Below are 41,113 nucleotides of genomic sequence, written 5' to 3' on the forward strand. Positions count from 1 at the left end.
GCACGCTTGCGCGTGCGTTTGGCTGCAAGCTCGAATCCAGTGGTGGCAAGGCTTGTCTGTTGCATCGCTCCACTGTCTCAGATCAGGCCGTCATGGGGCTGACTTTTGCAGACCTTCCCTAGTGCAGTGTTCGACGCTATCTGGCACATAAAAACGCGTCTTTGCCGTCATGGCGGCGTTGCCAATCCTCGCGATAGCTACGGCTATCGCTGCGGTTTGCGCCTTGCCATGACGACAAATCCATCATTTTTATAAGTGCCATCAAGCATCGACCACTGCACTGGGACTTTCCCTGTAGGTAGTCCTATATGCCCCATTTGGGTAAGCCGGTTTCTAGAATTTTTCCAAGCCTTGCAAACAGGCTGATGAATATGGAGACCGTCCCATGAGAGTCATTTCCGTTTTACAAAACCAGACACAAGAACACGCGCCAGCTTGCGCCCTGGCCACCCAAACGCCTGAAGTGACCCGGCGCAGCCTTTTGAAAGGCGGCGGCGTGCTGATGGGCACGCTGGCCGCAGGCAGCCCGTTGGCGTTGCTGGCCCCGTCCACGACCTGGGCGCTGGCGCTGCAAACCTTGACCCAGGCTGAAGGCGACACGCTGCTTCAAATGGGCCGCGCTCTTTTTCCGCACCCGCAACTGCCAGATGCTGTGTATGCCTTGCTGGTCAAAGACCTGGACGGCAGTGCCGCGGCCAGTGCCGATGCAGCTCGGGATTTGCGTGCAGGCATTGCTTCGCTGGATCACCTGGCTGGCGGCAGCTTCTTGAAGGCCAGTGCTGGCCGACGTCTTGAAGCTGTCAAGGCCATGGAAGGGCAAGCCTTTTTCAATACGGTTCGCGGCAAGTGCGTCACTGCCCTGTACGACAACGAGATGGCCTTTGCCGTGTTTGGCTATGAAGGCGCAGCCTGGGAGAAAGGGGGCTATCTGACCCGTGGTTTTCAGGATCTGACCTGGCTGCCGGATCCCTCTGCTGAGGCCAGCCCGCCATCTTCGTAGCTTTGTGATGCGCTGGCGGCGCGCCTTTGGCGATGCAGCCGAACAACCCACGGCGTGGTGCAGGTCAATGACCGCGAAAAGACAAGGAGACAGCATGAGCAAGTTCGATCAAAGCGACGATTCGGTGGTCGTCATCATTGGTTCTGGCGCGGGCGGCGGCACGCTGGCCAATGAGCTGTGCCAAAAGGGCATCAAGGTCGTGGTGCTGGAAGCCGGCGGGCAGCAGTCGAGCGCCAGCTTTATCAACGACGAATGGAAGTCTTTCAGCCAACTGGCGTGGCTGGACAAGCGCACTACCTCGGGCAGTTGGCGGGTGGCCAAAGACTTTGCGGGCCTGCCCACCTGGATTTGCAAGACGGTGGGCGGAACCACCACCCACTGGGCGGGCGCTTCGCTGCGTTTTCAAGAGCACGAATTTCGTACCAAAACGGTCTACGGCGACATCAAAGGAGCCAATTTGCTGGACTGGCCCATCACCTACAAAGACCTGGAGCCGTATTACGCCAGGGCCGAAAACAAAATGGGGGTCACCCGCACCCATGGCATTCCTGGTCTGCCGGGCAATAACAACTTCAAGGTGATGTACGACGGTGCCACCAAGCTGGGGTACAAAGAGGTGCACACCGGCAATATGGCCATCAACAGTCGACCCCGTGATGGCCGGGCCAGTTGCATTCAACTGGGGTTTTGTTTTCAGGGCTGCAAAAGCGGTGCCAAGTGGTCCACGCTGTACACCGAATTGCCTGCGGCCGAGGCCACGGGCAACCTGGATTTGCGTACACAAGCGCACGCGATCCGTATTGAGCACAACGCGGCAGGCCGTGCCAGCGGCGTGGTCTACGTCGACAAGAACGGCAAACAACAGCGCCAGAAGGCGCGCATCGTCTGTGTGGCTGGAAATGCCATTGAAACACCGCGCTTGCTGCTGCTGTCGGCATCCAGCATGTTCAAAGATGGCTTGGCCAACTCTTCTGGGCAGGTCGGCAGAAACTACATGCGCCACATGACGGGTTCGGTCTATGCCGTCTTTAAAGAGCCAGTTCGCATGTACCGCGGCACCACCATGGCGGGCATCATCAGAGATGAAGCGCGCCACGACACCCGTCGCGGCTTTGTGGGGGGCTATGAGCTGGAAACCCTGTCGCTGGGCCTTCCGTTCATGGCCGCTTTTCTCAACCCCGGCGGGTGGGGTGCTGACTTTGCCTGGTGGATGGAGCGCTACAAGTACATGGCCGGTCTGTGGCTGGTGGGCGAAGACATGCCGCGCCAAACCAATCGTGTCACGCTCAACGCGGACGTCAAAGACCAGTTTGGAAATGCCGTGCCCAACGTGCACTTTGACGACCACGACAACGACATCGCCATGCGCAACCATGCTTTTACCCAAGCCGAGCGGATTTACAGCGCGGCGGGTGCCATCAAGGCTTTTCGCACGCCGCCGTATCCCTCCACGCACAATCTCGGAACGGCGCGCATGAGCGCTCGCCCCCAGGATGGGGTGTGCAACCAGTGGGGCCAAACGCACGACGTGCCCAACCTGTTCATCAGCGATGGCAGCCAGTTCACCTCCGGCGGCGCGGAAAACCCCACGTTGACCATCGTGTCTCTGGCTATTCGCCAGGCCGAATACGTGGCGTCTCAAATGGCACAGCGTGCTATTTGAGAGTACTGTTGGCTTGAGATGCACAAAGAGAGGACGCGTCATGTGTGAGTTTTTCGTCGCAGCCGATCCCATCCTCTACGAATCGCGCACCCGCACGGTGCGCATCAGAGGGGTGTCCACCAGCGTGCGGCTGGAGAACTTTGTCTGGGATACCCTGGCGCGCCTGGCCGCAGAAGAGGGCGTGACCACCAATGCGCTGATCGTGCAGTTTCACGACGAAATCCTGCGCCATCGCGGTGACGTGCTCAATTTCACCTCGTTTCTTCGCGTGACCTGCCTGCGCTACTTGAGCCGCAAATGCGATCAGATGGATGCCCTGCAGGAAAGTGAAAACGCCTTGAAAACCTTGCACCCGCCTGCACAGTTTCACAAAAACGTCACCCATTAACCCTTTGCCTGAACACACGCCATGGCCAAGCTGATTCACACCATGATCCGGGTGCGCGATTTGGATGCGTCGCTCAAGTTTTACGGTGAAGTGTTCGCCTTGATGCCTTCGCACCGCCTGGACTTTGACGATTTTTCACTGGTTTATCTGCGCAACGGTGAAACCGAAGCCGAGCTTGAACTGACCTGGAACAAAGGCCGCGCAGAGCCTTATACCCATGGCGATGGCTACGGTCACGTCGCTGTGGTGGTGGATGACGTGACTGCGCTGCATGCTGATTTGACGCAAGCCGGTTATGCGCCCATGCCGGTGAAAGAGTTCAAACACGAACAGGCGCTGTTAGCCCGCTTTTTCTTCATCACCGATCCTGATGGTTACAAGATCGAGGTGCTGGAAAAGCACGGTCATTACCGCTGATCTGCTGCCGCTGACAAACAAACATCAAAAAACAAACATCAAAAGATCAATCGATGTGCAGTGCGCTTTTGGCGGGCAGCACCGTGCCCACGCACTCGCCAAAGCCGATGCGCGCAGCGCCTGCTTTTTCGCACCAGCCGCGCAGCACCACGGTGTCGCCATCTTGCAGCCAGGTGCGCTGCTCGCCGCCGGGCAGTTGCACTGGGCGCTTGCCGCCTTCGGTCAGCTCGATCAACGCGCAGGCTGAATCCAGAGTGGGGCCGGACAAGGTGCCAGTGCCCAGCAAATCGCCCGCTTGCAGATTGCAGCCGCCCACGGTGTGATGGGCCACCATTTGCGCGGCTGTCCAGTAGGCGTGGCGGTAATTGGTTTGGCACAACCGTGCGGGGGCGGTGCCCGCCTGACGCATGGCGGGAGTCTGGATCAGGGCTTGCAGTTCGATGTTGAGCGCGCCTTCGGCGGCGTTGTCCGGGTGGTTCAAGTAGGGCAGGGGCTGCGGGTCGCCGGCCGGGTGCGCAAAGGCGGTGCGAAACGGGGCCAGTGCTTCCCAGGTGACGATCCACGGGGAAATGGTGGACGCAAAGTTCTTGGACAGAAACGGCCCCAGCGGCTGGTATTCCCAACCCTGGATGTCGCGCGCCGACCAGTCGTTGAACAGCACCAGGCCAAAGATATGGTCGGGTGCCTGTGTCATACCCACAGGTTCACCCAGCGCATTGGGTGCGCCGATGAAAACGCCCATTTCCAGCTCAATGTCCAGCCGCGCGCAGGGTTGCAATGTGGGTGCAGCAGCGCTGGGTGCCATCACCTGGCCGTGCGGGCGATGAAAAGCCTGGCCCGAGACACCAATGCTGGACGAGCGACCGTGGTAGCCGATGGGCACCCATTGGTAGTTGGGCAGCAGCGGGCTGTCAGGACGAAACTGTTTGCCGATGTTGGTGGCGTGGTGGATCGAGGTGTAGAAATCGGTGTAGTCGCCAATGTGCGCGGGCACTGCGTATTCGGCCTCGGCCTGCGGCACCAGACAGGCTTGCAAGGCGGCTTGTTGCGCTGCGCCAGTGCGCAAAACGCGTGACAGCGCCAACCGCAGCGCGGCAGATGCGGGTTGGCCCAGGCGCATCAGGTGGTTCAGTGTGGATTCGGTGGCTGCGTGGGCGGGTGCAAGCGCTGCGCCTTCAAACACACCGGCGGCCACGGCAGCGGCCATGTCCACGATGTGCGCACCAATCGCCACGCCACCGCGCCACGCTTGGTTGCTGCCTTGGCGGCGGAACACCGCGAAGGGCAGGTTTTGAATCGGAAAATCGGTGCTGCCGCCATTGGCCGATTCGACCCAACTGCGCAACTTCGGATCGTGCGTTTCGTTGGTGATGGGCATGAAGTGTCTCCTCAATGCAAGTGTGTGACCAAAGAATAACGCAGCGGCGATGAGCCTTGGATGCTACGGTTGGCTGCGATGGCCGGTGATTGCCTGAAGTCAGAAAAAACGCGATAATCACCGGCTAACTTGAGGCGAGTCTGAATTTTTTCAGAGCGCCTTGGGTTAAGTGAAGCAGACCACATCATCCTTCTCGCATGTTGCCCGCTGCGCTTTAAGTCAGCGTGGCAACCATGTCTTTCAATCTGCGCGGCCCGTCAGGGGCCAGCGATTGCCAATTCGGAATCCCGGCGTGGCGTGTGCCATCTCCCGGAGATTCGCGTTGTCGGACGATGGGTGTCTTTGTTTGAACCCTGGGCGTGATGTGTTGAACGCCCGTCCGACAGCCGCTGTGTGCCAAGCGCCTTGAATCCGTGCGCGACCACTCATCGGCGAGAAAGTAAAAAAGATGATCACCTCTGATGAGGAAAACAGCGCTTTAGCGCTTGATGTTTCTGTGCCTGAAGCTATTGAAAACGTAGCTATCGACAACCCAGTTAGCGACAATCCATTTGAAGCCCTTGGTCTGGCCCCTGAGCTGCTGCAAGCTGTCGCTACGCTGGGCTACACCGAACCCACCGCCGTGCAGCAGCGCGCCATTCCACTGGCGCTTCAGCCGCACCCTGAAGGCTTTAACGACCTGATGGTCAGCAGCCAGACCGGCAGTGGCAAAACCGCAGCCTTCTTGCTGCCGGTGCTGCACACCTTGCTGGGCCTGGAGCGCGAAGCCGCTGCACGCGACAAGGCCGCCTGGGACGCCAAGGTGGCCGAAGCTTTGGCCAAAGGCGAGCCAGCGCCGAAAAAACCACGCCGCCAGAACCCACTCAAGCCGCGCCGCTTCAAGCCCGCCGTGCCCGGTGCGCTGGTGCTGTGCCCCACGCGCGAGCTGGCGCAGCAGGTGGCGCGTGACGCGATTGATCTGGTGCGCCATTGCCGCAGCCTGCGCATCGCCTGCGTGGTGGGTGGCATGCCTTACCAGCAACAGATCGCGCAGTTGCAAAACGTATCGCTGGTGGTGGCCACACCGGGCCGTCTGCTGGACTTGGCCAGCGGCGGACAGATCGTGCTGGATCAGGTGCGCTTTTTGGTGGTGGACGAGGCAGACCGCATGCTGGATTTGGGCTTTGCCGACGCGCTGGCCGAAATCAACCAGCTTACCGCCAAGCGCCAGCAAACCATGATGTTCAGCGCCACCTTTGCGCCGCCTATTCAGCAACTGGCCATGCGCGTCATGCATGACGGTGGTGCGCGCGTGCAAAAAGTGCAGGTCGCTACGCCGCAGCAAAGCCACGCCAACATCCGGCAAGAGCTGTACTGGGCCGACAGCCCCGAGCACCGCCGCCGCTTGCTGGATTACTGGCTGCGCGACCCCAGCATCGACCAGGCCATCGTGTTTGCTTGCACGCAAATTGAATGCGAGCAACTGGCCGAAGACTTGCAACAGGACAATTTTGCCGCCGTGTCGCTGCACGGCGCTTTGAGCCAGGCGCTGCGCAACCGCCGTTTGAAGGCAATGCGCGATGGCAAAGTGCAGATTCTGGTGGCCACCGACGTGGCCGCGCGCGGCATCGACGTGCCCACCATCACCCACGTTATCAACTTTGGCCTGCCCATGAAGGCCGAGGACTACACCCATCGCATTGGCCGCACGGGCCGTGCGGGGCGCGATGGCCTGGCGGTGACGCTGGCCGAGTTCCGCGACCGCCGCCGTCTGGCCGATATCGAAGCCTACACGCGCCAGAAGTTCGAGCCGCTCACGGTGACCGGGCTGGAGCCGACCAAGTTCTTCCCACCCATCACCGAAGACCGCCCGCAGCGCAAGCCGGGGCGTGGTGGCGGCAAGCCTGGTGCGCGCCACGGTGGTGCGCGCCGAGGCACTGACCGCGGCGGTGTCGAGCCACGCGGCCCGAAGATGATTGGCGGCGGCTTCAAAGGCACGCAGGCACCGGATCGCCGCCGTTCGCGTGGCGAAGGCGTGCGCGCTGGCGCTGGCGAAGTCTGGACACCGCAGCGCAGCGAGACGCACCGTCATGAGCGCCGTGATGAACGCCCGTCTGGCCGTGGTGAATTTCGTGCGGCGGCCCGTGCCTCTGCGCCTGGGCGTGCGCGTGCAGCCGCTCCTCGCGCCAAGCCTTATGCGCCGGGCCGGGCTGGGCGCTGATCTGACAGATCTGCGGTTGAAGCAAAATGCGCCCGATGACTTGGGAATTTCGTCCCTACGAGGGTTATGGCCCGCTGAGTTTCGGCAGGACCCAGGCCCAGGCCATTGCGCTGTTGGGCACGCCAAAGGCCGTGATCAACAGCTATGAGAGCCTGCGTCCGATTATGGACGTGGTAGGCGATGGTTATTTAAGCGAGCACTTCATCGAAGTGATGCAGCGGCAGAGCACGATGCAGTTTGCTGATTCGGCCAGCAACAACCAGCGACCAGAGTTGGTATTTTCTGGCGATGAACTGGTGGGGTTTTGCCTGCAACACAGGGATGACAGGCTGCTCGTGCATGGCGTCAACATCTGGGGCAAGCAACGCGCGGCGATCATCAAGGCACTGGCTGGGCATGAGCGGGTAATGCTGTTCGACGGCGCAGACTATTACTTCGAATCCGTCGGCCTGAGGATCACCGCACCCAGGTTCTGGCAAGAAAAAGGCAGTATTGGCCTGTATTCGCGCCAGGGTTTCGATGAAGCCATGGATTTGGCCGGGCCTTATGAATACACCCCTGATGAAATTACAGGCAAAGAGCGCTGATCACGCTAAAGGGGTGCGCACCAGATGCCAAGCGCCTTTGACCAACCGCAACCGCTGACCGCTGCTGATGTTGCTGCCCTGATGCGCGTACAGGCCGGCTGCTATGGGCCGCATTTGCTGGAATCGGCCGATCTGTATGCGCAGCGGCTGGCCAGCCCCGTGCAGTGCAGTTGGGGCGTGCGCGATGGCGCGGGCGTGCTGGTGGCTTATTTGGCCGCCTACTGGTCGGTGCGGGGGGCCATCACGCCTTTGCACGGAGCGTTCAAAAGCCACCCGCAGCCTGACACGCTGTATCTTCACGATCTGGCTGTGCGGCCTGCGCAGGCGGGCCAGGGCTTGGCGCAAATGCTGTTGCAAGTCGCATGGCGCAGCGCCGCTGCGCAGGGTATTGAGCAGGCCGCACTGGTTTCAGTGCAAAGCACCCAGCGCTTTTGGCTGCGCCAGGGGTTTGCGGCCGCTGATGCACCACCGGACTTGGCCAGCTACGGCGGCGGGGCGGTTTACATGACGCGGCTGCTGAACGAGAAGTTTTAAGCGGCAGCGGCTGGGCGCTGCGCCAGCACCCGCCCGGGGTTCATCAGCCCCTGCGGGTCCAGCGCCTGTTTGATCGTGCGCATCAGCCCAAGCGCCACGGGCGACTTGTAGTGCGGCAGCTTGGCCGCCTTCAGGCTGCCGATGCCGTGCTCGGCGCTGATCGAGCCACCGTGGCGTGCCACGTGGTCGAACACCAGGGTGTTGATGCGGTCTTCTTCGCGCTGTAGGAACTGCGCCGCATCGCCGCCCTCAGGGGCCTGCACGTTGTAGTGCAGGTTGCCGTCGCCCAGGTGGCCAAAGTTGACCAGGCGCACGCCAGCAATCGCTTGCGCCAACGCGGCGTCGGTCTCGGCCACGAATGTGGGGATGCGGGACACCGGCAGGCTGATGTCGTGCTTGATGTTCAGGCCCTCTTCGGCCTGCGCCAGCGGGATGCTCTCGCGGATGTGCCACAGCCCTTTGGCCTGGGCGAGGCTTTCGGCCACCACGGCGTCGGTGACGCAGCCGACTTCCAGTGCGGCTTCCAGCAAGGCTTCAAACTGCGTGCGGGCGTGGGCTTCGCTCTCGTGGTCAGAGTTTTCCAGCAACACACACCAGGGCGTGTCGCGCCACAGCGGCACGCGCAACTGCGGGTAGTGCTTGTCGACCAGGCTCAAGGCAAACTGGTTCATCACCTCGAAGCCGGTCAACCCCGCTGCCAGCCGCTGCTGCGCCAGGCCCAGCAAGTCCACCGCCGCCGCCATCGACGGCACGGCGGCCCAGGCCGTGAGCCGGGCGGCGGGCTGCGGATACAGCTTTAACGTGGCAGCGGTGATGATGCCCAGCGTGCCTTCGCTGCCGATGAACAAGTCGCGCAGGTCGTAGCCGGTGTTGTCCTTGCGCAGGCCGCTCAGGCCCTCCCATACCTGGCCCTGGGGCGTGACCACTTCCAGCCCCAGGCACAGCTCGCGCGCGTTGCCGTAGCGCAGCACCTGCGTGCCACCTGCGTTGGTGGCCAGGTTGCCGCCAATGGTGCAACTGCCTTCGGCCGCCAAACTCAAGGGGAACAGAAAGCCCGCATCCTGCGCAGCGGCTTGCAGGTTTTGCAAAATGCACCCGGCTTCGACGGTGAACGTCAGATTGGCCGTGTCGATAGCGCGCACGTGGTCCAGCCGCTTCAAACTCAGCAGCACCTGCGTGCCGCTGCCGTCGGGCACGCTGCCCACGGCCAGGCCGGTATTACCGCCTTGCGGCACGATGGACGCGCCCGCAGCGGTGCAGGCGCGCACCACGGCAGCTACTTCATCCGTGCTGCCAGGGCGCACCACGGCCAGCGCGCGGCCATGCTCGCGGCGGCGCCAGTCTTGCTCATAAACGCTTAAATCGCCATCGGTCAGCACATGGGCCGTGCCCACGGTGTGACGCAGGGTGGTCAGCAAGTCAGCAGGATTTAAAGACATGGTGTTTGCTACCTTTATAATAGCTATTAGCGCTTATGGGGCCTGCTATGAAGGCGCGAAATCATGCTTATTCCGCAGTGCCTGGGGCAGGATCGGTCGTGGGCGGCTGCATGCGCTGAGCCTGCTTTTGGCGCAAGCGCACATGAACCGCGCAGGCTGCAAACAGCACCAGCACCAGCGCCACTTGCACGCCCGCCAGGCGCGATGACAGACCGGGGTCGTCTGCAGCGCGCACCACGCCTTCCACAAAATACAGCCAGATGAACAGCGCCACCCGGCGGTAGGTGAGCATGCGGTAGCGCAGCAAACCGGGCAGCGGCAGCAGCAAGGGCAGGGCTTTGAGTGCCAGCCAGGATCCGCCAGGGCGCAGCGGTGCCAACCACAGCTCCCACGCCAGGCACAGCGCTGCCAGCACCAGCAGGCTCAGCGCCGCCACGGCGCGCGTGGCCTGCACGGCAGGTGATGGCGTGGCGCTGGCAGCAGCAGTGGCAAGGGCAGGCAAGTGGTGCTGGGGCATGGGCGGTGGCATCATACCCAGCATGTGGCTGAACTGGCTGGGGCAGCGCCTCAAAACCCTGTTGAACGACGTGACGGATTTTCCCGTGCTGCTGACGGCTGCCACGCTGTGGGAGCGCCTGCGGCAAGACCGTCTGGGCGTGACGGCCTCGGCACTCACCTTCACCACGGTGCTGGCGCTGGTGCCGTTTTTTGCGGTGATGCTGTCGGTGTTCACCGCGCTGCCGGTGTTTGGACGCTTTCAGCAAGCGCTGGAGCAGTGGCTGGCGAGCAGCCTGATTCCCGCCAGTATTGCCACCACGGTGATGGACTACCTGACCCAGTTCGCCACCAAGGCCAGCGGGCTGGGCACGGTGGGGCTGGTGGCCTTGCTGGTCAGCAGCTTGTCGCTGATTTTGACCATCGACCACACGTTGAATGAAATCTGGCGCGTGAGTGCGCGGCGCCCGCTGGGCCAGCGGGTGTTGGTGTACTGGGCCGTGCTGACGCTGGGGCCGTTGGTGCTGGGCGGCAGTCTGGCCATTACCTCGTATGTGCTCACGGCTTCACGCGGCTGGCTGCCATCGGCTGGCAGCGGCACTGATATGGGCATCCAATGGCTGCTGGGCGCGATGCAGTTTGCGTTGATGAGCCTGGGCTACACGCTGCTGTACCGCTATGTGCCCAACACGCCCGTCAAATGGAAGCACGCGCTGGCCGGGGGCGTGTTTGCCGTGGCTTGCCTGGGGCTGGCGCGCTGGGGGCTGGCGCTGTATTTGTCGCGCGTGCCCAGCTATTCATTGATTTACGGCGCGTTTGCCACGGTGCCGATTTTGCTGCTGTGGGTGTACGTGTCGTGGTTGATCGTGCTGTTTGGCGCGGTGATTGCGGCGTATTTGCCCAGCTTGCTCACGGGTGTGGCGCGGCGTGGCGGCGTGCCGGGCTGGGACTTTCAACTGGCCGCTGAAGTGCTGCAAGCGCTGGCGGGTGCGCAAAGCCGTGCACAAGATGACGGCACGCGCGGCCTGACCTTGCCGCAACTGGCGGCCAGGCTGCGGGTGGACACGCTGCAACTGTCGCCCGTGATGGAGGCGCTGGGCGACATGCACTGGGTGGGCGAGCTGACCACGCGCACCGAAAACCAAGAGCCGCACTTTGTGCTGCTGATCCAGCCCGCGCAGCAGCCCCTAAGACCGTTGATGGAAAAGCTGCTGCTCCAGCCCGACCCGGCCCTCAGCGGCTGGTGGAGCCATGAGCAGCAACACCCGCTGACGGTGGCTGATTTGTTGACCGCAGAAGATGATGGATTGCAAACCAAGAAGCCTTCTGATGCATATACACAAATCGCGAACAGCTATTGATTAAATAGCATGAAGCAGTCAATAAGACATTCAAGTTTCAAGCGCTCAAAAAATCTCGCAGCGCAAACAGCACCTCGTCGGGTGCTTCGGTCATCAGCGCATGCCCGGCATTCACTTCCACCACCTTGGCCAGCCGTGCGTGCTCGGCCAGCGCCTTGGCAGATTTAGGCGGCGTCATCTGATCGTGCCGCCCCACCAGAAACAGGGTAGGGCAATGCACGGCAGCCATGGCCTGCGCACCATTGGCGTAGCTGTCGCACGCTTTGAAGCCGGTGTGAAACACATTCACCTTGGGGTTGCTGGCCAGCATGCGGCGCATCAGTGCGCGCGAAGCGCCGTACAGCCAGGTGCCCGGCCCCAGCGCCGAGGGTGGTGGGCACAGCGTGCTGTGCGAGAAGGTGTTGACCATGGCAATCGCCTTTTCAGGCGCGTTGACCGAGGCGTCCAGCAACGCGGGCGACACCTTCATGGGGCAGGCCGTGCCCAGCAGCGCCAGATGGCTGATATGGGCCGGTGCGCGTGCTGCCGCCTCCAGCGCAATCAATGAGCCAAAACTGTGGCCCACCAGCGCAGCTTGCTCAATACCCTGCGCTTTCAGCAGCGCCAGCACGGTGCCTGCGGCCTGCTCCACTGTCTCAGGTGGCTGGCCATCGCTTTTTCCTTGTCCTGGAAGATCAATGGCCAGCACGTTCCAGCCGTGGTGCGCCAGATAGCGGCTTTGCAAAATCCACACACTGTGGTCGTTCAATACGCCGTGAATGAACACCACCGTCGGCTGAGCGGGGTCGAAGGGTTTGCCGCCGGTGTAGGCGTAGACATGGTGGCCGTTGACGTTGATCTGCATGGTTAAACCTCCGCCTTTTCAGCGGCCTTGAGGGCGCGCTTGAGGTCGTCGATCAAATCGTCTGCGTCTTCCAGACCGATCGACAGGCGGATGGTGCCGGGGCCGATGCCGGCACCTGCCAGGGCCTCGTCGCTCATGCGGAAATGCGTGGTGCTGGCCGGGTGAATGACCAGGCTGCGGCAGTCGCCGACGTTGGCCAGGTGGCTGAATAATTTGAGCGTCTCGATGAAGCGCTTGCCTTGTTCGCGCGAGCCTTTGAGGTCAAAGCTGAACACGCTGCCTGCGCCCTTGGCACCGTGTTTGAGCAGCTTGTTGGCGAGCGCATGGCTGGGGTGCGATTCGAGCAAGGGATGCCCCACCTTGGCGACAAACGGGTGTTCGGCCAGAAAGCGCACCACGCGCTCGGTGTTGGCGATGTGCCGTTCCATGCGCAGCGGCAGGGTTTCGATGCCTTGCAGAATCAGCCAGGCGCTGTGCGGGCTTAAAGACGCGCCAAAGTCGCGCAGACCTTCGCGGCGCGCGCGCAGCAAAAAGGCCCCGACGGTGCTTTCTTCGCTGAACACCATGTCGTGAAAGCCGTCGTAGGCTTGGGTGAATTCGGCAAATTTGCCCGCGCTGCCATCCGCGGCGCTCTGCGATGCCTTGTCCCAATCAAATGAGCCGCCATCGACCAGCACGCCGCCGATCACGGTGCCGTGGCCGGACAGGAACTTGGTGGCCGAGTGGTAGAGCAGATCGGCACCATGCTCGAAGGGCTTGAGCAGGTAGGGCGTGGTGAAGGTCGAATCGACCAGCAGGGGCAGGCCCGCAGTGTGGGCGATGTCGGCCACGGCCGGGATGTCCAGCACTTCCAGCCCTGGGTTGCCCACGGTCTCGCCAAACAGCAAGCGCGTGGTGGGGCGGATGGCGGCGCGCCAGCCGTCCAGATCGCCCGGTTTGACAAAAGTGGTTTCAATGCCGAAGCGCCGCAGCGTGTAGTGCAGCAGGTTCTGGCTGCCGCCATACAGTGCCGTGCTGGCGACGATATGGCCGCCCGCGCCCATCAGCGTGGTGATGGCCAAATGCAGCGCGGCCTGGCCGCTGGCAGTGGTGATGGCACCGATGCCACCTTCGAGTGCGGCGATGCGCTGCTCCAGCACCGCGTTGGTGGGGTTACTGATGCGGCTGTAGACGTGGCCCGAGCGTTCCAGATTGAACAGCGCGGCGGCATGGTCGCTGGACTCGAACACGAATGAAGTGCTCAAGTGAATGGGCACGGCACGCGCGCCGGTGGCCGGATCGGGCGCGGCACCTGCGTGCAGGGCCAGGGTGTCAAAGCCGGGGTCGGCGTAGCCGGGCATGGTGTCTCCTTGATGTGGCAGCAGTGGGGCTGCAAGTGGCTAGGATATTGTGGGCTATATTTATTGGCTGGCTTGACCTCTTCGTTCCCTCTTTGTCTTTTGGGTCGGCCCGGAGTGTTTACATGAAAGTTCGCGACATCCTGCGCCTGAAGGGCAACGCCCTGTACACCATTACCCCTGAAGACGATTTGGCGCAAGCGGCGCAAATCATGTCGGACAAAGACATCGGCTCGCTGGTGGTGATGTCGCACGAGCGTGTGGTGGGCATTCTGACGTTTCGTGAAGTGATTAAGGCGGCGGCGGCGAATGGAGGCCGCTTTGAGGGCCTGTCGGTGTACCGCGCGATGGACGATGGGCCATTGATTTGCACGCTGGAGACCGACATGGACGAGGTGCGCCGCATGATGCTGAACCACCATGCACGCTACCTGCCAGTGATCGACCGCCAGCAGTTGCAAGGTGTGATCAGCTTTTACGATGTGGCCAAGGCGGTGGTGGACAGCCAGAATTTTGAAAACCGCCTGCTCAAAGCCTACATCCGTGACTGGCCGGATGAAGACACCAAGAATACCGAGCCGAATTTTCCGTAAATCAACCAGCGGCTGGCGGGTGAGCCAAGCTGGCGATAATTCAAGCTATGAGCGGAAATACTTTCGGCAAGCTGTTTGCTGTGACCAACTTTGGCGAATCGCACGGCCCTGCCATTGGCTGCGTGATTGATGGCTGCCCACCCGGCATGGCGCTGACTGAGGCCGATATTCAGCCGGATCTGGATCGCCGCCGCCCTGGCACCAGCAAGTTCGTGACCCAGCGCAATGAGGCCGATCAGGTCGAAATTTTGTCTGGCGTGTACCAAGGACAGACTACCGGCACACCCATTTGCCTGCTGATTCGCAACACCGACCAGCGCAGCAAGGATTACAGCGACATTGCGCAAACCTTCCGGCCAGGCCATGCCGATTACACCTATTGGCAGAAATACGGTGTGCGTGATCCGCGCGGTGGCGGCCGCTCTTCCGCCCGCTTGACGGCACCCACGGTAGCTGCCGGGGCGGTGGCCCGGAAATGGTTGCGGCAAGAACTGGGCACCACATTTCGCGGCTGTATGACCCACATCGGCGAATTGACCATCGGTTTTGAAAGTTGGGCGCATGTGGATCAGAACCCGTTTTTTGCGCCGGTGGCCGATGTGACGGCGCTGGAAGACTATATGAACGCGCTGCGCAAAAACGGCGATTCATGTGGTGCCCGCTTGCGTGTGACGGCCGCAGGTGTGCCCGTGGGACTGGGCGAGCCGCTGTATGACCGGCTGGATGCCGACATCGCCAAGGCCATGATGGGTCTGAATGCCGTCAAGGGCGTTGAAATTGGTGACGGCTTTGCCAGCGTGGCGCACAAAGGCAGCCTGCACGGCGATTCGCTGTTGCCGGGTGAAGCGGGCAGAGCGCGCTTTGCCACCAACCATGATGGCGGTGTGCTGGGCGGCATCAGCAGCGGACAGGATCTGGAAGTGGCGGTTGCCATCAAGCCGACCAGCTCGATTTTGGTGCCGCGCACGTCCGTCAATGTAGCAGGTGAGCCGGTGGAGGTGGTGACCAAGGGTCGACACGACCCCTGCGTAGGCATCCGCGCCACGCCGATCATTGAAGCGCTGCTGGCCCTGGTGGTGATGGACCATGCACTGAGGCATCGGGCGCAATGTGGTGAACACCTTCAGCCAAACTGAGTGGCGCTGGGTCTTGATGAAAACGGACAGTGCGGGCGGCGAAGAACGGCCGATCAGTATGGGAGATACCGCATTAGCCCAGCCCGTGCCGCCAGAATTTTGGCCTGACGACAGCGTTGGCACGCCTGACCGGTCGCCGGAAAGCGAATGGATTGAGGCCACGCAGATCGGCATTGTGATGAAGGGCATGCGGTCGTCGTGGCCTGCGGCCCTGACGACCGTGGTGGTGATCAATGCGCTGGCCGCGCTTTATGTGCCGGTGCTCGCCCTGATGGCCTGGACATTGACCTGGCTGGCACTGGCCGCGCACCGATATATGTACATGCGACGATACCAGCGGGTGGTTAGCCGCCAGCCGTCGTCAGAGCGGTTGGCGTATTTCCGGCGCTATGCCTGGATATGGGTGATGTATGCCGCAAGCTGGGGTGTCTTGCCGTTGGTGCTGGCTGACCGGTTGCCGGATTTGCAGCTCATCATTGTCTGGATCACCCTGGGAGGGGCAGGGGCTGTCAGCATGTCATGGATGTCGGCGTACCTGCCTACGGTGCGGCGCTATCTGTCCACGCTGGTCGTGACGATGCTGGCTTGCGTGGCATTCAACATGCTGACAGGTGCTGTGCCGCGTTTTGAGCTGGTGCTTGGCACCTTGATGCCAATGATGGTGGCGCTGTTTCTGGTCATCATGACGCTGATGGTCAACAACTTGCACCGGATGTCCACGCAAAGTATCGATTTGCGCTATCAGAATGAGCGCTTAATCCAGTCGCTGCGTCAGCAGACGCAGACAGCGCAACAGGCGCTGGTGTTTCGAGACCGTTATCTGGCCGGTGCTGCCCATGATTTGAAGCAGCCCATCAACGCGCTGGCCATTTACGCCGAATGGCTGTGCAGCGAGCCAGAGCTGGTGGATGAACTCAGCCCCAAGATTTTGCAGTCCACGCAGGCCGTCAACACCTTGTTCGATTCGCTGTTTGACCTGGTCAAGCTGGACGCTGGGCATTTGAGTGTGGATGTCAAACCCATCAAGGTCAAGGCATTGCTGTCTGATCTGATGGTGCAATTTCGGCCCTTGGCGATTCAAAAGGGATTGAAGCTGCGAAGCAGGCCGCTTGATCTGGTGCTCCATTCAGACCCGATCATGCTGCGCCGGATAGTTTCTAACCTGGTGTCCAACGCCATCCGCTATACGCCGCATGGCGGCATTTTGCTGGCTGTGCGCCAACGTCATAGCGAGGTGGTGTTTGAGGTGTGGGACACCGGTATCGGCATCGCCGAAGGCGAGCAAGCGATGGTGTTCGAGGAGTTCTACAAGGTTAAGGTCAGCGGCACTGAAGGCGGATTTGGCCTGGGGCTTTCCATCGTGCGCCGTCTGTCGGCCACACTGGGCTGCACACTCACCATGCAGTCGGTGCCGGGACGCGGCTCAGTGTTTCGATTGCGCGTGCCACTGTCTTCGGGTGTTGCGGTTACGAATTCAGCAGGCCATTCATCCGGGCGTAATGCAGCGTCTGCGTTCGGCTCTTGACACCCAGGCGGCGAAACAGGCGCCACAAATGCACCTTCACGGTGTGCTCACTGATGCCCAGGCGTTCTGCAATGTCGCGGTTCGATAAACCTTCGTCCAGCATCACGATGAGTTGCTTTTGACGCTTGGACAGCTTGGTTTCGGTTTTAAGGTCGCTGTCGTCCAGATCGCCCGCTTGCGAGTCAGTGAGCAGCATGGTGCGCAATGCGCTGGCGATTTCGGCTGCGCCCGCAGACTTTTCAATATAAACGTCGGCACCGGCTTCGCGGCACCACTCTTCCACATCAGACGCTGGAGTGGCCGAAATAACGGCCAAAGGCACGTCCGGATACTGGCCTTTGAGCAGCTTGACGCCGGAAATGCCGACGGTGTCGGGCAATTTCAAATCCAGACAAAACAGTTCGGGCGCACCCTTGACGGCCACCACGCGATCCAGATCCGACAACTGCGACAGCTCGACCACCTCAGAGCCAGGTCGAATGCGCCGCAGCAGCATGACCACGGCATCGCGCATCAGTGGATGATCATCAATCACATAAATAACCAAAATCTACTCTCCCGCGTACGTGCGCCAACGACAGCTTGAACCAGTCTGCTGCCCTCCCCGTCAAGGAATCTTTTAGGGATTCATGAGCGTAAGTAGCTACTTCGCCAACCGGCTAGTTTACTCTGCTAATGATTTTGACAGTTGTTCAAGCGCTGCATGAATCAAATGTACTGGCTGGCTGGCCGCAAGGTCGATTTGTGCAGTAATTTGATTGAACGCTGCTACACCGTCAGACTGGAGTAATTTGATGGTTTGCCCTGCATCGCGAGGTGAATCGAAAGCCAAGCTTTGAATCAGGGTTGCACCTGATACATCGACCAGCTTGAAGTAAAAGAGTTTGTCCTCTGCCCGGTATTGTTTGAACGTTGGCAGCGCTGATTTGACCACCGCTTTGGGGGCGACTGACTGGCTGGAGGCCGCCACCATTGGGCGCAAACCCACTGCATGGCGCAATTTGTCCATGAACGGCGTGGCGATGGCGCGGGCCTTGGCGGCACCGGCTTTCAGCAGGCGTTCAACCTCAGCAGGGTGCTGCACCAAATGGTTGTAGCGCTCACGCATGGGGCTGATTTCGTGGTCGATGCGCTCAAACAGCTGCTGCTTGGCGTTACCCCAGGCGATGCCATCGGCAAAGGCTTGGGCCAGGGCGCTGGTTTCTGCGGGTTCGGCAAATGCGCGGTAAAGCTGGAACACCGCCGAGCTTTCGGTGGCCTTGGCCTCGCCGGGCACGCTGGAGTCGGTCAAGATCGACATGATTTGCTTGCGCAGCAGATCGCGCGGGCCGAACAGGGCGATGGTGTTGTCGTAGCTCTTGCTCATCTTGCGCCCGTCCAGGCCGGGCAGCAGGGCCACGTGGTCGTCGATCACCGCCGCAGGCGGCACCAGCAGCTCGCCATACAGGTGGTTGAAGCTGGCGGCCATGTCGCGCGCCATTTCAATGTGTTGTACCTGATCGCGCCCCACGGGCACCTGATGCGCCTTGAACATCAGGATGTCGGCTGCCATCAGCACCGGATACATGAACAGGCCCGCACTGACATCGGCGTCCGGGTCTTGGCCCGCTGCCGCATTTTTGTCCAGCATGGCCTTGTAGGCGTGGGCGCGGTTGAGCAGGCCCTTGCCCGCCACGCAGGTCAGCAGCCACATCAACTCAGGAATCTCGGGGATGTCCGACTGGCGATAAAACGTCACATGCTCAGGATCCAGGCCTGCTGCCAGCCAACTGGCTGCAATCTCCAGCGTGCTGCGCTGAATGCGCGCCGGGTCGTCGCACTTGATGAGGGCGTGGTAGTCGGCCAGAAACAAAAAACTCTGGGTATCGGGCTTGCGGCTGGCGCGCACCGTGGGACGGATGGCACCCACGTAATTGCCCAGATGCGGCGTGCCGGTGGTGGTGATGCCGGTGAGAACGCGAACGACAGAGGTCATGAAAATCAAGGTTGAAAAATCAGCTCAACAAGGCAGCCAGCGGCAGCAGCATGATGTCCATCAGGCCAAAGGTGACCGTCATTAAAGGCAGCATCCACAGTTGGCTGACCACGCCGGTCAGCACCAGCGCCATCACGATGAAAAAGCCCCAAGGCTCGATACGGCTGACAGTCGCTGCGGCTTTGTAGGGCAGCAGGCCGACCAGAATGCGGCCACCATCGAGTGGCGGCAGCGGAAAAAGATTGAACACGAACATCACCACGTTCACCAGCACGCCCGCGCGGCACATGCCGGTAAAAAACGGCTCCGATACGTCCATGGCCATCAACACAGTCAATACTACGCCCCAGGCCAGCGCTTGCAGCAGGTTGGATGCAGGCCCGGCCAGTGCCACCCACACCATGTCGCGCTTGGGGTTGCGCAGGTGGCCAAAGCGTACAGGCACCGGCTTGGCATAGCCGAATAAAAACGCCCCGTTGGTTGCCACGTACAAAAAAGCGGGCATCAAAATCGTGCCGATGGGGTCGATGTGCTTGAGGGGATTGAGTGTCACCCGCCCCAGCATGGCGGCTGTGTTGTCACCAAAATGCCGCGCCACGTAAGCGTGTGCGGCCTCATGCACGGTGATGGCAAACAGCACCGGCAGGGCGAAGATGGCGATGGTTTGAATGATGTTGCTGAAGTCCACCCAAGGATTGTCTCAGACCGGGAAGGGCCGCTTGGCTGAAAAGTGCAAAGCCACCCCGAAGGCTGGCTTTGCAGTGGATGCGGGTTGATTTCACGCTTTGCCTTGCGACCGAGTACGCCAACCTAGAAATCCCAGCAAGAGGCTTAAAACAGCAAGTGCCGCGCTGCCCATGGTAGGTACCGGCACTGTGGTGGAGGCTGCCGTTGGCGCTGTCAGCATCAAAGGGTCAATCTCTGCCAGCAGGGTGCCAGCGGGTGCATCGAACAGCGCCAAACCCACGCCAGCGACACACCTGTGTTTATTGGGCCGCTCCAGTTCAAGGTGAATGTCATGGTGGTACTGGCACCGACGGCGACGAACAGGCAGTGCGAAGCCATCTGGGTTCCATCGTCCCAGACTTCCATGCAGACGCCGTCGAAGCCACCGCCATCGTCGACCGTACCTGTGACGTCTGCACTGGCCACGATTTGATGCGACGTGGCCGTGGCGGACACGGCGGATAGGCCCCCGTAAGGGTGGCTTTGGGCGACAGTTGGCCTGGATTTGTTGGCAAATTGGTGGACGACCAGGCAAGTGAAACCCCCGCGCACCACATGGTGGCTGCGACGAAGAAGCTTTTTAGGTAATTCCAAGGTTTCATGTTTTTGATTCCTTTGGATATCGGGTCAATCAGCCAGAGAAAAGCGCCGAAAAACCAGTGTGCCTGCCACCACCATGGCTACCAGAAAGGCCAGTGACGCCCCACCCAGCGTGGGGACGGCGGCCACTGCGGTGCCCGGTGCCGCCGTCGTGCTTTGCGTCCAGATGCCCACCACTCCTGCGCCCGGCGACCCGTATCCGGTCGCAGGCACGCCGCTAGTGCCCGTGCACTGGGTGCCGGTCACGGCTGAGCAAGTCGCAGCGTTGTAGGCGAAGGTTGTGGTGTCACCGGCCAGCATCATGTGGACGGTTTGCCCCACTGAATGCGGTGGACTGGGAGACATCAAGTACACCTGCGCGGATATCAGGGTGCCCGCAGCGTCCGTGGTCACATAAAAATCGGCAGGATTGCCAAACACTTGGGCCGAGTTGGTGTGGTCAAAGGTATGGATGCCATCGCTGAACGACCAAGTCAGCGGATAGGCTGTGCCTGGCCCCACCGGTTCGTTGGTCAAATTTGGGGGCAATGGCGGCGTTGACGTCATTGCCCCCGTCAGTTGCATGGCCCGTCGTGTAGGCCCCGCTGGCAGACGTGTAGGTGGGCGATGTGAAGCTATAGACGGTGGTTTGCGCCCAAAGGCTGCTTGTGCCGCCAAGTGTCAGTACCAGCAGTGCCAGAAGCTGTTTGATGCCAAACAATTCGGCGACTATGAATTTTTTTCAGTAAGCGCCAGTTTTCCACGCTTTTGCTCCTCGAATATGGATTTCTTGGAGCAATGGTAGGTAAGGCTGTGGCTGTTCACAATCCTTCAAGTGAACCAAATAAAAAGCATTTTTTATGCGCAAAAAGTTTCTGATGTAACCAGGATGGATGCGGGAAATCAAAGTCCCAGCAGGCCTGGATCGCCTCGCCCGCGGCGCAGTACTTCGGGCGCGCTGCCGCTCAAATCGACCACGGTGGTCGGCTCCAGCGGGCAGGCCCCGGCGTCGATCACGCCTGCAATCTGGCGTTCCAGCCGCTCGCGGATGGTTTGCGGCTCGTTCAGGGGGGCGTCGTCGCCTGGCAGGATCAGCGTGGTGGCCAGCAAGGGGGCACCGTGCTGCTCGATCAGATCCAGCAGCACGCGGTGATCGGGCACGCGCAGGCCAATGGTTTTGCGTTGTGGGTGGCTGACGCGGCGCGGCACTTCCTTGCTGGCTTCCAGAATGAAGGTGAAGGGGCCGGGTGTGCCTTGTTTGAGCAAGCGAAACTGCGTGTTGTCCACCCGTGCGTAGCTGGACAGTTCGCGCAAATCGCGGCAAATCAGTGACAACTGGTGTTTGTCGTCCAGCCCGCGCAGGCGGCGCAGGGCGTCAGCAGCGGCTTTGTCGTCCAGGTGGCAGACCAGGGCGTAGCTGGAGTCGGTGGGCACGGCCAGCACGCCGCCGTCTTGCAGCAGTTGCGCTGCTTGCTTGAGCAGGCGCGCCTGAGGGTTGTCGGGGTGGATGCTGAAGTGCTGGGCCATGGGGGTTCAGTCACAGACTGAATAGTTATAAAAATGATAGCTTACGGCGCAAATATAGAAAGCGCCAGAGGCTTTAGCCCGGATGTAGACATTCAAATTTTTTGTGGCACGCCCTTACATCGATGCAGTCAGCATCGCCCGATAGTCCGCAGCCGAGGCGATACGCGGATTGGTTTGGTGGCAGTGATCGCGCTGGGCGTGGGTGATCACGGCGTCGAATTGCTCGGGGGTGACACCCATGGCGGCTAAGCCGGTGGGCAGGCCCAGGCGGGCGGTCATGTCGTGAACGGCTTGTGCCACATCAGCGTCTTTTTTCAGATCCATGGCCTGCGCCATGCGCGCCAGGCGCTCTTCTTTTTGTACGGATTCGGCTCCGGCGTTGAAGCGGATCACGGCGGGCAGAAACACCGCGTTGAGTGTGCCGTGGTGCAAACGTGGATCAACCCCGCCCAGGCTGTGGCTGAGCGAATGCACGCAGCCCAGCCCTTTTTGAAAGCCCATCGCACCGTGGATGCTGGCCGCCATCATGTTCAAACGCGCCTCGCGGTCGCTGCCGTCGCGGGTGGCGCGTTCGATGAAGGCCCAGTCGCGGCGCAGGCCCTCCAACGCAATGCCGTCGGCGGGCGGGTTGAAGGCCGGGGCCATGAACACCTCCATGCAGTGGGCGATGGCGTCCATGCCGGTGGCGGCGGTTAATTGGGGTGGCAGGCCGAGGGTGAGCGCTGGGTCGCAAATGGCGGCCTTGGGCATCAGCGACCAACTGTGAAAGCCCAGTTTGCGGCCGTCGTCCACGATGACGATGGCCCCGCGCGCCACTTCGCTGCCGGTGCCTGCGGTGGTGGGCACGGCGATCAGTGGTGCCACGGCGTCGGTGATTTTGGGCGAGCCGCCTTCGATGGTGGCGTAGGTTTTCAGCGGGCCGGGGTGGGTGGCGGCAATGGCCACCCCCTTGGCACAGTCGATGGCGCTGCCGCCGCCCACGGCAATCAGGCCGTCACATTTTTCCTGCTGATAAAGGGCAGTGGCAGCGCGCACCGCGGCTTCGGTCGGGTTGGGCGGTGTGCCGTCATAGACCGCGCAGGACATGCTGCCCAACATGTCTTGCACCGGTTGCAGCACGCCTGCGGCACGCACCCCGGTGTCGGTGACGATGAGCGGGCGGCGAATGCCGATGCGCGCGCAGTGCGCAGGTAATTGAGCCAGCGCGTCAAAGTCAAATTCGATTTGGGTCAGGTATTGGATAAGTGCCATGCGGTGGTTTACAGGCTAGGATGCCAAAGGTCAAACAAACACCCATTTAACAAGGAGATGAACCATGACTCAAGCCTTCTCGGTCGCGCGCGCGGCAGCACTGGTGGCCGCTGCCGGAGGGCTGTTGCTGGGCTGCGCCAGTCAGGCCCCGGCCCCTGTGGCGGCCAAGGTGGTGGTCACGCCAGGTTGCCTGAGCGAGGCCCAGGTGGGTGAATGGATGATCTCCCACAACGCACGTCAACCCGCCTTCAACCCGCCTGAGCTGATGACCGCCGCCGATGCTGCCTGCACCCGCGCACGCCTGCAACAGCGCCTGGCCGATCAATACGGGCCGTTGGTGGGCTACAAGGCGGGCCTCACCAACCCGGCGGTGCAAAAGCGCTTCAACACCAATCAGCCGGTGTGGGGGGCGCTGTACCAGGGCATGCTGCTTAAAAATGGCGCGGTGCTGGATCCGAAGTTTGGCGCGCGCCCGCTGTTCGAGGCCGATTTGCTGGTGCGTGTGAAAGATGTGGGCATCAACGATGCCAAAACCCCTGCCGAGGTGCTGGCGCATGTGTCTGAAATCATCCCGTTCATGGAACTGCCCGATCTGGTGGTGCTGGCACCGCCCAAGCTCAACGGCAACGGTGTGTCGGCCATCAATGTTGGTGCGCGGGCAGGCGTGCTGGGCAAAGCGCTGAAGGTGCCCTCAGATGCGGCGGCGCAAGCGCGTTTGCTGGAGCAGTTGCGCGACATGAACGTGCGCGTGACCGACGGCAGCGGCGCGCTACTGGACGCAGGCAAGGGATCTGACGTGCTGGGCCAGCCGCTGAACGCGGTGGTGTGGCTGGTGGGCGCGCTTAAAACCGAAGGGCTGGCCTTGCAGCCGGGGCAACTGGTCAGCCTGGGGTCGTTTTCCAAACTGATGCCGCCCAAGCCGGGTTTGAAAGTTACCGTGTCTTATGACGGCGTGAGTGGCTTGCAGCCCGTATCGGCCAGCTTTGAGTAAGCTGTCAAAGCCTTTGTTGCTGCTCTTTCAATAGCTCATTGCGCTTGTTGTAATTGCTCTGAAAGCATTTTTTTGTGAAAAAAAAAGCTGACACCCCAGCGCGCCTGACGCCCGCCATGCGCGCCGTGGTGGAAGCCATGGCGCGCGCACCGCATCCGCCCATGCACACTTTAAGCGCGCAGCAGGCCAAGCTGTCCTACGCCAAGGCGGCGGGCGTGCTGGATGTGCCCAAGCCCGATGTGGTGTGCGTGCACGACTTCACCTTGCCCGCGCGCGATGGCTTCCAGTTGCCCGCGCGGCTGTATGCCGACAGTGCTGCCAAGGGCCTGCCCACGCTGCTGTACATGCACGGTGGCGGCTTCACCATTGGCAGCATCGAATCGCACGACACGTTTTGCCGCGTGCTGGCGCAGTTGAGCGGCGTGGCCGTGGTGTCGCTGAACTACCGGCTGGCACCCGAACACCGTTTTCCCACTGCTGTGCACGACTGCTGGGATGCACTGCACACGCTGGTGCGCGAAGGTGCCGCGCTGGGGCTGGACACCACCCGTTTGGCCGTCGGCGGCGACTCGGCCGGTGGCACCTTGGCTGCCGTCACAGCCCTGCATGCGCGTGATGAAGGCATTGCGCTGGCGCTGCAATTGCTGATCTATCCTGGCACCACCGACCATCAGGACACCCCCTCGCACAGCGTGTTTGCTGACGGTCCGGTGCTGGACAAGGCCATGATTGACTGGTTTTTTCACCACTACATCGACAGCGTAGACCGCAGCGACTGGCGCTTTGCACCGCTGAAGTCGGCTGAGGTTGATGGCGTGGCCCCGGCGTGGGTGGGGCTGGCCGAGTGCGACCCGTTGGTGGACGAAGGTGTGCTGTACGCCGACAAGCTGCGCGCTGCGGGTGTGCCGGTCAACCTGGAAATCTACCGCGGCGTGGTGCACGGCTTTGTGACCATGGGCCGCGCCATTGCCGAAGCGCGCCAGTTGCACCGCGATGCGGCGACGGCGCTGCAAAAAGCGCTTGAAGCCCCCTGAGCGGCTGCCGCTGCTTTCTGTCTCTTCACTGCACGAGACAGACTTGAGGCACGGGCAGGCCACACTTCGTATTTTGCTCTTATATAAATAGCTAATAACGCTTTGTTTGTCATCGTCATAGGCTGTTTTAATGCTAAATTCGCTGTCCTATGAAACCTGCCGACTTTTGCTTTCACCATCCGCTGCGCGTGCGCTGGGCCGAGGTGGATGCGCAGCACATCGTTTTCAATGCGCATTATCTGATGTACTTTTCAACTGCCATGGCCGATTACTGGCGTGCGCTGGCCATGCCTTATGCGGCGGCCATGCAACGGCTGCAAGGCGATATTTTTCTGCGCAAGACCACGCTGGAATTCAACGCCCCGGCGCGCTTGGACGACCGGCTGGACGTGGCCATGCGGTGCGACCGCATCGGCAGCTCGTCCATGACTTTTGTGGGTGCCATTTTTCGTGACCACCAACTACTGCTGACAGGCGAGCTGGTGTATGTGTTTGCCGATCCGTCCGCCCAAACATCGCGCCCGGTGCCTGCGCCGCTGCGTGCGCTGATCGAAGCGTATGAGGCCGGACACGCCGTGACCGAGGTGCGCACGGGCGATTGGGCCACGCTGGGCGAGGGCGCACGTGCCGTGCGTGAAGCGGTGTTTGTGCAAGAGCAAGGTATCGCCCGCGAAGACGAGTGGGACGCGGCCGACGCCACCGCCACGCATGCGCTGGTGAGCAACCGGCTGGGCATGCCGGTGGCCACCGGCCGCCTGATTGCGCAGGGGGCATCGGAACAAGGCGCATCGGAACAGGGCGCGCCAGGACGAGGCACTGCACGCATGGGCCGCATGGCCGTTGACCGTAGCTTGCGCGGCAGTGGCGTGGGCCAGCAGGTGGTGCAGGCGCTGGAGCAGGCGGCGCGGGCGCAAGGCTACACCCGCATCGTGCTGAGCGCGCAGCGCAGCGCTGAGGGCTTTTACCAGCGCCTGGGCTATGTAGCCGATGGCGCGCCGTTTGACGAAGTGGGCATTGCCCATGTGGTGATGCAGCGCGCGCTGGTGGGTCAACAAAAGGGGCCAGCCCCATGAAATGCGCCGTCTGTAACTGGCAAAACCGCAAGGGCGAAACCGAATGCTTTAACTGCGGGGCGGCGCTGGTGGCTGAGCCGCCCGCGGCTGTGGCTGCGGCTGCGGCTGCTCCCGCACCTTGGCCGCAAGGCTCGGTTGAGGTTGCGTCACTGGGTTTGCCACAACCCATACTTGAAGCTGAAGGTGCCAAGAAAAGTGCAAAAGCCGAACCTGCTGCACTGCCCCAGAGTGAAGGTGAAAAGGCCGAACCGACTGAAATGGCCCGCGTGATCGCAGCGCTGGTGGATGGCATGGCGCTGGCCTTGCTGTTTTTTTCGCTCATGATGGGCGAAACCGCCTTGATCCGGGCAATTCCCTGGATGCAAAAAGACGACAGCCTATGGAGCATTCTGCTGGTGCTGCTGTCCACACTGGCCCCTTGGGTCTGGCTGGGCTGGATGGAAGCGCGTGGCGGCACCCCCGGCAAGCGCCTGATGGGCCTGCGCGTGGTGGAGCGCAGTGGCCAGCCGCTGGGCGTGCTGCGGGCCACGCTGCGACAGTTGCGCTTTGCCATGCACCTGCCGATGCCGGGCATCTTGCGGTTTATCGAACGCCTGCTGGTGGGCGAGCAGGGCCTGCACAACACCTTGTTGGGCAGCTACGTGGTGCGGCGTGATGCCGATGCGCATACGGTCAGCGATTTTCTGGCCCACCAGCACCATCGGCGCAAGGACTGGACGCGTGTGGCCTTCTGGCTGGTGGTCACGCCGCTGGCGTTGATTGCGGTGGTGGTTTTCGGTGTCTGGACTTACGACGCCTGGCGCGACTGGCGCGACCCTGAAGGTGCCGCTGTGCGCCAGTCGCTGCGCGTTGTGGTGCGGGACATGGAGCCGGTGATTGACAAGGTGCAGAACTACCGTCACACCGCTGATCAGTTTGCCGCGTCCATCGAAGAGCTGGAGCTGGCATCGCTGCCCCACGGCGTGCAGCACCTGTTGTTGAACAGCGTGACGGGTCAGGTGGTGGCCAAGCTGTCACCCGAAGTGGCGCAGGGCCAACTGGCGGGCCAGCATCTGGAGTGGACCCCGCAGTTGAGGGAACGCAAAGGCCAACTGCGCTGGCGCAGATGGCTGTGCGGCAGTCGTGACGTGCCCGCTGACTGGTTGCCGCGCAATTGCGACGATACGGAAAAACCGAAGCCACAATAAGCGCCGATTTTTTTGGCTGTAACGCTTGTTGAAAAAGCGAATGTAGCTATTTTAATAATAGCTAAAAGTTACTTTTTGCGGTAGTCGGCGTAACACAAATCAGGGAAATCAGGCCCCAAAAAAGTTCTTGATCCGGTCGGCCCAACTGTCTGCACCGGGTGAATGTTTGGCACCGCCTTTTTTCAGCGACGCATCAAACTCTTTGAGCAGCTTGCGCTGGTGCTCGGTCAGCTTGACCGGAGTTTCGACGCTGATGTGGCAATACAAGTCACCCGGATAGCTGGCGCGCACACCTTTGATGCCCTTGCCGCGCAGGCGGAACTGCTTGCCCGCCTGGGTGCCTTCGGGGATGTCGATGGCGGCTTTGCCGTTCAAGGTGGGCACCTCAATTTCGCCGCCCAGCGCGGCGGCAGCAAAGCTGATGGGCACCACGCAGTGCAAATCATCCCCGTCGCGCTCGAAGATGTCGTGTTTCTTTAAACGGATTTCGATGAACAAGTCGCCTGGCGGGCCGCCGCCCGTGCCAGGCTCGCCATTGCCGGTGGAGCGGATGCGCATGCCGTCGTCAATACCGGCGGGAATTTTCACTTCCAGCGTTTTTTGGGTTTTGAGCTTGCCCTGGCCGTGGCAGGTGGTGCAAGGCTCTTTGATGATTTTGCCGGTACCGCGGCAGTGCGGGCAGGTTTGCTGCACACTGAAAAAGCCCTGACGCATCTGCACCACGCCCTGGCCGCGACAAGTGCCGCAGGTGCTGGCGCTGGTGCCGGGCTTGGCACCGCTGCCGCGGCAGGTGTTGCAGTCGTCCCAGCTTGGGATGCGAATTTGTGCGTCTTTACCTGCGGCGGCTTCTTCCAGAGAGACTTCCATGGCGTAGCTGAGGTCGCTGCCGCGGTACATCTGGCGTCCGCCATGGCCACCGGGATGGCCGCCACCGCCAAAGATGTCGCCAAAGATGTCGCCAAAGGTTTCAGCAAAGCCGCCAAAGCCTTCCGGGCCACCGCGCATGTTGGGGTCAACGCCTGCGTGGCCGAACTGGTCGTAGGCGGCTTTCTTTTGCGGCTCGGACAGGATTTCGTAGGCTTCTTTGACCTCTTTGAACTTCAGCTCGGCAGCGGCCTTGGCTTCATCGCCCTGGTGTTTGTCGGGGTGGTATTTGGAAGAAAGCTTGCGATAGGCTTTCTTCATTTCGTCGTCGCTGGCGTTCTTGGGCACCCCCAGAACTTCGTAGAAATCGCGTTTGGCCATCTTGGAACGTTGTCCGTTTTCTATACAACAAAGCCGTGCGTCAGATCAAAGCATCTGTGCACGGCGCATGGAGCCAGCCCCGAAACCGGTGCGTGTGATGCCATTGCTGGGCATCACACCACGCGCTGGCTGATTGGCTGGTCAGTCTTTCTTGACTTCTTTGACTTCGGCATCGACCACGTTGTCGTCGGCCGTCGCACCTGCGCCAGATTGATCGCCTGCGCCAGGGGCAGCACCGGCTGCTGCCGCTGCGGCCTGGGCTTCGGCGTACATCTTTTCGCCGAGTTTCTGGCTGGCGGTCATCAGGGCTTCGGTTTTGGATTCCATGGCCGCCTTGTCTTCGCCTTTCAGCGCTTCTTCAAGGTCTTTGATGGCCGCTTCGATCTGGTCTTTCTCGCCCGCATCCAGCTTGTCACCGTGTTCGGACAGCGACTTGCGCACGCTGTGCACGGCGGCGTCGCCCTGGTTGCGGGCCTGTACCAACTCGACGCGCTTTTTGTCGTCGGCGGCGTACAACTCGGCGTCTTTGACCATTTGCTCGATCTCGCCTTCGGACAGGCCCGAGTTGGCCTTGATGGTGATCTTGTTTTCTTTGCCGGTGCCTTTGTCCTTGGCATTGACGTGCAAGATGCCGTTGGCGTCGATGTCGAAGGTGACTTCGATCTGCGGCATGCCGCGCGGTGCGGGAGGAATGCCTTCCAGATTGAACTCACCCAGCAGCTTGTTGCCGCTGGCCAGCTCGCGCTCGCCCTGGAACACCTTGATGGTCACCGCAGGCTGGTTGTCGTCGGCGGTGGAGAAGGTTTGCGCAAACTTGGTCGGGATGGTGGTGTTCTTGGTGATCATCTTGGTCATCACACCACCCATGGTCTCGATGCCCAGCGACAGCGGAGTCACGTCGAGCAGCAGCACGTCTTTGCGGTCACCCGAGAGCACCTGGCCCTGAATGGCGGCACCCACGGCCACGGCTTCGTCGGGGTTGACGTCTTTGCGCGGCTCTTTGCCGAAGAATTCTTTGACCTTGTCTTGCACCTTGGGCATGCGGGTCTGGCCGCCGACCAAAATCACGTCGCTGATGTCGCCCACCGACACGCCCGCGTCCTTGATGGCGGTGCGGCAGGGGGCGATGGTGCGCTCGACCAGGTCTTCGACCAGGCTTTCCAGCTTGGCGCGGGTGAGCTTGATGTTCAGGTGTTTGGGGCCTGAAGCATCGGCGGTGATGTAGGGCAGGTTGACATCGGTGGCAGCGGCTGAAGACAGCTCGATCTTGGCTTTTTCAGCCGCTTCTTTCAGGCGTTGCAGGGCCAGCACGTCTTTGCTGAGGTCTACGCCTTGCTCTTTTTTGAACTCGCCAATGATGTAGTCGATGATGCGCTGGTCGAAGTCTTCACCGCCCAGGAAGGTGTCGCCGTTGGTGGACAACACCTCGAACTGCTTTTCGCCATCGACATCGGCAATTTCGATGATGGACACATCGAACGTGCCACCGCCCAGGTCATACACGGCGATCTTGCGGTCACCTTTGGCCTGCTTGTCCAGCCCGAACGCCAGCGCGGCGGCGGTGGGTTCGTTGATGATGCGCTTGACTTCCAGCCCGGCAATGCGGCCCGCGTCCTTGGTGGCCTGGCGCTGGCTGTCGTTGAAGTAGGCGGGTACCGTGATGACGGCCTCGGTGACTGGCTCGCCCAGATAATCCTCGGCGGTTTTCTTCATCTTGCGCAGGACTTCGGCGCTGACCTGGGGTGGGGCCAGCTTGTCGCCGCGCACACCCACCCAGGCGTCGCCGTTGTCGGCCTTGGTGATCTCGAAGGGCATGAGGTGGATGTCTTTTTGCACCTCGGGTTCTTCAAACTTGCGGCCAATCAGGCGCTTGATGGCGTACAGCGTGTTCTTGGGGTTGGTGACGGCCTGGCGCTTGGCGGGTGCGCCGACCAGCACTTCGCCGTCTTCCTGATAGGCGACGATGGACGGCGTGGTGCGCGTGCCCTCGGCGTTTTCGATGACCTTGGTCGAGTTGCCTTCCATGATGGACACGCAGCTGTTGGTGGTGCCCAGGTCAATGCCAATGATTTTTGCCATGGTGTTGCTCCGTTGATGCTTTGAATTGAATAAATGAAAAGTAATATTTGAAAAATGTGGTGGCCTGCAGTTTTTTCAAGCGCTTGGGCCGACGGTGTGTGGCGTTATTTGGCTGCCGCCACCGTGACCAAGGCAGGGCGCAGCACGCGGTCGGCAATGGTGTAGCCCTTTTGCAGTACGGCAACCACGGTGTTGGCCTCTTGCTCGGAGGGCACGACGCTGATGGCTTGCTGCGTGCCGGGATCGAACTTGGCCCCGGCGGGCGGATTGACCTCCACCACCTGTTGCCGCTCCAGCGCCGACAGCAACTGGCGCAGCGTGGCTTCGGTGCCTTCGCGCAATTGCTCGGCGCTGGCGTTGTCCACTTTCAGGGCCGAGTCCAGGCTGTCGATCACGGGCAGCAGGCTTTCGGCGAAGCCTTCCACCGCAAATTTGCGAATTTTGGCGATGTCATCATCGGCGCGGCGGCGGGCATTTTGCGCCTCGGCCTGGGCGCGCAGGGCCTGGTCGGTCAGATCGGCCACTTTGGCCGTCAGTGCCTGCACCTCGGCTTGCAGGTTTTCAGCAGCGGCCAAGGCATCGGCTTCGTTGGCCGCCGCAGCGGCTTCAGCCTCTTCCGGGCTGATGGCAGGATCGTCTGAAAAAGGCTGGGTGGATTGAAAACGGGGGTCGGTCATGCGCTGGGGATGAAAGTTTTGAAATTGGAAGCGATCGATAGCCCCTAAATGGGGCGCAAACGCCGGTTTTCAAGCGTTTTGCCCCAAAAAACAGCCTGGACAGCATGAAAAACAGCGCCCAGAAGCAACAGGCCAAAAAACAGGCCGCCTTGGTGGGCGGCCAGTGCTGGGCAAGGGCGTATTTTTGGGTATTTTTCAGGGCGCTGGCATCAGTTGGCAACGCCCAGCAACTCGACATCGAATTTCAGTGTTGCGTTGGGTGGAATCACACCACCCGCACCGCGTGCCCCGTAACCCATTTCAGGCGGGATGATCAAGGTGCGCTGGCCGCCGACTTTCATGCCTGCCACGCCTTCGTCCCAGCCCTTGATGACCATGCCCGCTCCCAGCGAAAACTCAAACGGCTGACCACGGTCGCGGCTGGAGTCGAACTTGGCACCTTGCTGGCCGTTGTTGTACAGCCAGCCGGTGTAGTGCACGCTGACTGTTTGGCCTTTGCGAGCCTCGGCACCAGTGCCCATCTGAACGTCGGTGATTTGCAGGCCGTTGGAGGTGTCTGTCATGAAATTACTCCTGATTTAATAGCTATTGATGCATGCGGTTACAGCGTTAGAGCTTTATTTTATTCTAAAAACTTCTGGATTCGAGGTGCGCAAAAAAAGCGCGCCATACAGGCGCGCTTATTAGCTGTCATTAAAGGGGCGCAGAAGGTGATCGCCTTATTTTTTCTTGGCCTGTGCGGCTACCCATTTGGAGGCAAAGGCTTGCAGATCAGACAGGCGTTTGGTCAGGTCGGTGCCGCTGGGCGTCAGGATGTAGCCGTCCGAGCCATGGGTGATCAAATTGGCCGCGCGCAACTCTTTCAGGCGCGTGTTCAATGTGTTCGGGGTGATGCCGCCAACGCTGTCTTGCAGCAGGCGGAATGTTTGTGGGTGGCCGTCGCGCAAAGCCCAGAGAACGCGGATGGCATAGCGGGCTTCAAGCAGGGCCAGCAACTGACCAGTGGCAGCATTTTCTTTGGAACTCATTTCAGGCTTCTCCTCAGGGCGCTTAGGGTGCTTGGGACTGACTATATCTCAAATTTGTAGCACGCTAGCACTTTCATAGCTCCAAAACGCATGCCATCGTGGGTTGGGCGCTACAAATTATGGAATGCCTGGCTCTCCGGGAGGAATTTGCGGATCGGCAGAGGGGAGAAAATTAGTCGTTTGTGTTACAAGCTGATATAAATTAATGCTTATGTGTTGTTTGTGTGAGTCTGCCATTCGGCTCAAAAAACAAGCATCTGTCGTAATGGGCTGTTTGCCACAAACTTGCGAAGGCCAGTTCATGCGTTGCTTGCAGATTAGCTACAGGCCACTTTAATGAAATCAGGTATGGCAATGGATTTGATACGGTCTGGCTCGTCTTCAGGGTGAACCACAAAGGCGCGGGTTTCGCGGCCTTCGCACAGCACCTGGCCATCTTTCATCACCACATGCTTTTGCACAAAGGTTTTGGCGGCCCAGGATTCGATGTGGGTGTGAATTTCCAGCGTGTCGCCATAGGTCGCGGGGCGGATAAACCGGGTGTGGATTTCCAGCAGCGGGGTGCCGATGATGCCGGTGGTTTTTTGAAGCTCGCGCCAGGGCGGGATGCCGCACTGCATGAAAAAGTCCAGCGAGGAGGCATCCATCCATTTGCTGAAGTTGGGAAAGAACACGATGCCGGCCGGGTCGCAATCGCCGAACATCACTTTGACGGTGTAGGTGGTGGTTTTAGGCATGGTTTTATAAAGTGGTGACAGACAGTTTGAGGGGGTGATCTGGCCCACTTTACAGCGAAGGAAGGCGGACAATGGTGTTTAGCGTACAAGGTGTCATATCGCGCTGGTTTTGACGCGCGGATCAATCACCGCATACAGCACATCGACCACGAAGTTGACGATGACCACCATTGCGGCCAGCAGCAGCACGCCATTGCGCACCACCGCCACGTCACGGTTGGCGATGCTTTGGAAAATCAGCCGCCCCAGGCCAGGCAGGTGGAACACGTTTTCCACCACGATGGTGCCCGCCAGCAGTTCGGCAAACTGCACGCCCATGATGGTGATGACTGGGATCATGGCATTGCGCAGCACATGGCCCCACAGTGTGGCGCTGCGGCTCAAACCCTTGGCGCGCGCGGTGCGCACAAAGTCTTCGCGCAGCACTTCCAGCACCGCTGACCGTGTAAAGCGCGCCAAAATCGCTGCCTGCACCACCGCCAGCGCCACGGCGGGCAGGATCAGCGCCTGCAAGCCTTCCCATAGGCCGCGCCAGACACCGTCGTCCCAATACCAGCCGTCAAAACCGCCCGATGCCAACCAGTCCAGCTTGACCGAAAACAGCAAGATCAACAGGATGGCAAACCAGAAGTTGGGAATGGCGATGCCCAGTTGTGCCAGCGTCATCAGCCCCACGTCGCTGGCGCTGTTGTGGCGCGCTGCCGCCAGCACGCCCACCACCAGCGCGATGGCCGTGGTCAGCAGCATGGCCAGTACGGCCAGTGGCGCGGTCAGCGTCAAGCGCTCGGCAATCAGCTCGGACACGGGCGTGCCGTAGCTGGCCGAATCGCCCATATCACCTTGCAGCAACCCACTCATCCATTGGGCGTAGCGTGTCAGCGCGGGCTGATCCAGCCCCAGCTCAGCCGCCTTGGCGGCCACTGCGGCCGGATCGGCATCCGGCCCCATCAGCACCTGGGCGGCGTTGCCGGGCAGCACTTCCAGTAAAGCGAACACGATCACGCTGGTCGCCACCAAAGTGACCAGCAGCGTCAGCAGGCGTTTGAACAGGAAATAACTCATGGCAACAGAACGCAACAACAGCTCGCCATCACAGGTGGCTGCGCTGCATTATCAACACGGAATGCAGCGGTATTGACGAAAGTCGTGCCGCAAACAGGGGGCAGGGCAGATAATTGCTGCTGGCTTATATAGAGATGGAGAGTCTTTATGGCGCTGATGATCACCGACGAGTGCATCAACTGCGACGTCTGCGAACCCGAATGCCCCAACGAGGCCATCTCGATGGGTGCCGAGATTTACCAGATCAACCCCGACAAATGCACCGAATGCGTCGGCCACTTCGACGAGCCGCAATGCGTGCAGGTTTGTCCGGTGGAATGCATTCCCATCGACCCGCAGCGCGTGGAAAACCAGGAAACTCTGTGGCAAAAATACCAGCGCTTGCAGACAGCCAAGGTTTGAGCGGTTTTTTTAAAGGCCAAACCCACCGCTGTCGCTGGCCGGTCAAGCGCAAACAGCTATCCAAATAGAAACCAGCCTGCCTTCACAGTGGCAGCGCGTTGATCTGTGCCACCGGCACGGCAGGCGCGGGTGCCTCGGCCAGCAGCGTGTCCAAAGGGCTGGGCACGCCGCCTGCCACTTTCAGCACATGGGTGTATGCCATCGTCGTGCTCACATCCGCATGGCCCAGTAACTCCTGCACCATGCGAATGTCCGTACCGCGCTGCAGCAAATGCGTGGCAAAGCAGTGTCGCAGCGTGTGCGGGCTGGCTGGTTTGGTCACTCCCACCGCCCGCAGCGCCCGCGCCAGGGCGCGCCTGAAAGTGTCGGCATAACCGTGGTGGCGTCGTCGCACCCCGCTGCGCGGGTCGGTGGACAGCGCGGCCTGTGGAAACACCCAGAACCAGGCCCAGCTCTCCGCCGCGCGCGGGTACTTGGTTGCCAGGGCGTGGGGCAGCTCAACCCCCGGCATGCCGTCGGTGCGGTCCTGCGCCCACAACTGGTGCGCCCGCGCCAGTTGCGCCTGCAACGGGCCGCGCAGAGCGGCGGGCAGCATCACCACCCGGTTCTTGCCACCTTTGGCCTCGCGCACCACGATCGCACCGTGCTCAAAATCCACATCCTTCACCCGCAGGTGCAGCCCCTCCATCACCCGCATGCCGGTGCCGTACAGCAATTGCGCCAGCAGGCCATGCACGCCCTCCATGGCCGCCAGCGTGCGCCGCACCTCGTCGGCCGTCAGCACCACCGGCAGCCGCTGCGTGGGCCGGGGGCGGCCAATCTCGGCCATCCACGGCAAATCCATCTTCAATACCTCGCGGTACAAAAACAAAATGGCAGCCAGCGCCTGCTTGTGGGTCGAGGGCGCCACCATGCGCACCGAGGCCAGGTGCGTCAAAAACGCCGTCACCTCCGGTGCCCCCATCTCACGCGGGTGCCGCAAGCCGTGAAAGCGCACAAACGCCCGCACCCAGTGCACGTAAGCCTTCTCGGTCGACCACGCCAGATGCCGGTAACGCACCGCTGCGCGCAGCAGGTCGAGCAGCTTGGGCGGGGGTGCTTGCGTTACACTGTTCATTCATTCAGTATAACGATCATGATAGGCTTCTTGCAATCACTGCCCAGCACTTACTGCAATCATGCCCTTGTCGCAATGCTTGTGGCGATCGATGACGCGCTGTCCTTCACATTCCTAAGTCGCTGGAATGAGCTCCAAGTTGTCCCCAACGTTCGCTCATGTCGAACGTTATAAAAAAACCGACGCCACCCGCTTCCCCGCCATTTATCCCCGTCACCCCCCAGCCAGCCGCGCCCGATGCCGCGCCATCTGTTGCCGCACCTGCTCGGGTGCCGTGCCGCCCAAGGTGTTGCGCGCGCCCAGGCTGCCGCGCAGCGAGAGAACGTCGAACACGTCCTTATCGATGGCGGGGTGGAACTCCTGCAGCACCTTCAGCGGCAGCTCGGACAGATCGCAGGCGTGCTCTTGCGCCGCTGTGACGGCGTGGGCCACGGTTTCGTGCGCGTCGCGGAAGGGCAGGCCCTTCTTGACTAGGTAGTCGGCCAGGTCGGTGGCGGTGGCGTAGCCTTTTTGCGCGGCGGCCTCCATGGCGGCGGCGTTGACGCTGATGCCGCCTGACTTGGCGCCGGTCTTGGGGTCGGGCTGGCCGCCGATCATCTCGACGAAGATGCGCAGCGTGTCGCGCAGCGTGTCCACGGTGTCAAAGAGCGGCTCCTTGTCTTCCTGGTTGTCCTTGTTGTAGGCCAGGGGCTGGCCCTTCATCAGCGTGATCAGGCCGACCAGGTGGCCGACCACGCGGCCGGTCTTGCCGCGCGCCAGCTCGGGCACGTCGGGGTTTTTCTTCTGCGGCATGATGGAGCTGCCGGTGGTGAAGCGGTCGGCAATGCGGATGAAGGCAAAGTTCTGACTCATCCACAAGATCAGCTCCTCTGACAGGCGGCTGATGTGCACCATCACCAGGCTGGCGGCGGCGGCAAATTCGATGGCGAAGTCGCGGTCGCTCACGGCGTCCAGGCTGTTCTGGCAGACGCAGGCTTGGCCTTGCTCGTCCACCATGCCCAGGGTTTGGGCCACGCGCTCGCGGTCGAGTGGGTAGGTGGTGCCGGCCAGCGCGGCGGCGCCCAGCGGCAACTGGTTGACGCGGCGGCGCACGTCCTGCATGCGCTGCTCGTCGCGCGCAAACATTTCCACGTAGGCCAGCAGGTGGTGCGCAAAGCTGACCGGCTGGGCCACTTGCAGGTGGGTGAAGCCGGGCAGGATGACGTTGACGTTTTTCTCGGCCACTTCGATCAGAGCGGTTTGCAGCTCACGCAGCAGGCCGCTGATGAGGTCGATTTCGCCGCGCAGCCACAGGCGGATGTCGGTGGCCACCTGGTCGTTGCGGCTGCGGCCGGTGTGCAGGCGCTTGCCGGCGTCGCCCGCCAGTTGGGTCAGGCGCGCCTCGATGTTCAGGTGCACGTCTTCCAGCGCCAGTTGCCAGTCGAACTGGCCACTGTCGATCTCGCTTTTGATTTGCGCCAGGCCGCGCTGGATGGCGGCCAGGTCAGCGGCGCTGATGATGCCCTGGGCGGCCAGCATGTCGGCGTGCGCCAGGCTGCCGCTGATGTCGGCATCGGCCAGGCGTTTGTCGAAGAACACGCTGGCGGTGTAGCGCTGCACCAGCTCGCTCATGGGTTCGGAAAACAGCGCCGACCAAGCTTCGGATTTTTTGTCGAGTTGATTGGAAGACATTCAGGAAGGTATGCGAATGTGAAGAAATGGCGCGCCAAGGCGACAGGCGGCGGATACCAAGGGATGGGCGCGCGGTAGGTGAGCCTACACTCATTGGCAAGTTTCTTATAAGCCATGCGCGATTCACGAATTCTATCGACCCTGAAAGAACGTCGACTGCCCCCTGTGGCTGCCAAGTCGACTCCGCAACTGGTGTTTGACGCTTGCCAGACGGGGGTGATGCTGCGCGCCGTGCTGTATGTGGAAACGGTGATCGGCGCCGCGCTGCTGTATGTGACCAGCGATGCGGTGGATTGGCTGCTGGGCGTGGCCTTGATTACCGCTGCGGCGCTGCCCGCCACCTTGATGTGGCTGGTGCTCGGGTGCAGCTTAAAGCATCTGCTCGGCCGTTTGCCGCTGGGCTGGCAAGTGGCCGCAGGGGTGGTTTTGGGGGCTTTGGCGGGTTTGTTTGCGTGCGGGTTGATGGCCTGGCTGGATCTGGTGGGTATGTTCCGGCCCGGTGCGCAAGCACCCTGGCTAGCCAGCGCCGTCACTGGCATGCTGCTGGCCGCTGGGCTGGTGGCGGGCATGGCCTGGCGGGTGCGTGGGCGTACACCGGCGGCCACGGCGGCGCGGTTGGTGGAGTTGCAATCGCGCATCCGGCCCCATTTTTTGTTCAACACGCTCAACTCGGCCATTGCCCTGGTGCGGGATGAACCGGCCAAGGCCGAGCGGGTGCTGGAAGATTTGTCTGATCTGTTTCGCCACGCGCTGTCTGAGCGCCAGGACGCCACCACACTGGGGGCTGAGCTGGAGCTGGCGCGCCGCTACCTGGACATCGAACAGGTGCGTTTTGGCCGCCGTTTGCGGGTGGAATGGTCGCTGGACGAGCGCGTGAGTGGCGCGCGCGTGCCGCCCATGATCTTGCAGCCGCTGGTGGAAAACGCCGTCAAGCATGGGGTGGAACCCAGCCCGTCGGGGGCGCAGATTCGGGTGTCCACCCAGTTGCGCAACCAGTCGGCGCTGATCAAGGTCACCAACACCGTGCCCGCAGGTCAGGGCAAATCGGGCCACGGTATCGCGCTGGGTAACGTGCGCGACCGCCTGCGCCTGCTGTACGACCTGGAAGGGGGCTTTCGCACCGCCTTGGTTAAAGACGTGTACCAGGCGCGCATTCAGGTGCCCATGCCGAAAAAATAAAGGTACCCCAAAAATGATGACACGCCAGAAAGGAGGAAGCTCATGCGTGCGCTGCAAGTACTGATCGTGGATGACGAGTCTTTGGCGCGGGCGCGCCTGCGCACCTTGCTGGGCGACTGTCGCCAGCCGCCAGCCGTGGCCGCGGCCGAGGCGGGCAGCGCGGCCCAGGCCATGGCCTTGGTGCAGCACCAGCGCTTTGACGTGGTGCTGCTCGATATCCACATGCCGGGTGCCGATGGCCTGCAACTGGCACAGGCCCTGCGCAGCGCCACGCGGTCGCCGCCGGTGGTGTTTGTCACTGCACATGCCGAGCACGCAGTCAAAGCCTTCGATCTGGAAGCGGTGGACTACCTGACCAAGCCTGTGCGCCTGGAAAGGCTGGAAACCGCACTTCAAAAAATAGAGCGCATGATGCAGTTTGAACCTGCACCAGAGACTGATTTGGCGCAGGAATGGCTGGTCATTGTGGAGCGTGGCCGCACCTTGCGTGTGCCTTTGGCCGATGTGCTGTATCTGAAAGCCGAGCTGAAATACATCACCGTGCGCACGGCTGAGGCCACCTATGTGCTGGATGGCAGCCTGAACCAGCTTGAAGAGCGCTTTGGCACACGTTTTTTGCGCGTGCACCGCAACGCGCTGGTGGCGCGCAACGCCATTCGTGCGCTGACGCGCCACCACGACGCTGCCGACGGCGATGGCTGGGCCGTGCGTCTGTCGGGCCTGAACGAGGTGTTGATGGTGTCGCGTCGGCAGTTGACGGCAGTGCGCGAAGCGCTGGGCGAATAATGAGATAGCGCAGCATCGTGCAGACGGCCAAAGCCTGATGTGCATCAAGTTTGATGCCGCAGCACAGGTTCATGGGCATCGCCTGGTTCGGCCAGCAGCGTGGTGCCGTTTACCATCCACAGCTTTGACGCTGCCCGCCTTAGTTTTCATGTCACAGCCCATCACCATCGCCACCCGCGAAAGCCGCCTTGCCTTGTGGCAGGCCGAGCATGTCAAAGCCTTGCTGCAAGCGCGCGGCCACCCGGTCACGCTGCTGGGCATGACCACGCGCGGCGACCAGATTCTGGACCGCACGCTGTCCAAGGTGGGTGGCAAGGGCCTGTTTGTCAAAGAACTGGAAGCTGCGCTGGCAGAAGGCCGCGCCGACATCGCCGTGCATTCGCTCAAGGACGTGCCCATGGAGCTGCCGGACGGCTTTGCGCTGGCCTGCGTGCTGCCGCGTGAAGACCCGCGTGATGCCTGGGTGTCGCCGCAGTATGCGGCGCTGGCCGATTTGCCCGCCGGTGCAGTGGTGGGCACGTCCAGTCTGCGGCGCACGGTGCTGCTGCGCGCCATGCTGGCGCGGCTAGGGCGGGGTGATGTGCGCATCGAGCCGCTGCGCGGCAACCTCGACACCCGCCTGCGCAAGCTGGACGATGGCCAGTACGCCGCCATCGTCTTGGCGGCGGCGGGCCTGAAGCGGCTGGGACTGGCCGCGCGCATTCGGCACGAATTCAGCACCAGTGACATGCTGCCCGCTGCCGGGCAGGGCGCGCTGGGCATTGAAATTTGCAGCGGGCGGGCCGATTTGGCCGACGCCCTGGTGCGGGCATTGGTGCCACTGGCGGATTGGCCCACCTGGTGCGTGGTGGCAGCTGAGCGCGCCGTCAGCCGCGCCATGGGTGGCAGTTGCTCGATGCCGCTGGCCGCGCATGCCACGCTGGATGGCCAGCGCCTGCGCCTGCGTGCTGCCTGGGGTGAGCCAGAAGGTGCACCCACGCTGGTCACTGCCGAGGGCGAAGCTGATGTAACCGATGCCACTGATCTGGCGCAGGCCGAAGCGCTGGGTTTGCAGGTGGCCAGGCAGCTTCAGGCCGCAGGTGCGCGCTGAAAGCTGGAGGCTTTCAAACGATGTCTGCGCGCCTGATCGTCACGCGGCCCGCCCGTGAGGCCGCACGTTGGGTGGACGAGCTGAAAACGCAGGGCCTGGACGCGGTCGCGCTACCGCTGATCGATATCGTGCCTGAGCCGCCCGGTGTCGCGCAGCAAGCCGCCCGTGTGCAATGCGAAGGCGGTGGCTACCATGCGGTCATGTTCGTCAGCGCCCAGGCCGTACGCGGTTTTTTGGGGCCTTATTTTTCAGAGAAAAATCAACCTTTAACGCAGGACAGGAAAGCGTTAAAAGCTATTGAATCAAGAGCATGGGTGACTGGCCCTGGCACCGCCGCGGCCGTGCTGGCCGCAGGCTGGCCACCCGATCTGCTGGATGCGCCGCCCGCCGATGCGGTGCAGTTTGATTCTGAAGCGCTGTGGCAGCGCATTGCTCCGCAGCTGGTGTCAGCGCCTACACGGAACCTGCGTGTGCTGATCGTGCGCGGCGGCGATGCACAAGGGCGGCTGGCTGGTCGCCATTGGTTGGCCGAACAATTGCAGGCCGCAGGTGTGGCGGTCGATCAGGCGGTGGCCTACCGGCGCGCCGCACCCGTGCTGACGGGTATGCAGCGCACTTTGGCACAGGCAGCGGCGCAAGATGGCAGTTGGTGGCTGTTCAGCAGTTCAGAGGCGGTGGCCAATCTGCAAAAAGCACTGCCTGCACAGCCGTGGCAGGCTGCGCGCGCGCTGGCTACACATCCGCGCATAGCCCAAGCGCTGCGTGCGGCCGGGTTTGGCGTGGTGCAAGGCACACGGCCC

The 41,113-nt window shown here is 61.6% G+C and carries 41 protein-coding genes; 20 read left to right on the forward strand and 21 right to left on the reverse strand.

Going from position 1 to position 41,113, the window contains the following annotated elements:
- Positions 1-385: 385 nt before the first annotated feature.
- The 4 genes from ACK5NW_RS04375 to ACK5NW_RS04390 all read left to right on the forward strand — a co-directional run bounded on the left by ACK5NW_RS04375 (position 386) and on the right by ACK5NW_RS04390 (position 3,468).
- Entirely contained in the window at positions 386-1,000 is a 615-nt protein-coding gene (locus ACK5NW_RS04375) for a tat (twin-arginine translocation) pathway signal sequence (RefSeq protein WP_416925427.1), read from the forward strand.
- 94 nt (positions 1,001-1,094) lie between these two features.
- On the forward strand, positions 1,095-2,663 hold the full coding sequence (locus tag ACK5NW_RS04380) for a GMC family oxidoreductase (protein ID WP_416925429.1): 1,569 nt from the start codon (positions 1,095-1,097) through the stop codon (positions 2,661-2,663).
- Positions 2,664-2,703: 40 nt separating this feature from the next.
- Positions 2,704-3,051 carry a ribbon-helix-helix domain-containing protein gene (locus ACK5NW_RS04385; RefSeq protein ID WP_416925431.1) on the forward strand — a complete coding sequence of 116 codons (348 nt, stop codon included), beginning with the start codon at positions 2,704-2,706 and terminating at the stop codon, positions 3,049-3,051.
- Positions 3,052-3,072: 21 nt separating this feature from the next.
- The gene (locus ACK5NW_RS04390; protein ID WP_416925433.1) at positions 3,073-3,468 is read left to right on the forward strand and encodes a VOC family protein; all 396 of its coding nucleotides are present in this window, start codon (positions 3,073-3,075) and stop codon (positions 3,466-3,468) included.
- 46 nt (positions 3,469-3,514) lie between these two features.
- Here ACK5NW_RS04390 and fahA read toward each other — a convergent pair whose 3' ends face one another.
- Positions 3,515-4,846, reverse strand: a complete 1,332-nt coding sequence (gene fahA / locus ACK5NW_RS04395) for a fumarylacetoacetase (protein ID WP_416925435.1) — start codon at positions 4,844-4,846, stop codon at positions 3,515-3,517.
- 448 nt (positions 4,847-5,294) lie between these two features.
- Here fahA and ACK5NW_RS04400 point away from each other — a divergent pair, with 448 nt between their 5' ends.
- The 3 genes from ACK5NW_RS04400 to ACK5NW_RS04410 are packed head-to-tail and all read left to right on the forward strand — an operon-like array spanning position 5,295 to position 8,167.
- Positions 5,295-7,046, forward strand: a complete 1,752-nt coding sequence (locus ACK5NW_RS04400; protein WP_416925437.1) for a DEAD/DEAH box helicase — start codon at positions 5,295-5,297, stop codon at positions 7,044-7,046.
- A 35-nt stretch (positions 7,047-7,081) separates the two neighbouring features.
- The gene (locus tag ACK5NW_RS04405) at positions 7,082-7,633 is read left to right on the forward strand and encodes a hypothetical protein (RefSeq protein WP_416925439.1); all 552 of its coding nucleotides are present in this window, start codon (positions 7,082-7,084) and stop codon (positions 7,631-7,633) included.
- 24 nt (positions 7,634-7,657) lie between these two features.
- Positions 7,658-8,167 carry a GNAT family N-acetyltransferase gene (locus ACK5NW_RS04410; RefSeq protein WP_416925441.1) on the forward strand — a complete coding sequence of 170 codons (510 nt, stop codon included), beginning with the start codon at positions 7,658-7,660 and terminating at the stop codon, positions 8,165-8,167.
- On the opposite strand, the gene ACK5NW_RS04415 is transcribed toward ACK5NW_RS04410, so the two are convergent.
- Complete coding sequence (locus tag ACK5NW_RS04415; RefSeq protein ID WP_416925443.1) at positions 8,164-9,606, reverse strand: FAD-binding oxidoreductase; 1,443 nt, start codon at positions 9,604-9,606, stop codon at positions 8,164-8,166. The two genes, ACK5NW_RS04410 and ACK5NW_RS04415, sit on opposite strands and share 4 nt — an antisense overlap.
- 67 nt (positions 9,607-9,673) lie before the next feature.
- A complete protein-coding gene (locus tag ACK5NW_RS04420) occupies positions 9,674-10,123 on the reverse strand; it encodes a DUF2069 domain-containing protein (RefSeq protein ID WP_416925445.1) in 450 nt (149 codons plus the stop codon).
- Between the two features lie 22 nt (positions 10,124-10,145).
- On the opposite strand from ACK5NW_RS04420, the gene ACK5NW_RS04425 reads away from it, so the two are divergent.
- Positions 10,146-11,462 (forward strand): YihY family inner membrane protein, encoded by a 1,317-nt coding sequence (locus ACK5NW_RS04425; RefSeq protein WP_416925447.1) that lies wholly within the window; start codon positions 10,146-10,148, stop codon positions 11,460-11,462.
- A 37-nt stretch (positions 11,463-11,499) separates the two neighbouring features.
- Here the strand turns inward: ACK5NW_RS04425 and ACK5NW_RS04430 are convergent, their stop codons facing one another.
- Together ACK5NW_RS04430 and ACK5NW_RS04435 are read right to left on the reverse strand one after the other, a co-directional pair.
- Entirely contained in the window at positions 11,500-12,306 is an 807-nt protein-coding gene (locus ACK5NW_RS04430; RefSeq protein ID WP_416925450.1) for an alpha/beta fold hydrolase, read from the reverse strand.
- A gap of 2 nt (positions 12,307-12,308) precedes the next feature.
- Positions 12,309-13,646 carry an O-acetylhomoserine aminocarboxypropyltransferase gene (locus ACK5NW_RS04435; RefSeq protein WP_416925452.1) on the reverse strand — a complete coding sequence of 446 codons (1,338 nt, stop codon included), beginning with the start codon at positions 13,644-13,646 and terminating at the stop codon, positions 12,309-12,311.
- Between the two features lie 122 nt (positions 13,647-13,768).
- Between ACK5NW_RS04435 and ACK5NW_RS04440 the strand changes: the two genes are divergently transcribed.
- From ACK5NW_RS04440 to ACK5NW_RS04450, 3 genes are read left to right on the forward strand one after another with little or no spacing between them, the layout of a single operon-like run.
- Entirely contained in the window at positions 13,769-14,236 is a 468-nt protein-coding gene (locus ACK5NW_RS04440) for a CBS domain-containing protein (RefSeq protein WP_416925454.1), read from the forward strand.
- A 47-nt stretch (positions 14,237-14,283) separates the two neighbouring features.
- Positions 14,284-15,372 (forward strand): chorismate synthase, encoded by a 1,089-nt coding sequence (gene aroC, locus ACK5NW_RS04445; protein WP_416925456.1) that lies wholly within the window; start codon positions 14,284-14,286, stop codon positions 15,370-15,372.
- 16 nt (positions 15,373-15,388) lie between these two features.
- On the forward strand, positions 15,389-16,897 hold the full coding sequence (locus ACK5NW_RS04450; RefSeq protein ID WP_416925458.1) for a sensor histidine kinase: 1,509 nt from the start codon (positions 15,389-15,391) through the stop codon (positions 16,895-16,897).
- Here ACK5NW_RS04450 and ACK5NW_RS04455 read toward each other — a convergent pair.
- From ACK5NW_RS04455 to ACK5NW_RS04485, 7 genes are all read right to left on the reverse strand, one after another.
- Complete coding sequence (locus ACK5NW_RS04455; RefSeq protein ID WP_416925460.1) at positions 16,839-17,444, reverse strand: LuxR C-terminal-related transcriptional regulator; 606 nt, start codon at positions 17,442-17,444, stop codon at positions 16,839-16,841. The genes ACK5NW_RS04450 and ACK5NW_RS04455 overlap by 59 nt on opposite strands.
- 117 nt (positions 17,445-17,561) lie before the next feature.
- On the reverse strand, positions 17,562-18,872 hold the full coding sequence (locus tag ACK5NW_RS04460; RefSeq protein ID WP_416925462.1) for a tryptophan--tRNA ligase: 1,311 nt from the start codon (positions 18,870-18,872) through the stop codon (positions 17,562-17,564).
- A gap of 19 nt (positions 18,873-18,891) precedes the next feature.
- A complete protein-coding gene (locus ACK5NW_RS04465) occupies positions 18,892-19,560 on the reverse strand; it encodes a site-2 protease family protein (RefSeq protein ID WP_416925464.1) in 669 nt (222 codons plus the stop codon).
- A 90-nt stretch (positions 19,561-19,650) separates the two neighbouring features.
- Positions 19,651-19,779, reverse strand: coding sequence for an IPTL-CTERM sorting domain-containing protein (locus ACK5NW_RS04470; RefSeq protein WP_416925508.1), 129 nt, complete (start codon positions 19,777-19,779; stop codon positions 19,651-19,653).
- A gap of 446 nt (positions 19,780-20,225) precedes the next feature.
- On the reverse strand, positions 20,226-20,714 hold the full coding sequence (locus ACK5NW_RS04475) for a hypothetical protein (RefSeq protein ID WP_416925466.1): 489 nt from the start codon (positions 20,712-20,714) through the stop codon (positions 20,226-20,228).
- 366 nt (positions 20,715-21,080) lie between these two features.
- The gene (locus ACK5NW_RS04480; RefSeq protein ID WP_416925468.1) at positions 21,081-21,704 is read right to left on the reverse strand and encodes an L-threonylcarbamoyladenylate synthase; all 624 of its coding nucleotides are present in this window, start codon (positions 21,702-21,704) and stop codon (positions 21,081-21,083) included.
- 114 nt (positions 21,705-21,818) lie between these two features.
- Entirely contained in the window at positions 21,819-22,955 is a 1,137-nt protein-coding gene (locus ACK5NW_RS04485) for an iron-containing alcohol dehydrogenase (protein WP_416925470.1), read from the reverse strand.
- A 64-nt stretch (positions 22,956-23,019) separates the two neighbouring features.
- Here ACK5NW_RS04485 and ACK5NW_RS04490 point away from each other — a divergent pair, with 64 nt between their 5' ends.
- The 4 genes from ACK5NW_RS04490 to ACK5NW_RS04505 all read left to right on the forward strand — a co-directional run bounded on the left by ACK5NW_RS04490 (position 23,020) and on the right by ACK5NW_RS04505 (position 27,240).
- Positions 23,020-23,946 (forward strand): 2-keto-4-pentenoate hydratase, encoded by a 927-nt coding sequence (locus tag ACK5NW_RS04490; RefSeq protein ID WP_416925472.1) that lies wholly within the window; start codon positions 23,020-23,022, stop codon positions 23,944-23,946.
- Between the two features lie 116 nt (positions 23,947-24,062).
- Positions 24,063-24,980 carry an alpha/beta hydrolase gene (locus tag ACK5NW_RS04495; protein WP_416925510.1) on the forward strand — a complete coding sequence of 306 codons (918 nt, stop codon included), beginning with the start codon at positions 24,063-24,065 and terminating at the stop codon, positions 24,978-24,980.
- Between the two features lie 149 nt (positions 24,981-25,129).
- Positions 25,130-26,053, forward strand: a complete 924-nt coding sequence (locus tag ACK5NW_RS04500; protein WP_416925474.1) for a YbgC/FadM family acyl-CoA thioesterase — start codon at positions 25,130-25,132, stop codon at positions 26,051-26,053.
- Complete coding sequence (locus ACK5NW_RS04505; protein WP_416925476.1) at positions 26,050-27,240, forward strand: RDD family protein; 1,191 nt, start codon at positions 26,050-26,052, stop codon at positions 27,238-27,240. Before ACK5NW_RS04500 ends, ACK5NW_RS04505 begins: the two co-directional genes overlap by 4 nt.
- 108 nt (positions 27,241-27,348) lie before the next feature.
- On the opposite strand, the gene dnaJ is transcribed toward ACK5NW_RS04505, so the two are convergent.
- The 7 genes from dnaJ to ACK5NW_RS04540 form a co-directional block, all read right to left on the reverse strand.
- Positions 27,349-28,485, reverse strand: a complete 1,137-nt coding sequence (gene dnaJ, locus ACK5NW_RS04510; protein ID WP_416925478.1) for a molecular chaperone DnaJ — start codon at positions 28,483-28,485, stop codon at positions 27,349-27,351.
- A gap of 141 nt (positions 28,486-28,626) precedes the next feature.
- Positions 28,627-30,564, reverse strand: coding sequence for a molecular chaperone DnaK (gene dnaK / locus ACK5NW_RS04515; protein ID WP_416925480.1), 1,938 nt, complete (start codon positions 30,562-30,564; stop codon positions 28,627-28,629).
- Between the two features lie 104 nt (positions 30,565-30,668).
- Positions 30,669-31,241, reverse strand: coding sequence for a nucleotide exchange factor GrpE (grpE, locus tag ACK5NW_RS04520; RefSeq protein ID WP_416925482.1), 573 nt, complete (start codon positions 31,239-31,241; stop codon positions 30,669-30,671).
- A 209-nt stretch (positions 31,242-31,450) separates the two neighbouring features.
- Positions 31,451-31,804, reverse strand: a complete 354-nt coding sequence (locus tag ACK5NW_RS04525) for an FKBP-type peptidyl-prolyl cis-trans isomerase (RefSeq protein WP_416925484.1) — start codon at positions 31,802-31,804, stop codon at positions 31,451-31,453.
- 156 nt (positions 31,805-31,960) lie between these two features.
- Positions 31,961-32,269, reverse strand: coding sequence for a winged helix-turn-helix transcriptional regulator (locus ACK5NW_RS04530; protein ID WP_416925486.1), 309 nt, complete (start codon positions 32,267-32,269; stop codon positions 31,961-31,963).
- Positions 32,270-32,586: 317 nt separating this feature from the next.
- Positions 32,587-33,006 carry an acyl-CoA thioesterase gene (locus tag ACK5NW_RS04535; protein ID WP_416925490.1) on the reverse strand — a complete coding sequence of 140 codons (420 nt, stop codon included), beginning with the start codon at positions 33,004-33,006 and terminating at the stop codon, positions 32,587-32,589.
- 93 nt (positions 33,007-33,099) lie between these two features.
- Positions 33,100-34,068, reverse strand: coding sequence for an ABC transporter permease (locus ACK5NW_RS04540; protein ID WP_416925492.1), 969 nt, complete (start codon positions 34,066-34,068; stop codon positions 33,100-33,102).
- Between the two features lie 147 nt (positions 34,069-34,215).
- Between ACK5NW_RS04540 and ACK5NW_RS04545 the strand changes: the two genes are divergently transcribed.
- Positions 34,216-34,470 carry a YfhL family 4Fe-4S dicluster ferredoxin gene (locus tag ACK5NW_RS04545; protein ID WP_416925494.1) on the forward strand — a complete coding sequence of 85 codons (255 nt, stop codon included), beginning with the start codon at positions 34,216-34,218 and terminating at the stop codon, positions 34,468-34,470.
- Between the two features lie 82 nt (positions 34,471-34,552).
- On the opposite strand, the gene ACK5NW_RS04550 is transcribed toward ACK5NW_RS04545, so the two are convergent.
- Positions 34,553-35,587, reverse strand: coding sequence for an integron integrase (locus tag ACK5NW_RS04550; RefSeq protein ID WP_416925496.1), 1,035 nt, complete (start codon positions 35,585-35,587; stop codon positions 34,553-34,555).
- A 213-nt stretch (positions 35,588-35,800) separates the two neighbouring features.
- Positions 35,801-37,258: an argininosuccinate lyase gene (gene argH / locus ACK5NW_RS04555; protein ID WP_416925498.1), complete on the reverse strand. Its 1,458-nt coding sequence runs from the start codon at positions 37,256-37,258 to the stop codon at positions 35,801-35,803.
- Between the two features lie 114 nt (positions 37,259-37,372).
- On the opposite strand from argH, the gene ACK5NW_RS04560 reads away from it, so the two are divergent.
- From ACK5NW_RS04560 to ACK5NW_RS04575, 4 genes are all read left to right on the forward strand, one after another.
- Positions 37,373-38,437, forward strand: coding sequence for a histidine kinase (locus ACK5NW_RS04560; RefSeq protein ID WP_416925500.1), 1,065 nt, complete (start codon positions 37,373-37,375; stop codon positions 38,435-38,437).
- Between the two features lie 42 nt (positions 38,438-38,479).
- Positions 38,480-39,223 (forward strand): LytR/AlgR family response regulator transcription factor, encoded by a 744-nt coding sequence (locus ACK5NW_RS04565; RefSeq protein ID WP_416925502.1) that lies wholly within the window; start codon positions 38,480-38,482, stop codon positions 39,221-39,223.
- 148 nt (positions 39,224-39,371) lie between these two features.
- The gene (hemC, locus tag ACK5NW_RS04570) at positions 39,372-40,313 is read left to right on the forward strand and encodes a hydroxymethylbilane synthase (protein WP_416925504.1); all 942 of its coding nucleotides are present in this window, start codon (positions 39,372-39,374) and stop codon (positions 40,311-40,313) included.
- Between the two features lie 20 nt (positions 40,314-40,333).
- Positions 40,334-41,113: uroporphyrinogen-III synthase (locus ACK5NW_RS04575; protein ID WP_416925506.1), on the forward strand; the 780-nt coding region annotated here is incomplete at its 3' end.

It is taken from the genome of Ottowia sp. (genome assembly GCF_047975795.1).
GTDB lineage: Bacteria > Pseudomonadota > Gammaproteobacteria > Burkholderiales > Burkholderiaceae_C > Ottowia.

What these genes read in the sequence shown, in the direction of transcription:
- ACK5NW_RS04565 (WP_416925502.1), top strand. Translation starts at nt 38,480, where the DNA reads ATGCGTGCGCTGCAAGTACTGATCGTGGATGACGAGTCTTTGGCGCGG.
- ACK5NW_RS04375 (WP_416925427.1), top strand. Translation starts at nt 386, where the DNA reads ATGAGAGTCATTTCCGTTTTACAAAACCAGACACAAGAACACGCGCCA.
- ACK5NW_RS04430 (WP_416925450.1), bottom strand. Translation starts at nt 12,306, where the DNA reads ATGCAGATCAACGTCAACGGCCACCATGTCTACGCCTACACCGGCGGC.
- ACK5NW_RS04560 (WP_416925500.1), top strand. Translation starts at nt 37,373, where the DNA reads ATGCGCGATTCACGAATTCTATCGACCCTGAAAGAACGTCGACTGCCC.
- ACK5NW_RS04495 (WP_416925510.1), top strand. Translation starts at nt 24,063, where the DNA reads ATGCGCGCCGTGGTGGAAGCCATGGCGCGCGCACCGCATCCGCCCATG.
- ACK5NW_RS04420 (WP_416925445.1), bottom strand. Translation starts at nt 10,123, where the DNA reads ATGCCCCAGCACCACTTGCCTGCCCTTGCCACTGCTGCTGCCAGCGCC.
- aroC (WP_416925456.1), top strand. Translation starts at nt 14,284, where the DNA reads ATGAGCGGAAATACTTTCGGCAAGCTGTTTGCTGTGACCAACTTTGGC.
- ACK5NW_RS04380 (WP_416925429.1), top strand. Translation starts at nt 1,095, where the DNA reads ATGAGCAAGTTCGATCAAAGCGACGATTCGGTGGTCGTCATCATTGGT.
- ACK5NW_RS04500 (WP_416925474.1), top strand. Translation starts at nt 25,130, where the DNA reads ATGAAACCTGCCGACTTTTGCTTTCACCATCCGCTGCGCGTGCGCTGG.
- ACK5NW_RS04435 (WP_416925452.1), bottom strand. Translation starts at nt 13,646, where the DNA reads ATGCCCGGCTACGCCGACCCCGGCTTTGACACCCTGGCCCTGCACGCA.
- hemC (WP_416925504.1), top strand. Translation starts at nt 39,372, where the DNA reads ATGTCACAGCCCATCACCATCGCCACCCGCGAAAGCCGCCTTGCCTTG.
- ACK5NW_RS04540 (WP_416925492.1), bottom strand. Translation starts at nt 34,068, where the DNA reads ATGAGTTATTTCCTGTTCAAACGCCTGCTGACGCTGCTGGTCACTTTG.
- ACK5NW_RS04490 (WP_416925472.1), top strand. Translation starts at nt 23,020, where the DNA reads ATGACTCAAGCCTTCTCGGTCGCGCGCGCGGCAGCACTGGTGGCCGCT.
- ACK5NW_RS04415 (WP_416925443.1), bottom strand. Translation starts at nt 9,606, where the DNA reads ATGTCTTTAAATCCTGCTGACTTGCTGACCACCCTGCGTCACACCGTG.
- ACK5NW_RS04505 (WP_416925476.1), top strand. Translation starts at nt 26,050, where the DNA reads ATGAAATGCGCCGTCTGTAACTGGCAAAACCGCAAGGGCGAAACCGAA.
- ACK5NW_RS04530 (WP_416925486.1), bottom strand. Translation starts at nt 32,269, where the DNA reads ATGAGTTCCAAAGAAAATGCTGCCACTGGTCAGTTGCTGGCCCTGCTT.
- ACK5NW_RS04390 (WP_416925433.1), top strand. Translation starts at nt 3,073, where the DNA reads ATGGCCAAGCTGATTCACACCATGATCCGGGTGCGCGATTTGGATGCG.
- argH (WP_416925498.1), bottom strand. Translation starts at nt 37,258, where the DNA reads ATGTCTTCCAATCAACTCGACAAAAAATCCGAAGCTTGGTCGGCGCTG.
- ACK5NW_RS04385 (WP_416925431.1), top strand. Translation starts at nt 2,704, where the DNA reads ATGTGTGAGTTTTTCGTCGCAGCCGATCCCATCCTCTACGAATCGCGC.
- ACK5NW_RS04550 (WP_416925496.1), bottom strand. Translation starts at nt 35,587, where the DNA reads ATGAACAGTGTAACGCAAGCACCCCCGCCCAAGCTGCTCGACCTGCTG.
- ACK5NW_RS04480 (WP_416925468.1), bottom strand. Translation starts at nt 21,704, where the DNA reads ATGGCCCAGCACTTCAGCATCCACCCCGACAACCCTCAGGCGCGCCTG.
- ACK5NW_RS04450 (WP_416925458.1), top strand. Translation starts at nt 15,389, where the DNA reads ATGAAAACGGACAGTGCGGGCGGCGAAGAACGGCCGATCAGTATGGGA.
- ACK5NW_RS04525 (WP_416925484.1), bottom strand. Translation starts at nt 31,804, where the DNA reads ATGACAGACACCTCCAACGGCCTGCAAATCACCGACGTTCAGATGGGC.
- ACK5NW_RS04460 (WP_416925462.1), bottom strand. Translation starts at nt 18,872, where the DNA reads ATGACCTCTGTCGTTCGCGTTCTCACCGGCATCACCACCACCGGCACG.
- dnaK (WP_416925480.1), bottom strand. Translation starts at nt 30,564, where the DNA reads ATGGCAAAAATCATTGGCATTGACCTGGGCACCACCAACAGCTGCGTG.
- ACK5NW_RS04470 (WP_416925508.1), bottom strand. Translation starts at nt 19,779, where the DNA reads ATGCTGACAGCGCCAACGGCAGCCTCCACCACAGTGCCGGTACCTACC.
- ACK5NW_RS04485 (WP_416925470.1), bottom strand. Translation starts at nt 22,955, where the DNA reads ATGGCACTTATCCAATACCTGACCCAAATCGAATTTGACTTTGACGCG.
- ACK5NW_RS04405 (WP_416925439.1), top strand. Translation starts at nt 7,082, where the DNA reads ATGACTTGGGAATTTCGTCCCTACGAGGGTTATGGCCCGCTGAGTTTC.
- ACK5NW_RS04535 (WP_416925490.1), bottom strand. Translation starts at nt 33,006, where the DNA reads ATGCCTAAAACCACCACCTACACCGTCAAAGTGATGTTCGGCGATTGC.
- ACK5NW_RS04410 (WP_416925441.1), top strand. Translation starts at nt 7,658, where the DNA reads ATGCCAAGCGCCTTTGACCAACCGCAACCGCTGACCGCTGCTGATGTT.
- grpE (WP_416925482.1), bottom strand. Translation starts at nt 31,241, where the DNA reads ATGACCGACCCCCGTTTTCAATCCACCCAGCCTTTTTCAGACGATCCT.
- dnaJ (WP_416925478.1), bottom strand. Translation starts at nt 28,485, where the DNA reads ATGGCCAAACGCGATTTCTACGAAGTTCTGGGGGTGCCCAAGAACGCC.
- fahA (WP_416925435.1), bottom strand. Translation starts at nt 4,846, where the DNA reads ATGCCCATCACCAACGAAACGCACGATCCGAAGTTGCGCAGTTGGGTC.
- ACK5NW_RS04425 (WP_416925447.1), top strand. Translation starts at nt 10,146, where the DNA reads ATGTGGCTGAACTGGCTGGGGCAGCGCCTCAAAACCCTGTTGAACGAC.
- ACK5NW_RS04440 (WP_416925454.1), top strand. Translation starts at nt 13,769, where the DNA reads ATGAAAGTTCGCGACATCCTGCGCCTGAAGGGCAACGCCCTGTACACC.
- ACK5NW_RS04400 (WP_416925437.1), top strand. Translation starts at nt 5,295, where the DNA reads ATGATCACCTCTGATGAGGAAAACAGCGCTTTAGCGCTTGATGTTTCT.
- ACK5NW_RS04545 (WP_416925494.1), top strand. Translation starts at nt 34,216, where the DNA reads ATGGCGCTGATGATCACCGACGAGTGCATCAACTGCGACGTCTGCGAA.